Source organism: Spirosoma arboris, from assembly GCF_009754945.1.
Taxonomy (GTDB): Bacteria; Bacteroidota; Bacteroidia; order Cytophagales; family Spirosomataceae; genus Spirosoma; species Spirosoma arboris.
Window position 1 is genome coordinate 57672 of the sequence record NZ_WPIN01000028.1, and the last position, 41859, is coordinate 99530.

Consider the following 41859-nt stretch of genomic DNA (forward strand, 5'->3'; position numbering starts at 1 on the left):
CCGCTATGTAACGGGTGCGCAGTTTGTACTGGACGCAGGCTTGCTGACTCGCTGATTGGTAGCGGGCCGGGCTACTTTACACCATTGGTAGTAACGGAAATTGGCCCATTAATACAGTCTGAATATCGCTGGGTGGCAGGTTGAGCCATTGTTGTAAAACTGTTGCGTAAACGGATCGGAAGTCATGTTGCATGGCCACATTATCGTTGACCGTTACATTAGTCGGCAATTGCGGATTTGTTCCGATTATACCACCTTTGACGGCATTGCCAAAATAAAAAACCGGGGCAGCCGCGCCGTGATCTGTACCTCCGCTGGCATTGGATTTGATTCGCCGACCAAACTCCGAAAACGTCATACCCATCACCCGATCGGCGGCATTCAAGCCTTTCAAATCGTCCATAAACGCACCAACGGCTTCGGATACCCTGCGCAGCAATTGAGCCTGCACACCCGTCGTTGTGTCGTCAGGCTCAACCTGTTTTGCGTGCGTATCGAAACCGCTTAGACTCACCAGGTATACTTTGGTTCGAAGGCCACCCGCTACCAATCGGGCTACAATTTTCAATTGATCGGCAAGGGGATTTTTACCTGGTGCGGGGTACTTATCTGATTGTTTTGTAACGCTTTGAGCTGCTTTCTTGATCACTCCTGCATACTGATCCGTTTTCTGCGAAACTTTTTCCAGATACGCCAATTGGTCACCCCATCGGGTATTGGGCACTGTTTCGGTTTTGTCCTCAACGAGGTCATAAAAAGAAGCCGGATTGCTGATGGCTAACCCCATTGGGAACGCTGGCCCCTGAAACGCCGACGCAACGACCGAACCTATTTGAATGGCTAATGGATCGGGCATGGTTTCTGTCGGGTACTTTTCGGGAAAGCCCGGAAACGTATCGTTCAGGTAACGACCCGCCCAGCCCGTATTCAGAATTTTGTCGGAATCGGACCCCGTCATCCAGATGTCGGTGGCGCGGAAATGGGAGAAGTTTGGTTTGGGGTAACTGACAGCCTGAACGATACCCGCTTTCCCTTCATTGAAAAGCTGTTGTATTTCGGAGAGCGCGGGATGTATCGCCGTAGCATCGGCCCCGTTCAACTTCAGGATTTTGTTCTGTGGTAGAGCAATGTTTGGGCGTGCTGCCTGATAAGCACCGTATTGGTCGACCGGAATAACCGTATTCAAGCCATCATTTCCGCCGACAAGCTGAATAAGCACCAACACCCGGTCGTTTGGTAGGTCGTGCCCAATGGCGGGCATCAATGACGTTTGGGCCATTACCCGAATCGAAAAGCCATTCAGAAACTGAGGCAGCACGACCCCAGCCAGGGCAGTATGTTTTATGAAGTCTCGACGTTGCATAATTAAAGAGCGAAAGAGTGAATAAGTGAAAGAGCGTAAACTGGAATGGGCCATTTTCGCTCATTCGCCATTAGGTTAGTTGATACTGAGGTAGATTCATCAGGTATTTGTACAAGCTCTTTAACTTCTTTGTTACGTTGGTTTTGTTCGCGGCATCGTCGGGAGTGGTGGTCAGATTTTGCCAGGCCTGTGTCCAGTAATGATCCGACATGCCACCCTGCAAGCCCGACAGTAAAATGCTCGTTTTTATGTACTGCTTGTCTTTGTCAGGTAAATCGATGGCATACAGTCGCCGGACAGCATCGTCAATCAGTGCTGCCGGATCAGCAGGGTTGGGTAAGGATTGAGTGAATGCCACGACATCGATCAGCAGCTTTTTGCCGTTCCGGCCAATGTTGCCGTTGGTCATTCCGTCCGAAAAAACATTACGCTTGGGAAGCGTATCGGAGTTTACCCAGAGCTTATCGAACATGGGTTCCTGATAATAGGCAGGCCAACCCGCCACGTTTGGTGGGTCGCCGATATTCTGTTGCATGCTAGCCGTCTGATTCTGAATGGCCGACCAAAGCCCATATTGATCGGCATAGGCTGTGGCATCAGGAAAAGCAATGCCATATTCCCGACAGAGACCTATCGTAAAATCAAGCGGACTTTTAATGAGTACCCCTCGGTTAGTGGTATCAAAAAAATGCTGACTCCCGAACAGTTCGCGCAACACGGGTTTGATCTCATACTTATTGGATCGGAATACAGCCGCTAACGGTGTAATGACCTTGGCTTCAGTATCGGCATCAATCTCATGATAAACGAAATACCGATAGAGCTTTCGGCAGATAAACCGGGCCACTTCATCCTGCGCGAAAATCATGGTGAGCAGGTCATCCAGTTCCTGTTCACCCTCCGATCCGCGACGGCCTTTGATGGTCGTATTCTGGTAAAAGTCTGAAAAGGTTTTGTCGTTGCTGTCATGCCGACCAGGATCAAAAATGCTGACGAACGTAGTGGTATCGTTCCGGAAACCAGTCAATACTTTCGCGGCTGCTTTTACATCTGCTTCGGTGTAGTGCGAACCTGGGCCTTTTCCCACTGTGAACAATTCCTGCAACTCACGACCGTAATTTTCGTCGGGCGCTTTTTTGTTGTTGGACGTTCCATTGAGGTACTTCAGCATGGCCGGGTCTTTCGTCACGGCTTTGACCAGATCTTTGAAATTGCCCAGCGCATGCGTACGTATCAATGCATTATTGCGGTAACACATCAGCGCATTATCGACCATGTTGGTTTCGGTAACGAAATGGTTGTGCCAGAAGACCACCATCTTTTCGCGCAGGGTACGATTCTGATTTAGCATCAGGCCCAGCCACCACGCTTTAAAGGAGTTTTTTCGCCGACCGTTATTCATACCATCGTAGTTGATGGAGGTCGTCCAGGTTTCGCCGGCCGCTATTTCGTCGTCGGTGAATTTATCGTCGTTGTAGTTATTAATGGGTGGAGCCGGAGCTGGCTCATCAACCAGTAATTCGTTCAACGCCTTTTTGAGCGAGAGCGTTTGTAGGTGCGCAACGTCGTCAGGTTTCGCTCCAAACATCGTGCGTCGAAGCAAATGCTTTACGTCGTCGGATGTCCATTTTGTGCGGAATGGCTCAAGCTGAGCCTGGGTTCCAGTGTTCTCCATACTGTTGATTCGTGTGGTTAACTATCCCTCAGGTAGGTTATTAACACGAAACAGGACGTACTGGACCACTTTTAATAGAAGTTTAACTGAAATAAGGCGATCCCATTCACTCAACCATCCTTACTTTCTCGCCATTCATCCAGTCCGCCGACCGTTCCAGTAGTTTGCAATACATAGTACCAGCCATAGCCTATACCTTTGATTCAACAATCGGGAACAACCCCGCTAAACAGTAGACAACATAAAACATAACCATCATGAAAACGCTCATCAAATCACTCGCATTAGCCCTTACTTTAGGTGTCGCTACGTCTGCCGCTACGTTCGCTGAGATCAACCCCGGCACAACAGCAGCTTCGTATCAATCGGCCATATACACAACAAACAGTGGAAAACTCAGCATCGCTCTTGATAAGCAAAAAGGTGGCGCCGTTGATGTTAGCCTGAAAGACGCCGAAGGCAAAGTAGTTTTCACGCGCCATCTGGGCAAAAACGAAAGCAAATACCGGACTCGCTTAAATTTGAGTGAACTAGCGGATGGCGTTTACCAAGTAGAGATCACCAATGGTGTTGAAACAACATCGCACAAAGTGACAATTGCCACGCAACAACCCGTAACACCTAGTCGTGTTATCGCGCTGAATTAATAATCACATCTGATAATGCAACAAAGCCGCTCCTGATCATCGGGGGCGGCTTTTTTTTAATCTCCAGGTTTAGTATCAAAATACTCCCGGCCTTCCCACTAGCAATCGGCTAATAGGCCGGTAGTCCGTGAACTCAATATCGGGGGCTACGTAACCGGGTTTTATGGGCTCTTCTTTGACTAAATCGGTACTGAGGTATTTTTTATTGCTATCGCACAGGATGGTGACGACGCGGGCATCCGGGCCCAGCTCGCGCTGGAGATTAATGGCACCAATCAAATTCGCTCCCGACGAAATCCCGACGGCCACCCCTAGCTGAACGGCCAATTTTTGCGCTACCAGAATGGAGTCGCCATCGTTAGCCTGCACCACTTTGTCTAGCTCATTTAGCTTTAGAATATCCGGAATGAACTCATCGAAAAAGCCCTGAATGCGGTGCGTACCAGTTTTGTAGCCTACCGATAAGGTTGGTGATTCAGCGGGTTCGAGTGGGTGAATACGAATATCGGGTTTGCGCGATTTGAGGTAGCGGCCCACACCCATAACGGTGCCGCCCGTGCCAACGCCAGCTACGAAGGCATCGGGCGTAATATCCACGCTTTGGAGTTGGAGCCAGATTTCTTTTCCTGTCGTCAACCGGTGCGCTTCGGCGTTGTATTGGTTGGCAAACTGACGAGGCAGAAACACATTGGGATCGCTGGCAGCCAATTCTTCTGACCGGCGGATGGCACCCATAAACCCACCTTCTTCTTTCGTAAATAGCACAATATCAGCACCCAGACTCCGAATGATGTCAATCCGCTCCTGGCTAATACCAGCGGGCATGATGATTGTGACCGGATGCCCCAACGCCCGACCAACTGCCGAAAACGCAATTCCTGAGCTACCGCTGGTAGCTTCCACAATACGGTCGCCGGGTTTGATGTGGCCTTGCCGATAAGCCTGATGAAGTACATGAAGCGCCATACGGTCTTTCATGCTTCCGGTTAGGTTATAATGTTCGCATTTGACATAGAGCGAACGCGGCTGCCCCCGATCGGTATAAAAAAGCTCAAGCATCGGGGTGTTGCCCACCAAATGCCAGAGGTGTTCAAATTTTTCCTGAATAGCCGGTTTGATTACGGCCTCGGTCGATGAAATCATGTAAGTTGATAAGGAAAAAGACGCCGTTACAGTATAGATCTGTATAGGGCTTTAGTAGTCATGATAGAGTAAAAGTAAAGATCGGTTTTCGTTTCTGACATACTAAAGTCATTTTATTCGCTATAGACTATTTTGTTTTACAACGATTTGCCGCCAGTTTGTATCCATAAGCTGAAACTGATTCTCAACGATGAAACGTCTATTCGTCCTCGCCTGCTTCTTGATCATGGCCGGTTGTGATCTATTTGAACCTCATTACAGCGAAGGAGTATTTCCTGAGACAACAGCTAATCTTGGCGATATCAATTCCCCGGATGATGACTATAATTCAACCAGCCATGTGGTAGGTAATGTAATCGCATTCGTTTTTTCCTCAAAGCGAGGAGGCCGATCCGATTTTAATTTTATTCATGAATCACTTAATACGTGGTTCGATCTTAACAATGGAAAATTTACATTTGACAATCATCCGTATGGAGGTTGGGATGCTGTTATAGAGCAAACTCCCTTAACCTGGGCTACTAGTGTAGTTAATTCCTCAGCCAATGAACTTGGACCTTATATACGGTCATACGCTCACGATTTACTGCGTAATGATGAGTCATATTATATGCACAATGGTGAATATTTAATGTTGTTTGCATCAGATCGAACTGGTAATTTGGATATCTATCTGACGCATAATTATCAGGATTCTGTGAAGTCTGCAGCTGGGTTATCCAACTCTTGGAGTAATAAGCAATTTGTGGAGCCTGTATTGGTTCCATTTCTAAACTCCTCGGCTGACGATGCTTATCCAACCTTTGATCAGACATACCGTTCAATCTACTTCACCTCAAATAGAGGAGGCTCATTTGATATTTACAGAGCAATGCTCCCTACTTTATCGCCCACAGAGCTACACACCAGGTTACCCGCTTTAACGAATATTCCTATTGAACGTGTGTTAGAATTATCAACAGAAGCTGATGATAAATGCCCTTTTATTAGTGGTAATACGTTAGTATTCACGTCGAACCGACCAGGAGGGTATGGCGGATACGATTTATATTACAGTAAATGGGATGGTGATCACTGGGCGACTCCTGTTAATTTTGGGGCAACTATAAACACACCGTACGACGAGTATCGCCCGATTTTATGCAATGTCCAACAATTCAGCAATCAATTGATGGTTTTTTCTTCAAACCGGCCGGGAGGAAAAGGCGGATTTGATTTATATAGAGTAGGTGTGCCGAAATAAATAAATAGATAGGCTAAACTAAAAACTGGCCCCCACTTATAAGACAGGTGGGGCCAGTAATGGTATAAACAACGAAAATCAGGGCTTCGCTACCAGAAACTCATTTAATTTCTTGCCCAACTCCTCACCCCGCACATTTTTGGCGACAATCTTCCCATCGGGGCCGATCAGAAAGTTTTGGGGAATCGACCGGATGCCGTATTGCTTGGCTACTTCGTTGTCCCAGAATTTTAGGTCCGATACCTGCGTCCAGTCCAGGCCATCTTTGTGAATAGCTTTCAACCAGGCTTCTTTGGCATTGGGCCGATCCAGCGAAACACCGAGTACCGTGAAGTTTTTGGCTTTATACTGATGGAAATTTTTCACCACGTTCGGGTTTTCGGCCCGGCAAGGGCCGCACCAGCTTGCCCAGAAATCAACCAACACATATTTGCCCCGGAACGTACTGAGCGATACTGCCTTACCGGACGTATCAGCTTGGGTAAATTCTGGAGCCATGGCACCAATCGAGGTTGCTTTAACACTGGCTAATTGTTTGGCATACTCTTGCCCGTCTTTGCTATTTTTCAACGCATCGGATAGGCCATCAAACATGGGTGCCACTTCGGCGTATTCGGGGGTATAATCATAGCGTTGAAGGGTATTCAAACTGACCAGACTCTTCGGATTTTCCTTGATAAACTGAACCTTAACTTTCTTTTGGTCGGCTTCAATAGCCTCATACCGTTTGTCCAGACTTTCCTCAATTTCCTTGGATTTCCGTTGCTCAGGTGTTAACGCCCGATACTCTTTCATCAATAGCCCCATCTTGTCAGACGTAGGCTTGAGCATGTTGGTTAGCTTCTGATAATCGGCGTTTAAAGGAGTGCCACTAAGAACGACATTATCCAGTGAGTCGGGGCTGATTACGTTAATAACACCTGATTCGAGGTAGACACCAGTTGCAGCGATGGGGCGGGTTCTGCTGAAACCCGTACCCAGTTTATCGACGTACAAAGTCGCCAGGGTTGGGCCTTCAACGGTTCCTTTAAACGAAAATGATCCGTTTTGAAGCTGGGCGGAATCCATTTGGGCGGTACTGCCTACCATGTAACGGAGGTAAGCCTTAGCAGGAGCTTTGGCTGCGGCCAGTTTCGCATTGAGGGTATATGAGCCGTTTTGTGCCCAGAGCGTTGACGAGCTCAGGAGTAACGCGGCCACGAAAAAGCGTGTCATAGGTCGTTTCGTTTGCTGATTATGAAGCTTAAAAATAAGAAATAGATTTTGCTTTTCGGTAACGACAAGTATTGTCTAGGTTCTTCTTCGACAGGATTTACAGGATGAACAAGATTGGTTCTGTCGATAAAATCCTGTTCATCCTGTAAATCCTGTCAAAAAAAATAGCGCCGAATGTCAAGTATAGGTCGCCGATTATTTTAGAAAAAGTGCCACCTACTAAGCCGGCTAAACTACAGCTCAAAATACCAACATTCTTGTAGCAGAATTCAGATCCATTCGCTAAGCAAGAACCTCATGAAAACCTTTGAACAAACGTACTGGAAATCGACGGACACATTTTCTGGCCTATACAATCATGTTGGTTATGTGGCCACTACATATCGGCTGGTTCAGAATATTGATGCGCTGAGTAAAGCGCGGGAATCATTTTCTATTGCTCAGCCCAGTTATTCCAGTGCGATTAAAGCTGTATTTCAGGGGGCAGAAGTTGCCTTGATCAACATGGCCGCTTTGCTGAAGCGTGCAGCCAGCTTATTGAACGATGGAAAAGATTCCGAAGCGGCTGAATTGATTCTGGTTTTCAACGGATTTAATACATCCATGACCCAATTAAGTCGTGTACCTGGCGAATTGGGTGGCTGCGATGATTTTGATCATCAGCCCTTGGTATTAAGCATTACCGATTCGACCAATTACCCGCATTTTCTTCAGGCAAAAAAAGAGTTTGACCAAGCTTTGTTAGCATATTATCAGATCAAAAATGATACCGATTGTGCAGCTAACTCGCGTTTGGGCACTGTTATGAAGCAACAGGGATTGGGGGAAACAACCTGCCAAATGCAACAGCTCGTTGCTCAGGCCGATCATGATATGCGGGTGTGGTATGCAAATCTAAAAAGCGTTGAAGTAGATGCCCAGGGAGTTGATTATCAAAATTTTGTTGGCGTAAGCTATATCACCGAAGCTATCCAGTCTCCAGCGTATGGTGCTGAGACGCTCATGAATCAGTTTCGGTCTTTTCACATAACTCCTGAGATTTTCGCGGTTGAAATTAATAACCATATACGCTTTGCAATCGCTAAAATACAGCTCTACGATGAAGTTGGTGAGGAGCAGCTACTTCAGGAAGCCTACGAGCATTTAATGTGCGGAAACACACTTTTTCCCTGTATTCAAAAATGCTTTGATGCGCTGGCTGAAGGACTCTCGTATGCCCAATACCATAAATTCCGCGGAAATTTTGGAGCTACGAGTGCCAGTGAGTCGAAGGCAATTGCGAAAGATTTATTGAAAATGCTACCGGCCCAATTGGGTTGCGAAGTTGTCAAATCCCTCACCGGCATCACGACGAATCCACGTCATCCAAAATCTACACACGAACTGTCTGTTGCTTTACTGAAGCCTGCTTTACATGGTCAGCATCGGTGGTTGTGGCGAATGATAACGCAGGAATGTGCGAAAGTTTACACGCACGTAATGACGTGGTACGACGGTCATTTCAAACTCCCGATTCTGCAAGTGGGCTCATCGCCGTCACTGGCTGGGGCCAAAGATGCGATTCAGCATAATTTCAATTTACAGAACCGTGTTCGTGAGCATAACCCGCTTAATCCATTGGTTGCTGTTCGTCATTTACAAGTTTCCTTACCGTCAGATGACGATAAATTGAACTCACTGACTGCCTATATAAACTCCGATGAGTCATTCTTCAGCGTTCGAGCTAATACAATCGGTGCTGTTAACCGCTCGATGTTGACGCACTTATGCGACGGCAATGCTGATTTTGAGCAATTAAAAAAGTTTCAGAAAGAATGTCGTGAGCAGGAGAAACAGATTGATAATGAGGAAGACAGTTGCCTGAATAACCGATTGGAAGCCTATAAGGAGGGCGTCAGATTACGCATGAATTCACCCAAGTTTACTTATGAGACTGTAAGCGCTTGACTTGAATACGGGATTAGATAGGCCCGTATTCAAGTTAAGTTAAATGGGCTTCTAGATTTTTAGTCCCAAAGTTGTCTTATTGGCAAAATACGGATCAAAAAGAGGAGTTATCCCAGACTTTTCCGGGATAACTCCTCTTTGTTTACTAATAATCACAAAAATTTACGGCTTCGGCTCACCTTTTGAGTCACTGCCACTGGCTGATGCCAGCGAGTTGATCCAGGCCGCAATCTTCAGCGCGTCGGCTTTGGGAACTTGTGGCATAGGGGGCATTTCGGTGGCGTAGTCGGGCCAGTTATGCGGTTTAGGACTGTAGATCAAGTCCACAATCTGATCGTTGGTGTACTTGCGTTTGGCTACATCTGCAAAAGCGGGGCCAACCTGCCGTTTGTTAGCCTGGTGGCAGGCTGCGCAGGTGTGGCGGGTCAACAACCCTTTCACTTCCTCATAGGTTGGTGCCTTTGCCATCGTTACTGCTTGACCTTCTACCAATTTTGGCTTACCACCCGTAACGGGTTTAACTCCTGCTTTGGCTGGTGCCGCTTTTTTGCTGGCTTCTGTAGACGCTGGTGCTGGAGCAGGTGTAGCCGGAGCAGCGGCCGAATTCTTCGTGCTCACATCGCTCATGGCTAATTTCTCACCATCAGGGATATTATTCAGCGTGTAGTAAGCAATCGGATGAACGAGTGAGTACGACCCCGTAGCTCCCCGAACGCCATCCAACGTCAGTTGGTGAATGTAGTATTTGCGTAGATCACCTACGATCAGTCGGGCTTTCAGACCATCTGCCGAAACTTTCACGCCTTTTAGCGGAAGGGCTTCTTTGTTAATCGTCGGGCTGCCATATACTGCGTGGTATTTGTACAGAAAACTTTCAACCCGGTACGACGCCAAATCCTCTGCCGACTTACGGTCGACTGGGCTGGTAAATTCAACCTCAAAGCCGTCGGGCATCGCTTTCACCGAACGCATTTCGAAAGGTACTGCGTTGTTCCAGACCAGTCGTTGCAAGCCTTCATTCGCATCTCCGGCAGAGCCCCAGCCCCGGTTGGTCTCGCCCACGAAGAGCGAGCCATCTTTTCCAAAGGCCATACGCAACACACCAGACTTAAATCCATTTCGGAATTCAATAGCTCCGCCCTGATACTCGCCATTCACTTTTTCCATGAATACCCGCGAGATTTTACTCATGCCCTGATCGCCCACCAGTAATTGGCCCGAAAACGGTCCAAAGGCACCTTGTGGAATCTCCAGAATTTCGGAGTTGGAAATGCCCAGGATACCGTGTGGTAACCAAACGGCGGGCGTCTGAATCTCCGCATTTGGGAACTGCTCTTTCATGGCGTAGAGCAGATTTGGCGTTTCGTTAATTACGTTTTCGGGTTTAATGGCACGACCATTTTCATCCCGGCGACGGCGTTCGTCGATTTTAGCCGTAAACTGTTCAGTGGTTAATTTGACGGGTGAGTTGGCTAATCCCGTCCAGCGCAAACCGGCGGGGTGACCTACAAACGCGCCTTTCTTTACGTGCACAACACCACCTGATCCCATCCAATCGCCCTGATTATCGGCATAGAAAAGTTCACCGTCGAAGATCCCAAGGCCGCAAGGGGAGCGCATACCAGTAGCCCAGGGCTGCATGGTGCCGTTTTCGCTGATTTTCATTGTCCATCCCCGCCAGGGAACGCGGCTTTCACCCCGCCACCATTCTTCATCACCGAACGCTACGTTGCCCGATATAAAGAATTGTCCATCAGGTGCAATTTTCGGTCCGTAACTGTATTCGTGATAGTGCCCCGATAGCGGCCAGGCGTAAATCGTCTCGAATACATCGGCTTTGCCGTCCTGATTGGAGTCGATCATTTTGGTCAATTCGCCACGCTGGGCGCAATAGAGCGCACCGTCTTTGTAAGTCAATCCCAAAATCTCGTGCAAACCCGATGCGAATTTCCGGAAGAAGGGACTACGACTAGTAGGATTCTCGACAATCCAGACATCGCCACGGCGCGTTGCCACACCCAAATCGCCATTAGGCAATACGGTCAGACCACCAACTTCGAGCAATGTCCCTTCGGGTGCGCTTACTTTCAGAATCTTGAAAAAATCTTCCTCCTTCGGCGATTCCTGCGCCAGTACCCCCGTGAGGCTGGCGATCGTAAAGAGGGTTGTCAGTATCTTTTTCATAATGATGTATGGCACGCTGATGACACGGATTTTTATGATTTACACAGATCTTTTTATTTTTTTATCCGCGTAAATCAGCCATATCATAGTAATCTGCGTGCTATGTTTAAAACAAGATCGAATAGGTCAATTTCCCCTTTACCGGCACAATTAATTCCTGCCGTCCGTTAGCTTCCCGAATGGTGGGTTTCGCTCCGGCAACGTCGTCGATACGCACGTATTCCTGTCCATCGACTAGGTACATGCCGTTTTCCAGAGCACTAATGCTGGAACCACTAATCAACCGGGCATAGAGATCGCTGGCAGGGTTGGTTATCGTTACTTCCCGTTGCACGCCTTTACCTTCATTCAGCACACGAATTTTATCCTCAACCGATGCTCCATAGCTCTGATAACGGAAGGTTGGGCGATCGCTCTCATCCAGTACGTAGCCTTTTGGGTGATAATTTGAACCGGTTGTATCAGCAATCCAGTTTGCCTGTGGTGACGCTAGTTTACTCAGAAACAGGACGGGAGCACCCAGCCGTTGTACCATACCCAGCGGTCGTGAAGAACCGTCGCCCCGTTCGTGCCACATAGGTGTAGCGTCCAGGAATCCACCACGCCAGACCTGCACCAGTGCGCCTTTGTCTAAGTCATAGGTATAGTGAACCTGCTCTGGACTACCCACTGAAATAGCGTGAGTTACGCGGAGAGTGCGCCCCTGGGTGTTTTTCTCGCCGGGCATATCCATAAAACTGCGGAGGATCGTGTTGGTGGGGGCCTCTACAATAATAGGATCTACCTCTTCGCCCGTGCCACCAACACCGTCGCTAATCGCATATTCGCGAATACCTGGACCAGCAACGGTTAATCCCAGCGCAGGTTGAGCCCAATCAACAAATTTGGAATAGAGCAGCTCAAACGGCAAATCTCCTTTTGACAGGGTTGCTTTACCTTTGGCATTCCATTCGCCGGGTGCAATTACGGATTGATTATTGATTTTCATCATGCCACCGCCCCCCGGAACACCCAGGTTAAAACTGTACTCGCCGGGTTCCGAAACCCGTAGCGTACCTGTGTAGCGAATCAGGAATTCATTCGGAATGCGACTAACCGAAGCCGACAATATTTTTGTGGCCCCTTCCGATTCGGGAGCCGTTTTGTCGTACTCAGGTTCTTTTTGAAACTTGCCTTTATAAACGGCGTATTTCAGATTCATCAATTCGGGACGGGGTTTGTCGTAGGTGATGTAACGAATATTGCGAAGAGCGACCGCACCATGATCACCTTGAATGCGGAGTGGACCGAGCGCTTTTTCATCGTCAAAGGCAGAGCCGCGCGTTGGGCCGGTCAGCTCGACATCTTCCTGAATAATGACTCCGTTTAACTCAACCCGAATCACGCGGCCGTTTTCGGTCTTCTGTCCATTGGCATTAAAGCGGGGTGCCTGAAACGAGATTTTCATGTGTTGCCATAAACCGGGCGCCCGGCTGGCATTCTGGCGGGCCGCGTGACCTTCATAGCCTTTGTGACCTTCAGGCCGTTTTTCATCCCAGCGTTCATAAACACCTCCGTTGTCATGCACATTGGGCTTGCGGATTTCCCAGCTATCGCGGAGCTGTATTTCATAGCGACCTTGCAGATACACGCCCGAATTCGACTTCGAGGCCATCATGTAATCTAATTCCAGATCGACATCCCCGTGTTGCAGCGTTGTGAACAGATCGTACTTGTAAGGATTTTTAGGATCGGCTGTGGGATGAGCCAGCGGTATGTTGACCAATACGCCCATTCCTTTTTCGGTAGTGAGCGTGTTCTCTTTGTTAAGATCGGCCCGAACGCCACCAGCAATGCGCCAGTTGGGTGTTGGGGCTGCAAAGGCACTTAAATCATTGAGCGGGAGTGCGATACCCGGCGTGGGAGTTGGTTGGGCCGTTGCCAGACCAATACCCACAATCCAGCCGACGCCCAACAGTCCGCTGAAACGAGCTGAAATGGATAGCTTTACCATAGTTTATCATGTAGTTTGAAGGGCGAAAGTTACATTTTTTCCCTATAAAAGACTGCTGATTGACAGTTAGACTTATCTTTGAACGTTTTACCTGCGAATCCATTAACCCGCGTAAATTTCTTTATAATTTTCTATGAAAAATGTACATGTATCGCTTGCTATCTGTGTTGGTCTAGCGAGCCTTGCCATCACCAATCAGGCTGTGGCCCAAACTGAGCCAAGCAAACAAACTCCCCAGTCAACTGAAATCTGGGAGCCCGTACCACCAGTCGTTACACCGGGCACTGTCTCTGCAAACACGAGCGGTACAACTCCTCCATCTGATGCCATTGTCCTCTTCGACGGTAAAAACGCCGACGAATGGGTGGCTATCAAAGGCTATTCGCCAGCCAGCTGGGAAAAAACCAACGAAGGACCGCTGAAATGGCCAGTAACTGACGGCGTGTTGTATTCGACCAAAGGATTCTCGGCCCGCTCGAAAAAGGAGTTCAATGATTTTCAGCTTCACCTGGAGTTTAAAACTCCGGAGAAAGTAGAAGGTAACAGCCAGGGCCGTGGTAATAGCGGTGTCTTTTTACAGGGTCGGTATGAGTTGCAGGTTCTTGACAACTACAACAACCCAACCTACGTAGATGGCATGGTTGGTTCTATTTACAAGCAGGCGATTCCATTGGCCAATCCTAGCCGCAAACCCGGCGAATGGCAAACCTACGATGTCATTTATCAGGCTCCTAAATTCAACAAAGCGGGCATGATGACCGACTACGCGTATGTGACTGTATTGCTCAACGGCATATTGGTACAAAATCATGCTGCCATTCGCGGTACAACGGAATACATTGGCTATCCGAAAGTACAGCCTCACGGTGCCGGTCCAATTCTTCTTCAGGATCATGGTAATCCAGTTGGTTTCCGGAATATCTGGGTTCGGGAGTTATAGAGATTAACTGCTTACGAACAACGAAAAAGCCTCCGGTGAATAGCCGGGGGCTTTTTCGTATCATTACTGTCCCAAAACTGTAGTTGCTTATGCGTCTTCTTTATAGTTTTCTTCTGATTGTCTGTTCGCTCCTAACAGCTTGCTCCACCACTACAGTGTATATCGTTCGTCATGGCGAGAAGGTAAACGAAACCGACACCACAAATCTTAATCCAGCGGGCTATGCGCGAGCAGCCGCTCTGGCTCAACGATTGGCCAATCAGCACGTTGATTCCATTTTCTCAACGCCTTACCGACGTACCCGGCAAACAGTCCAACCACTGGCTCAGCAATTGGGCCTTCAGGTCGTCGATTATCCTGCGAAACCTACAGAGGCCATTGTTAATCGGGTTAGTCGTATCAAGAATAAAACCGTGTTAGTCGTAGGCCACAGTAATACCATTCTGGAGATTGCCAAAGGATTAGGGGCTCATCCCGCTATGACCAAAATTGAATCGGGTGATTTTGATAATCTGCTACAGGTGAAGATTCGGCGGGGACTATTCCGAAAATCTATTACGTTTTCGCAGACAACTTATGGTCAGATAACTCCCCCATAGGTGGCGTAAAAAAACCTGGTGTATTCAGCTCCTCCGTTTGGTTTTATCGCTTTCCACAATTAGTATTATACTGATATTTACATTTTCTAAGGGCCTTTCGGGGATGACTATCTCGTAGTAATTCACCTGAGGAAAATCATTACAGGCAGCTAGCTTGTACTCACTTATGCAACCAACATTAGCAGCCCAGGCACCCGCTCTACCAACGGGTCTACTCCGTATTATCATCGTTGTCACGGCTATTTCAGCCGCAGTCATGGAGTTGATTGATGTCACGATTGTCAATGTAGCTCTTAATGAAATTGCTGGAGCATTAGGTGCCACCATAGAAGACGTTGCCTGGGTAGTTACGTCCTACGCCATCGCCAACGTGATCATTATTCCCATGACGGGCTTTCTGGCCGAATACTTCGGTCGCAAAAAATACTACGTAGCCTCCATTATTCTGTTTACAATTGCCTCTTATTTCTGCGCCAGTTCAACCAGTTTGTGGCAACTCGTCCTCTGGCGATTTATCCAGGGTATAGGTGGTGGCGCCCTCCTGTCGACCTCTCAGGGAATTATCTTCGATGCGTTTCCACCCGCCAAACGGGGTGTTGCTTCCGGCATTTTTGGCATGGGTATCATTCTGGGACCAACACTGGGGCCCTTTCTGGGTGGAGTCATCGTTGAGAACTACCACTGGTCTTACATCTTTTATGTCAATGTCCCTGTTGGCATCGTCGCTACCATCCTCACAATCCTGTACATAGCCAGAAAGCCCGGCGAAGGCACCCGAAAGCACCAAATCAAGATTGACTATCCGGGTATTTTTCTGTTAGCCGTGGGTGTGGGCTCATTGCAATACGTGCTGGAGAAAGGACAATCTGACGATTGGTTCGAATCGAAAACGATTGTGGTGTTTACCCTAACCGCCGTCACTGGACTGGCAGGCTTCATCTGGCGTCAACTCGTTACAGATCATCCAGTTGTCAATATACGAGTCCTTAGTAAAGGAACATTAGGGGTAACGACCATCTTCAGCTTTGTGGCTGGTGTCGGGCTATTCACGTCGGTATTCGTCTATCCGGTCCTGGTGCAGCGCATCAACGGCTTTACGCCCACCATGACGGGTCTTTCGCTGCTTTGGCCCACGTTGATTGGCATCCCCTTATTTCCCCTCATTGGTCGACGTTTATCTGTCGGAGCCTCTCCTCTGCCCTTTATCATTATCGGGATGTGTACGTTTGTCGTGTTTGGTTTTTATAGCGGTACGCTGAACGGACAGGCTAACCAATGGGATTTTTTCTGGGCTCAGATGATGCGGGTCTTCGCCGTAACGATGCTACAGTTGCCTTTGATCAACCAGGCAGTGGCCGGTTTATCCCCGCAGGATTTTCCGTCGGCGATTGCTCTCAATAACATGATTCGACAGTTAGGTGGCGCGTTTGGCATTGCACTGGCCAACACGTTTGTTACGCGTGATTATGCCCAGCATCGGTACGATCTGGTGAGTAACCTTGACCCATCGAATCCACTACTCACCGAGCGACTCAATTTGATGGGTGGGGCCAGCCAGCGCGCGTATAAGCTGCTCGATCTGGCAGTGGACAAACAGGCCTATCTGTTGGCTTACCTGGATACATTCCGGCTAGTGGGTGTATTCTTTTTAGCGATTTTACCTCTGGTTTATTTCTTACGGACTAAAAAGAAATCGGCAGCTGAGGTAGCCTTAGCGGCAAAAGCCATGTCGGAAGCTCACTAAGGCCCTCCTTAGAAAATCTAGAAGGCAAAAAACAGTCGAGAATTGATCATGCACTAAATTTTTTATAGGCGTTGCTCAGCTTGGTATCGTAATTCAACAGCTTAAAATTCTTGCCATTATAGATACGGGCAAATCTCGCCCATTGGTGTTCACGCAGTTCGTCATTCAACCCCTGGTTAGTAATGAAATTACAGAACAGGTTAAGTTGTTCGGCCTCCGATTTAGACATGCGGGTTATAAATTCAGGCAATGACTTACAGCCGCAATCTGGCCAGTTAGACCCAAGTATCTGGAATAAACCAAATGAAGTAGCCATGCGGGCAGCTTGTAGATTCAACACCTTAGCCTCATCATAAAGCTGCCAGCTTTGCACTACACCAGTAGGGTATCCCGGCTTTAAATTTTTGAAGCTTAACTGCGGATGGGATGCATCAAATTTACTCTGTGTGTACCGATGAAATAAGTGTGGCTCAAAGCGAATGACAATGCGCCCATCAGTCAGGAATCCCCGTCCGCCCGATTCAACTTCGGTAACGGCTTTAATCACCGCCACTTCTGTATTCATGTTTTGGGCAGCCTGTTGGTAATCGGCAGAGGTTAAGGTAGTCGGCATGGTAGAGTCAGCTTTAGTTTATGTGAACTAAATGTCTGGAAGCGACCAATTTACCCCTACCTCAGGTATCGTTTGATTTAACGGTATACGATCTACCCCTAGGGAAATTTTATCGATTTCTAGGGGTGTCTGTATACGCTCCGACGATCGGTGATACGCTTACTAATTTGCGACTGCGTAGGCGATACAAGCTATTTATTTCAATTGTATCTTGACGACTTAATGCGCTGTTTCTCAATACTGTTTCAACGAGCCTTCCCGTACCGCACCGAATACTTAACCATGCGTATCTTCCTATCCTACAACCGGAAAAATCAGTCCTTTGTAACAGAAATTGCCCATAAGTTAAAAAGCCAGAATTTTGAGACGGCAGATAGCCTGTTTTTCGATCAGGACAATCTCGAATCAGGCGATAAATGGGCACAGAAAATCCAGAATGCGCTAGTCAATAGCGATGCCTGTGTCGTGTTTATCGGTGAACAGGGCATTGGTAACTGGCAGATGAAAGAAGTGCTGAAGGCCATCGACCTGTTAGAAGAGGACAAAACTGCGTTCCGAATCATTCCGGTGATTGTTCCGCACAGTGACCGCGAGAATGTACAAAAAAGTTTCCCCTGGTTTTTAGCCGATACGCAATGGATTGAGTTTACCAGCCCATCTGACTCCGATGCGTTTCAGAAACTGGTGGTAACTCTCCGGGAAAATGCCCCAGCCCCATTTCCAATTCCGGCTGGCACTACCAACCCGTATAAAGGTCTGGAATCCTTTGGTGTAGATGATGCGGCTTTTTTCTTTGGTCGCACCTTCGATGTAAATCGGGTATTCTACTATCATTTGCGGCTGGCATCTACCCAGTTTAGTAAGCGATTTCTGGCCATTATCGGCAACTCCGGTAGTGGTAAATCATCGTTTGCCAAAGCTGGACTATTAGCCTCGCTGAAAGCTGGGCGCTTTGAAGGCAGCAAACAATGGCTCCGGATTATACTTACGCCAGACAACAACCCGCTGTTGAAATTAGCCACTGCGCTCGAAAAAGCCGGGATCGTAGCGCTTTCAACTGATTTTAAAAACAGTGCGTTACAGGATTCGGAAACCCTACGGGAGCGACTGGAAGTTTTCAGTCAAAAAGTCGTATTGCTTATTGATCAATTTGAGGAGGTCATCACGCAGTGCAAGGACAATGAAAACCGGACAGCTTTTCTGGCTAATCTGGCAGAAGCGGTTAACTCCAATTACCTGATCTGCATTATTACCATGCGGAGTGATTTCTATTCCAGTTTCGCTCCTTATCGGGACTTCAATTTTCTGTTGCTGACCAACAATTATACGCTGGCCGAAATTGATGCCAATACGAATGGGGACGAGTGGCACCGATACATGCGGGACATTATCAGCAAGCCAGCCCGGCTGATGGGCGTAAACATTGAGCCTCAGCTAGTCAATCGGATCATTGAAGATCTTCGGGAGATTAACGGCGTATTGCCCATACTACAACTTGCCTTGCAACAATTATGGCTCGGCAAAAAGGTCATGGATCAAATTACTACGAGTGATTACGATCGTTTGGCTGGAGGAGAGGGAAGAGGTATTGCTGGAGTCATAGAAATGCATGCTAACACAGTCTTTAATCTGATTACCAGCAATGGCAATGATGTCGGAAAAGTGGCCCTCTTTAAAGCTATTTTCATTCGACTCGTCGAAATTACCAGTGGTAAAGACGATGTGCGAAAAACGATTAGCCAGAACGCTCTAATCCAAGAATTAAGGAACCAGTTTACTGAACCGGAAATTCAGACAATGTTGATAGATCTTTCTGGAGAAGAAAGCCGCCTGATCCGCATTAAAGGCGATCTATGGATTGACGTTATCCACGAGGTTCTGATTCGTAAATGGGAGAAATTGAAAGGATGGATTAATGAACGAAGAGAGGCAATAGCCTATAAGCAAGATATTGAGAAGGATATTAATGATTATGAGCAAAAAGTAGAAAGCTATATTTATAACTATCTGCGACTATTTAACAGCAAAAAATTAGAAACATTCATAAACTGGAAAAAGGCTAATCCGGATTTGACGGATGAAAGAATAGATTCATTTTTTGCCAGCATCCAGACTAAACAGCGAGTCTTGATAGTTGGTGGATTGGCGATGTGGGTTATCATTATTACGGGCCTATTATGGTACAATTTTAAATACCTACCTGAAAATAGTAAACTGGCAAAGTATTGGAAGGAGCATAATTACAAACTGGAGGAAATCCACAAATTGAAGATTTCTGATTTAGATGATTTAACCGGTTTACAGGTTTTTACGAATTTAGACACCTTGCTTATAGATGCAAATGGCGAGAATTTTAATCAGGCTCGTCTGGATTATTTGCCGGAGAAGCTCACTTACCTATCCATTAAAAATGCGGAGATTAGTGAACCATTAAATTTCAGCCACTTAAGAACTCTTAACCAGTTCGTATTAGCTAATATACCCAAATTACAGTCTTTTTCTTCTCTTCAACAACTAGCCTCCTTACAAACACTCTCGCTTTCCGACTTACCTAATTTACAGGATCTGAAAGGGCTGAATCAAGCCAAATCTCTGAAAAATCTAATACTTTCTGGCTTGGCCATATCTGATCTAAAATGGTTAGAGCAAGTTAAGTCTTTGCAAAGCCTGACTCTTTCAGGCTTGTTTATATCTAATTTAAAAGGATTAAACCAAGTCCATTCGCTACAGGCTCTGACTCTTTTTAATCTTGACAAATTAGAAACTTTAAATGGACTAGAGCAGGCAAGCTCTTTACAGATATTGATACTTTCTGATATATTTCATTTACAGACTTTGAAAGGGATAGAGAAGAATAAAACCTTAAAAAGCCTTACACTTAAAAACGTATATGATTTGCAAGATTTAAAAGAACTGGAGCAAGTTAAATCTCTGAAAAACCTCACACTTTCCAATATGGATATAAAGAATATGAAAGTATTCGAATTGGCTCGTCCTCTGCAAAGCCTATATCTTTATGACTTGCCTATATCTGATTTAAAAGGGTTAGAACAAGATAAATATCTGCAAATTTTAGCGCTTGAAAGTTTGGCTAATTTACAGGATCTAAGTGAACTCAAGCAGGCAAAATCATTGCAAAATCTTACACTCTCCAATCTGACTAATTTACAGAGTTTGAAAGGGCTCGAACTAGGAAAATCATTGCAAATCTTAAAGCTTGAAAGCTTAGCGAACTTAAAGGATCTAAAAGGGCTCGAGCAAGCAAAATTATTGCGAAATCTCACACTTTCTAATCTAGCTGGTTTGCAGAATTTGAAAGAGTTCGAACTAGGAAAATCATTACAAAATCTCACACTTTCTAGCTTGGATAATTTACAGGATCTGAAATGGTTAGAACAATTGCTTGAAATTAAAATACTTCGTTTAAATTCAGTAGGTAATAACGAGTTAAAAAATTCTCAAGTATTACTAAAAATGCCTCTTGATTCGCTCTTTTTAAGCGATATAGATATTCGTAATGTTGATTTTCGCAAAGAAAAATGCAAAGTCAAAGTGTTAATCTATAATCGGATTGGCGTCGATGAGAATTGGATTGTAGAGATGGCCAGGCATGCTCCGCAAACGAAATTTTTGAATGCAAAGGATCTTATAAAATCAGAGGATTTGTAAGAGATTGAGCCGCCTTATTCCGCTAAACAGGGCAACGGAAACTAACTAAAGTAGCCTTAATGACCGTTAGCTAAATCGGTCAGTTTTAATGCTTATCCTGGCGAGTCTTTTTCTTACTTGCCTTCTGAAAAGTAACGAGTTAAGCCTATCCCTTCCTTCCTTATGCCTTCCCTGAAAATTCGCATTACGGGCGAGAAAAAAGTACGTCATGTAGATAAAACCAGCGTACTGCCCGAAGATTCCGAAACACTTGTCCTTGAGGAAACCTATGACATCAATACCACTACTCGGGGCGAGATTGATAATCGTCATATTGTTGACTTAGATGAAAGTAAGGTCATTCAATTTACCTATGAGGATAATACCGTCTGGGTTGGAAACCTCAACACTATTGATGAGATTTTCCCCGGTACCGCGACCCAGGTCAGGAGTGTAGAGGAGGGCGGGGATACTATTGTCGAAATTCCAACCGAGGTTTTTGTAGGCGAATCGAATCGCGGGTTGTTTTCAAAAATAGCCCTGAAGGTCATCAGCATTTTCGGTAAAAAAGCAGCCGATCCGCTCATTAAGACGTCACTGAAAGATCTTGCAACCAAGCTGGACAATAAACAGACAGACAATATAACCGGCTTGTTTCAGCTTACGAATGACTTTAAGCTGGTAGCCCCAACCGTTGAGAACGGAGGCAATTATCTGCTGTTTATCCATGGTACCATTTCGTCGGCGCAAGGGGCGTTTATGGATTTGCTGGGTACACCTGCCTGGGCGTTTATTACCCAAACCTATCCGGGGCGGATTCTGGCCTTTCAGCACAAAACGCTTACCCAAAGTCCGCTGGACAATGTGCTCGATCTGGTAAAGACGTTACCCCAAACGGCCACATTAACCCTCATTAGTCATTCGCGGGGTGGCTTGATCGGTGATATTCTGAACCGCTTTTGTCTGGCCGATCCTACAAAACGTGGTTTTTCGGCCAACGAGAAAAACTTCCTTCAGAAGCAGAATCGAACTGAAGATCTTCAGCGTATCGACGCTATTGAGGCCGCCATGCTTGGCAAAAATATCACCATCAGTAAGTTTATCCGGGTGGCTGCCACGGCCAGCGGAACAACGCTATTATCATATCGCCTTGATATCTACTTCAATGTTATCTCCAATATCATAGGTCTGGCATCCGGTCTGGGTGCTACTCCGGCCTTTGGTATCATTAAGGATTTGATTGCGACGGCGCTGGAAGATCGAAATGACGTTTCGGTTTTGCCGGGTTTAGAGGTGCAGAGCCCCAGCTCGCCCTTCAACCAGATGCTGAACAATGCTAATCCTGATCCCGGCACCCTCATTGAAGCGCCACTCATCGTTATCTCGGGCGATGCGCAAATGAGCCTTCGGTGGCAGGCCATTAAAGTTGCCCTAACAAACCTGTTTTTCCTGGGCGACAATGATTTTGTGGTCGATACCCGGTCTATGTACAACGGCGTCAAACAGGCCGACAACAAAGTTCAGTACTTTTTCGACCAGGGGCCCGACGTAAGCCACTTTAACTACTTCTTAAACGACCGGACTCGAAACGCCCTCCTATTGGCCCTCAAAAACACTGGCGATACGCTTATACCGGGTTTTGCCAAATTAGATACCAGAGCCTTTAGTCAGGAAGAAATCAGAAACATTGGCTCGTTGATTCCGGGTGGCAAGGTAACTCCTGTGCAGGTATCCGGTAAAAAACCAATTGTGGTGCTACTACCGGGCATTATGGGCAGTACGCTGACAGTCAACGACAAATCGGTCTGGATCGACTTTTTCAGCTTCGTGGGTGGTGGACTAACCAGCTTATTCTACAGCGACGACAACAATAAAAATGTAAAGGCCGATGGAATAGTTGGTAGCTCTTACAAGAAAATTGTGGATTCGTTGTCCCGAGATTACGACGTGGTTGTCTTTCCGTTCGACTGGCGCAAAGACATGATCGCCAATGCGGCCGCGCTGGATCGCAAGTTGATTGCATTGCAGCAATTCAGCCAACCAATCAAACTCATTGGGCATTCGATGGGTGGCGTCCTGATCCGGGATTATATCGTCAATCATACCGATAACTGGAAAAAATTACAAGCCAGTCAGGGCTTCCGGCTTCTGTTCCTGGGCGCACCCCTGGGCGGTTCGTTCCGGATTCCGTACGTGTTGTTCGGACTGGATTCGTTAATTCACACTCTGGATTTCATTGACATTAAGCATTCGAAAAAGGAGTTACTGGCTGTCTTTTCCCAATTTCCCGGTATCCTTAGCCTCTTGCCATTAACTACCGATACGGAAAATGATTTTGCCAAACGCGACACCTGGGAAAAGATGCGTGTTGCCTTCAACGACAAGACCTGGCCTATTCCCAGCGATGAATTATTAGCCCAATTCGGAACCTATCGGGACAATGTTCTGGCAAAAACAGACTCCGCCGATTTCACCAAAGCCTTATCATCGGCAGTATATATTGCCGGGCAGGCCCGGCAGAATCAGCAAACCATCAGTGGATTTACTACTGCCAATGACGAGTTAACGTTTTTTGCGACCAAAGAAGGAGATGAAAGTGTAACCTGGGAAAGCGGCATACCCAAACCGATGATTGCCCAGAATACCGTTTATTATTCCGATGTGACACACGGCGAACTGGCGAATGCGCCAAAGCTGTTCGGAGCCATTACCGATCTGCTCAATACGGGTTTCACCTCGCAACTTAAGCGAACCAGACCCGTGCTGCGCAGTCTGGATAAAGAATTCAAAGCCCGAACCATTTACAACTTCGATCTATCGCCAACAGGCGTCGAGAAGTCACTCATGGGCTTAGGGGCCGATGATCAGTTTACGGCAGGTGATGTCCCCATAACGGTTTCGGTAAGTAATGGCGATCTGAAATATGCGCAGTATCCGGTCATGGCGGGTCATTTCGAGAATGATGGTATTCAAAACGCGGAGAAGTCCATCGATCAGTATCTAAACAATGAGCTAAGTCGCAGGCACCAGTTAGGACTCTATCCGGGAATTTTCGGCACTAGTGAAGAGATCGTCTCTGGCACTACACAGGGATTTCAGGGGGCGATAATCGTGGGATTAGGCGAGCAGGGTATGTTTACTGAATTCCGGCTGGCCAGCGCGGTTGAACAGGGAACAATCAAGTATCTCGCTAACCTGAACAGCAAATCCACGGTGGCTTTGAATAAAGACCTAACGACACAGCATTTTGGTATCTCTGCCCTGGTGATTGGTTCGGGCTATGGTGGATTACGTATCGAAAGTTCGATTCGTGCGATTATTCAGGGTGTGCAGAATGCCAATGCCAAAATCCGGCAAATCTATACTGCCTCTACTGTTATTGATGCCATCGAGTTTGTTGAACTCTATAAAGATAAAGCATTGACGTGCATAAAAGCAGTTAGTGCCATCGAAAAAGATGAAAGCCGATCGCTGAATATTTTCAGAAATGGCAATAAAATCAAGAAACTGACCGGCTTGCGCGAACGATTACCCGTTGACGACACCACAGAATGGTGGACGCGAATCAATGTAAGCCGTGAGGGGGATGGAGCCGATAGCACCGATTCGCAACGTAATTTACAGTTCGAGATTTCTACCAATGCAGCTCGAGTTGATAAGCAGTCACTGGCAACAATCAATGACACGCTCACCGGCATGCTCGAAGACTTATCCCGAAATGATGAATGGTCGCCGGAATTGGCAAAAGCTATTTTTGAGTTGATGATTCCCAACGATTTCAAGGATCAGGTAAAACGACAAAACAACATCAACTGGATACTGGATGGCTACACAGCTGCTTTTCCCTGGGAACTGTTGCAGGATAGCGTTATTAATGCTCGACCACTGAGCGTTAATGCTGGTATGATTCGGCAGCTGACGACTGGCAACGCCCGCGTCAATATTACACCCGTAGTAGAACCAACAGCCATTGTTATCGGTGACCCTGATCTCAATAATCCAGCATTTCAACTTCAGGCAGCACGCACTGAAGGCGAACAAATTACTGAGCTCTTAAACACGCAAGGCTACGATGTGAAGTCGCTCGTGGGCACAAAAGCCTCACAGATACTGCTTAGTCTGTTCAGTAAAAACTACAAAATTGTCCATCTGGCGGGTCATGGCGTTTTTCATAAAGAGCCCAACTTACCAACCGGGATGCTCATTGGCGAAAATGCGTATCTAACACCAGCCTATATCAAACAGATGAGCAATGTACCTGAACTAGTATTTGTCAATTGCTGCTATCTGGGTCAGATGAATGGAGTCGCCGAAGGATCTAACCAGAGTCGATTAGGGCTGGCGGCTAATATTGGCACTCAGTTAATTGAGATTGGTGTTAAAGCCGTTGTAGTGGCTGGATGGGCTGTTAATGATAGTGCTGCACTCGACTTTGCTACGCTGTTCTATCAGTATATGTTCGAGCGCTACAATTTTGGCGAAGCGGTCAAAAAGGCGCGTCAGGCGATTTATGAGAAATATGGCTCCCGAAACAACACCTGGGGAGCGTATCAAGCCTATGGTGATCCGTACTACAAACTAACGAATAAGTCCCGCCCAAAGAGCCTGGCCTATGATTTTGTTATTCCGGAAGAAGCCGAAATTGAACTAAGTAACCTGCTAAATCTGGTTGAGAAGGGCGACTATGATCCTGAAGACGTAATGCAGAAAATGGATGCGATTGACAAAACGGTCGTACAGGCAGATCTCAGCAGCGGGCGCATTACTGAACTTCAGGCACTTCTGTTTAGCGGTCTAAATATGTATGAACAGGCTATCGGAAAGTTCACTGATTTATGGAAACAAGAAAAAGCATCCTACTCGTTTTCGGCAACTGAACAGTATTGTAATATACAGGCAAAATGGCGTGCTTTTCAAGTAAGACAAGCTAAGCAGGATAATGATCCGACGGCTGTGGAAGACCCCAAAATAGTAGAAGATGCTATTACAGCCCTAAAAGAAGTAATTGCCGATCTGGAAGGTCTCATTCGGTTTGGTGCGACCGATGAACGGATACAGATTTTAGCCAGTACCTACAAAAGATTAGCTTTAATTAGCCCTCGATCCCAGAAAAAGAAACTCTATGCACTAGCAGCTGCCTATTACAAGCGAACGCTGGATAATCCGCTTAATACAAAGCAATACTACCCACTTACCAACTGGCTGGCAATTGAGAACGCACTGATACTTTCGGAAACAAGAAAATGGGGAGAGGAAATACAGAATAAGGCGTTTTCTTACTGTTTACCCGCGAATGCGTCTGCAGCAATTGATTTACTAAAAGCAGAGTCGGTTATTCTGAGTAATAAGAAAACCGATGAAAAAGTGTACTGGGATTGGTCAGCCGAGGCAGGCATTCTATTATGTAGACTTCTACTTGGTGATACAACTGTATTGTATGAAGATGTTGTTGATTACTATGCCTCAACATGGAAAATAATTGGTACGCAGGGTCAGCATCAGGCCGAAATCGAGTATTTGGAGTTTCTGGAAGATGCTTTAAGCATGAATACGTCTGATAAGACGGAGAATAGTTTATTAGGGGTAGTCAGGAAGATAAAAATGACATTGGAGGGGATGGTGTAAACTCAGCGGTAAAAACTCCAGTAGAATTAGCCTAGGTTATTCCACTGGATGGAATCTGTCATCCCGACGCAGGAGGGATCTCAATTTCGGAAGAGACTAGAGACCCCTCCTGCGTCGGGATGACAAAAAATAATCTAATGTATTTTAACTGAGCCACTTAACTTCTTCAGCACCAACCCAGCTGCGGCTTTCACCTGTACCCAATCTTTTTCTACATCAGCTTCGGATAGGAAATAGAAGGGGGTAAACGTATCGCGGGTAATGCGGTCGAGGCCCCGAAATGGTTGTCCGGCTTTCCAGGTGGCGTTGGCAAACCGACATAGCAACTGCTTGTCTTCGGAACTGACTTTATCGTCAACTATTGATTTCAGAATGTCGGACGGGCGCTTGTGCTGGGTAGTCACCAGGTAATTAAGGCCGCATTCAAGGGCGTAGAATCCGGCTAGGTTGGTGGCTATTTTCTGCTCTTTTGCGGATTTCTTACTGGTAGCTTTCTCTTCTTCGGGCGAGAGAAAAGGGGGCGCGGCTTTCTGCTGGGCGGTATGGTACTTGGCAGCCATAGCCGTGGCCATCTCCAAAGCAAAGTCTTCATCTTTCAGTAGACTCCGCAACTTCTTCATCTGACCATCCAACGAACTATCCTGAACCTCCCGCATGGAATCCAGTAACTTGATTGAGGCAGCCTCAATCTGAGCATAATCTTTTTGTACTTCATCTTCAGGTAGTAAACTGGCCACCTTAAAAATCGGGCGTTTGATCCGGTCGAGACTTCGAAACGGTTGCCCAGCCTTCCAGGTCGCATTGGCAAATCGGTTGAGCAACAGGATTGTAGCCGAGTCGGCCTTATTGGCCACGATGGTTTGAAGTAAATCGGTTGGTTTCTGGTTGGTTTGCGCGCACAAAGCACCAAGTCCGCACTCCAGCGCATAAAACCCAGCCAGATTAATGGCTATTTTTTCATCTTTGGCCTTGATTTTCACACTGTCGGTGTCCTCTTTCGGCGACAAAAAAGGTGGAGGAGTTTTACCCACGCCGACGTAATAAGCCGCATCCAGCGTTTTGGCCATCTCTACCGCGAACTCCTCATTGCGCAACAGGGAGTCGATCGTGGCAATCTCCTCGTCAAGCTGACTCTTTTGATCGTCTTCTTTGGTGGTCTTCATACAGGACACAGCTAAAAGCAATAGTAACGAGCACGCGGCTACTATGTTTACGTTCATATCGATTCCGTTTTCTACTAATCCGGCTAAAATTACCTTTACTTCCTCTAAATCACTCTTTTATTTTCCGATCCAACCTCTTTACTTTAGTACAATCCTTTCCACCACACACCAACCATGACACCATCCCTTGCCTTAGACCTGATTAACAAAGCTTACGAAGAAAAAGCTACTTTCCTTGATTTAGGTAACTGCGGCCTAACTGAAATTCCGGAAGAAATCACAAAGCTGGCTCCGTTTCTGAGAGAGCTGAATTTGGGCCATGATTACTTTAAGGATAACAAGTATACAGACAGTGAAAATAAAGGAGCAAAAAACAATTTTTCACGTGATGACATCAAGGTTTCTGCTTTCCAAAAACTTCAATTAACAGGTCTCTTCCTTTCTCGAACTTATCTTTCAGCTAAGCACATCTTACTGATTACCCAATACCAGCCCCGCTTGGTCTTTTTAGATATTTCTTCCAATAAATTAACGGCAGTAGAAAGTCAAAACATTATTCAGCAATTGTCTAAGTTGACCTCCTTAGAAATATCCGATAATCAATTAACTGACATTGAGGCTCAGTATATTGCTCAATTCCTCCCTCAACTGACTTCGTTGGCGATTTGGGGAAATCAATTAACTGAAAAAGGAGCTAAGTATATTGCCCAACTCAGCAACCTGACCTCATTACAGATTTGGGGTAATAACCTGACGGATACGGGTGCTCAATACCTAGCCCAACTCCAACACCTGATCTCATTAGATATTTCCTATAATAACCTGACGGATACGGGTGCTCAACACCTAGCCCAACTCAGCAACCTGACCTCATTACAGATTTGGGGTAATAACCTGACGGATACGGGTGCTCAATACCTAGCCCAACTCCAACACCTGACCTCATTAGATATTTCCAATAATAAGCTGACGGATACGGGTGCCCAACACCTAGCCCAACTCAGCAACCTGACCTCATTAACTATTTCCTATAATAAGCTGACGGCTACGGGTGCTCAACACCTGGCCCAACTCAGCAACCTGACCTCATTAACTATTTCCTATAATAAGCTGACGGATACGGGTGCTCAACACCTGGCCCAACTCAGCAACCTGACCTCATTAACTATTTCCAGTAATAACCTGACGGCTACGGGTGCTCAACACCTGGCCCAACTCAGCAACCTGACCTCATTAACTATTTCCAATAATAACCTGACGGATACGGGTGCTCAACATCTAGCCCAACTTAGCAACCTGACCTTATTAACCATTTCCAGTAATAACCTGACGGATACGGGTGCTCAACACCTGGCCCAACTCAGCAACCTGACCTCATTAGATATTTCCTATAATAAGCTGACGGCCACGGGTGCTCAACGCCTGGCCCAACTCAGCAACCTGACCTCATTAACTATTTCCAATAATAACCTAACGGATACGGGTGCTCAACACCTAGCCCAACTCAGCAACCTGACCTCATTAACTATTTCCAATAATAACCTGACAGAAAAAGGAATTGAAGGATTAGTAAAATTACCACGGCTAACCAATCTGATTTTTTATGGAAATAAGCAAGATACTATTCCTGAATCCATACGCTCTGACCTAAAAGCGCTGCGCGATTATTTTCAGGCCAATGAATTAGTTGACAACAACTTTGTAAAAGTGATTTTGATGGGGAATACGACATCGGGCAAAAGTAGTCTGGCCAATTATTTGGTCGATGGAACGTTCAACAACAACCGGGATAGTACGCATGGCATACAACTTTGGAAATGGATTGTCGATGCCCAAAAACCGACTAACAACTTGATTGTGAATATCTGGGATTTTGGCGGTCAGGATTATTATCACGCTACACATACCCTGTTTCTGAGCGATAAAACCCTATTTCTATTCCTCCATACCGACAAAGAAACTCACACAGAACACTCACAGGAAGAAAACCAATACTTATCAGAAGCTTATTGGCTGGCCAACATCCAATCCCTCGCCGGTCGGGGCAGTATTGCCTGGTTCATACATTCAAAATATGAGCCCGACACTACAGAAAACTCAGCCCAGCGCATCTTTCTGAATCCGGAAATGACAAAAACGCTCGTCCGAAATCAATTTGCCGTATCCGTAAAAAAAGCCTCTGAAAACGATCTCGACGCTGTTCGCAGTTTTACCTATTTTCGAGATAATCTGATTACTGAATTACGAAAACTAGCTACCGAGAAATTGCCATCCAGTTGGGTAGAAATTCGGGATGTCCATTTGATTGAGTGGCGGAAGAAGGATCGTTTCTTATCCAAAAAGTCGTTTTGGGAAAAGTGTAAAGCTGCCTTTGTGGGTAGGTTTGCCTTACAGAACGATTTCGATACTGAGCCCATCGGATTGCTAACCTACCTGAGTGGCTGTGGCGAAATCGTCTGGTTTCAGGACAATGTGGCTTTACAAGACCAGATTTACCTGAGCGTCGATCAACTCACTACCGAATTGTTTACGCTCCTGACAGAAGAAATTAAAAAATCCCAGGGCCAGTTTATCGTATCGAAATTAACGGCTGCCCGCCAAAAAGCCCTTGAGGAGTACCTGAAGATATTGCTGGAATTTAAGTTGATATTTAAAAAAATTGACACCGATGATACCTATGTTGTCCCTCAGTATTTGCCCGAGAATCCGTATACCGTGCATTTTCAGCAACTCATTCAAATAGCCTATGTCATTCGGCTTGCTTACCTGCCGCGTTCACTGGTCACCCGGTTTCTGGTCACCTATGCCAATACGCGGGGCAGTTATTACTGGCGGTATGGAGCTTTTTTTAAACGGGGTAATTTCCATCTGTTTGTCCAGATGAACGTTACAGATCAAACGGTGGCTATTCATATCAACGATGGGACAGGGACAACCAAAGAGAAATACACTATTCTCCAGGAGCTTTTTCAATTTTTCACGCTGCCTCCAACTAGTGATGAGGTCTATCGGCAAAACTCCTCGGTAGCTATGGAGGAGACAAAGAGAATCAAACAGGCTTTCCTGTCAGGCGATGGCAAAAAAATGATTCAACTATCATCAGATGGGCGGGAGTTTGCGACTATCGCTGATCTGGAAAACGCGATTAAGAACAAAATTACCAAAGTGAAAAGTACGGAGGGTAATTACATGACGATTAGTCCGGTGATGCATCAGTTGCTCAATGAAAACGCCACTACGCCCAGGAAAATCTTTCTTTCGTATGCTCACAAGGATGAGCAGTATAAAAAAGAACTGGATACGCATTTTTCGGCCCTAAAGCGAAGCGGGCTTGTTGAAACCTGGCAGGATCGCGAAATTATGGCGGGCGAAGATTGGGATAAAGTCATCAAAGACGCCATTAAACAATCAGATATTGTGTTGCTCATGCTCAGTCCAGATTTCATGGCCTCCGATTACATCTGGAATATCGAACTACCTGAGGCCCAAAAGCATAATACCGAAATTATTCCACTCTTTATCCGTCCCTGCGATTTTGAAGAAACCCAGTTTGCTATTTATAAAAAGCAGGGTTTGCCTGGTTATGAAATTGCCCAAACCCGATGGATTGTCAGTTCCGAATTCCCTAATCGGGACGAAGGTTATCTGAAAATCGTGCAAGGTGTTCGGGAACGATTAACATAGAGTATTGTAACGCTACTCTCCTCATCTGGAGCATTAATTCGTACCTTCGCCGGGAAAAAACCAATCATCTCCAGTATTTTATTTTTCCATGAAGAGCAATCTACTAGCATCAATTTCTGCAACCCTTCTGCTGACTGTATCATCCATTACCATCGCTACTGCACAGTTAAAAATACCGGCTGCCAGCCCGCTCCAAACGACCAAACAAGGTTTTGCGCTGGGCGATATTACGCTTGAATATTCAAGACCTGCTACAAAAAATCGAGTGATCTTTGGGGATTTGGTCCCTTATGGCAAAGTATGGCGTACGGGTGCCAATGCAACCTCTAAAATCACGTTTTCAAGCGATGTGAAACTGGGTGGAAAAGATGTGAAAGCCGGTACATATGGGTTATTCACCATTCCGGGCAAGACAAGCTGGGAAGTGATGCTGTCGAAAGATTTGGATTTGGGAGCCAATGTCGCTGATTATAAATTGGCGAATGAAGTGGTACGGGTGCAGGTAAAACCGACTTCGTTACCCAATAAACTAGAAACGTTTACCATCAATATAGCCGATATTCTACCCAGTTCGGCAACGCTGGAAATTATGTGGGATAATACCCGTGTTCCTGTGTCCATCACGGCTGATATTGACAAGACTATTACCAAGAACATTGAGGCTTCGATGGCTTCTGATAAACCAGCCTATTTTGAAGCCGCTAGCTACTACTACGACGCCAACCGGGATTTACCCAAGGCCCTGGGCTGGGTAACTAAAGCTGTTGAGCAAAATCCGAAAGCCTTCTGGGTTATGTTACTGAAAGCCCGAATTGAGCTAAAACTGAAAGACAAGCAAAATGCAATTGCCAGTGCTCAGAAAACGGTTACTCTGGCCACAGAAGCAAAAAATGGGGATTATGTAAAAATGGCGGAAGACCTGATTGCCAGCGCTAAGAAGTAACTGGCCTTCTGGAGCATTCTATAGCAAAATAGGTTATCTGCTAGTCAGGTAACCTATTTTGCTATAGAATGCTATCTACTGAAATCTCTCGGGCTGACTTGTTTCAAGCTACTGAATGAATACTTATCTTTGATCAAACTACACTACAAATAAACTATAGAATAAGAAGGTAACATCAATAGAGAATAAGAAGGTAACATCAATAGAATAGATACGGGTACTTCACTATACATACCTTACTGTGCTAAACGTTAGGAAATAAACTCTCCGGATGAAAAGAGGATTACTAGTCTTAGGATTCATTGTTAATTGCCTGGCCTCGCAAGCCCAGCATGTATTTGGTAATGAATGGATCAAATCAAACCAGAAATACCTGAAATTTTCAGTTACTCAGGCAGGTATCTATCGAGTCGGCTATGAGGACATTAAAGCCATAGACCCTTCTTTTCTCCAGACAAACCCAGTAAACTGGCAACTGTTCTTTAGAGGTCAGGAAATAACGATTCGGGTAGTGGGGCAGCAGGATGGTTCGTTCGATGCCCAGGATTATGTCGAATTCTACGGAGAGGGCAATGATGGAAGTCAGGATTCGCTCCTGTACCGCCCACAGAAACGATTGCATCCTTATCAAACACTCTTTTCAGATAAAGCTGCTTATTTCCTGACCAGCAGTCCAACACTGGCAGGCAAACGAATGGCCGAGTTGTCGACCTCTGCGCAAGGTCTCACACCCGAAGCCTTTCATATTGAAGAGACAGTTCAGGCATTTACCAGCGAATACACGTTCAACAATTTAAAAGGTATTGAGCCAGCGATTCAGGAAAGCTATTTCGAACCAGGCGAAGGATGGTCCGGGACGCTCTTAACGAAGGATTCAATTGGGGTTGTTCGCCTGAATCTACTGAATCGGGTAAGCTCGTCGTCCTGGCCAATCGCGCTGGACGGTATGATCAATGGCCGCGATAATACGACTCATAAGATTCAGGTAGATGCCTCTCCAACAACGCCAATAACTACACTTACTTTCTCAGGATTCGCGTCGCAGCCATTTCAGGCAACGATTAATCCGGCTACGCTGCAAAACGAACAATTTACGCTACAGTTTACACCCGATAAAGTCAACACCACAAACAATTTTTCAATCACTTATGTAAAGATCTCCTATCCACAGGCTGTGGATATGGCTAGTCAATCGGGCAAGGTATTCCATATACCGGCTAATTCACGCCAGACAGCCTTGCTGTCGGTAAAAAATGTGCCCCAGGAATCAGGTGCTTATGACATTACCGACAAGGCCAATTGCCGATACTTGACTCTACAGACTACTGGCAATCAGGCTATGGTTGTTGTGAGCGAAACATCCCGAAAACGCGATGTCTTATTAACCAGTAAGCCGCTCAAACCGGTAGCGATTCAGGCTGTTCGTTTTTCCGGTACGTTTCCGGCTTCCACTACCTACTTAATCATTACCCATTCATCACTCAAACAATCGGCCGGGACTTATGCAGCTTACCGTGCATCGGAGGCAGGAGGTAGTCACAAGCCGTTTGTTGTTGAAGCGGACTCTCTATACGATCAATTCAATTATGGCGAACGAAGCCCACTGGCACTCCGGCGTTTCGCCGATTTTATGTTGGCAAATACGGCAGTAAAAAACCTGCTGTTGATTGGGCGTGCCTGTAGTTACCCCTATTTCGTTAAAACAACGGCCAACGATCTGGTACCAACGATTGGTTATCCTGGATCGGATATTCTGCTGACTGCTGGCCTGAATGGGTATCCTACCAACACTCAGGCAATCCCGACGGGGCGCCTGAATGTGACGACGAATGATCAGGTACTTACCTATCTGGAAAAAATAAAGCAGTTAGAAGGATCGACTCCTAATGGTCTATGGCGAAAAAACATTATCCATATTAGTGGCGGAAAAACAAAAGATGAAGCGCAAAGTCTGCGTACTGCCCTGACTGGCATAGGCAACATATACACCAATGGTCTTTTAGGGGGTGCAATCAATGTGTTTAGCAAAAGTACGACGAACGAAGTGGAGCCTATTAACATCAGTCCACTAGTCAATAACGGCGTTAGTCTGATTACATTTTTTGGTCATGCCGGCCCTGCAGTTACCGACATGAATTTTGGGTTTGCCTCGCCCCCAGAAAACGGATTTGCCAATAAGTCATTTTATCCATTTATGGTGTTTAACGGTTGTGGGGTTGGTGAGATCTTTTCCAACTTTAATACCCTATCCACCGATTGGCTGCTGGCTCCCAACAAAGGAGCCGCCGTTGTGCTGGCACACTCCTACTGGAGTTATGAGCCACCCACGACACTTTATTTAACGAAACTCTATTCGACCCTCTATACAGATGCCACTTCGCTGGGAATGCCGTTTGGCAAAGTACAGCAACAAGTGAATTTAGCGCTTGACAAGGAGGGAAATGACCCGTTTAATGTGTCGGTAGCGTTAGAAATGATTTTACAGGGCGATCCGGCGGTGAGCCTCTATCCATTACCCAATCCCGACTTTTCAGTCGATCCCAAAGGGATGTATATTCAATCGTCAGTGGTGGGTAGTTCGCTCAAAAACAGCGATTCAATAAAGGTCGTAATTCCCCTGGCGAACTTAGGAAAATTTGTAGCTGGCCAAACAGTTTCGGTCTCACTCAAGAAAACGACCAGCGCTACCGCAGCAACTACGCCCTTACAATTCAATGCCTTTCGCTACCGCGACACGCTGGTATATAGAATGGCCAAGGACGAAACGCTACAAAAGATTGAGCTAACGATCGACCCTTCCAACCAGATTACTGAACTCAGTAAAACGAATAATACAGCCACATTAACGATTGACTGGGCACAGGCACAAAGCAGCAGTAGCTATCCTTTGCAAGCCCTCCCCGACCGTATTAGCCCCGAAATCAACGTATTTATCGATGGGGCTATTAAAGAAAATAAGGCGGTCGTTCGCTTAAACCCACAGGTTGAGATTTTTATTCAGGATGAAAATCCACTTTCTCCAAAAGACACCTCTGCTGTTGATGTGTATCTGAAGAGTTGCCCAACCTGCAATCCACAAAAACTGTCGGCTCAGTCATTTCTGGTTTCGGCTGTTTCGGCCAATCAACTTCGGATAACAACAAATCTATCCCTACAGGCAGGAGGAACTTACCAGCTCATAGTGTTTGGGAAAGACGCGGCTGGCAATCGAACGCAACCTCCTTATACACTTGACATTCTCACGCTGGCCAACGATGAGGCAATTACGGTTCGGACTTACCCTAACCCTGCCACAACGTATGTAAAGTTCGAAGTAAGCCTGAATGTGCTGGAGATGCCCGTTGAGTCCAAACTGATTATTTATAATCAATCGGGTATTCGAATTTACGAGACTAATTTTTCGGTATCAACCGGAAAAAATTCGCTGCTCTGGCAGGGTACAAATCCGGGTCTTTATCCTTATTTGTTACGACTAACCTGGCAAGATGGTCGAACGGAAGTCCATACTGGTAAAATTAGCTGGTTGCCCTAACACGCTTTATTTTAGACGGTTGCTAGCCACTAACTCCCATTTTTGTCTGGTTCCTGATGAAACTATGCCTTTGCCAATACAGTCTGGCGACGATTGACAATACAATAAAGATGCATTTTCCCGATAAATCAGGCCTATATTCTGGGCATATACTCGCTGGTATTTCTGCTGATTTACCAGCGTTGAATCATTGTCACCAACAACAGAAACCGTGTGAGTAAATGCCTGATTGCCGACGGTAAATGGGCTTCCGCTATTCTGATACCGCAGTAGTGTATCGGGGTTAGCGTTATAAGTATTGACATTCCAGGAAGTGCCCGCTGAAATTGGGAAAACCAGCCTCACCGTAGGTACGTTACTTTCCTGGCTAACTACTTCCGATATGTTTTTATATACGGTGTGAATGGCGTTGATTTGCCAGTCGGATTGCGCAGATAGCTTTATAGATTCTTCGACAAGAAAAAATACCTGGCCATTCTGACTGTATGAGTTGCCAACTTTTTCCTGTAGCTGATACGTGCGTTTCGTAGCGGCATCGGTTAAGGAGTAATTTTCCTGCGTAACCTGATAAATCCAATAATCGCCGGTTTGTAGCGGGAAATAGGCCGAATCATCAGGAGAAGGGTCAGCGGTATCTTTTTGGCAACCAACTCCTATACCGATTAAAACCAGTAGAATAATGAAATGAAAGCTACTTTTTTTGATCATTGGAAGGCGTTCGCAGAAAGTGTTGAGTAGTAGTTAAGGCGAAGATACAAAATAGACCAGTTTGTTTAGATTTTCAAGAGAAGACCAATTATGAGTGGACTAGCTGGTATGATTCGATTTGACGGTCAGAACGTTTCTCCAACCGATCTTGCGAATGTTATAGAACGATTAAAACATCGGGGCAAAGTTATAACTCAAGAGATTAGTCAGGGAGTGTTAATGGCCTTTGGTGGTACTATAGAGGTAGATAAATCAGCACATCTCTATGCTGCCGTTGATGCAGACATATTCACCAGCGAGATTCTGGAACAACCTTTTGTTACAAACTTTGCGCGTAAGGGTTCTGCTTACTTCAATAACCTGAACGCCGATTTTGCAACGGCCATTTGGGATACTAATCAGCAGGTGCTTTTTTGTGCCAGAGATCCCTTAGGTGTAAAGCCATTTTATTATGTGCACAAACCCGGTCGTTTTTTTGCCTTCGCAACCGAAATCAAGGCATTACTAGCACTTCAGGAAGTGACGGTAAAACCAAATCAGTACAAGTTCAGAGAATACCTGACCTGGGCCACTACCTATGTACCCTACAGTGCAGAAACCTTCTACGAAACCATCTATAGTGCTTTGCCGGGTCATTATCTTCAGGTGTCCTCGCAGGATGTGAAGCTACAGGCGTATTGGCAATTAGACCTGAAACGGTTTAGTGGATTAAACCGTCCCGAAGCGTATGCCAGCTTATTTCATGACTATTTTACAGAAGCCATTGAGCATCGGATAAAAGGAAAAAATCTCATTGGAGCCCATTTAAGTGGTGGGTTAGATTCGTCATCAGTAAGTGGCATGGCGCAATCGTTATTGATCAAGCAGCATCGGCCTTCGCTCCATACGTTTAATATTGATACGGAACAGCCCTCTGCCGATGAACAGGAATATGTGCAGGCTATGGTCGACCAGTGGCATTCGCAACACCACCGGGTCCATCCAGTAGCCAATGTACTGGATTCGGTAATGACGATAAACCGGCTCTTCGACCGACCAGAGCATTTTATTATCCCTTCCAGTTTTCACCTGAGTGTTTCGCTGGAAGCCCGGCAACTTGGCTGCGATATTCTCTTAACGGGGCATGATGGTGATAGTACTGCGCCCACGGGTTTTGATTTTTTGGATGAGCTTCTCGATGCTAATGATTGGGAGCGGTTACAAGTAGCCTGCCAGCAAATGGTTTCGTTTCGGGAGCGTAATATGGGCTTTTTGAGTGCCAATTGGGACCAGTTAAGCGATCAGGATAAGTACGAAAAGTATGCTCTATACACTATTGGAAGCGAATTAAAAAAGCGTTTCAATAGCCAATCGGCTGCTTCGTTCTTCGCCATGCTGCGCGATCAGAAACAGATTTTCGGTTTTTCCACAAAGGCCATCATTGCCTATATGGCTAAACGGGTTCAGGATAAATTAAACCAGCGATCCCTGATTAATAATGCATTTAGTGCTGACTTTAAGGCTCAAACACCGCTACGATCACAACAGTCAACAAACGAGTTGGTTAGGTCAATATCGACAGAGCATAAGGTTCCGATCAACCAAATACTTCATACTACGAATGTCATCTGCAATGAGCAGATGAATCATATCGGCGCTTATTATGGCCATCAGTATTCATTCCCATTTTTCGATAAAAACATCATTGAATTAGGGCTGGCTACGCCTTTGGAAGTTCATTTTGATAAAGGACGTGGGCGCAGCTTAATTCGCAACGGGCTGCGTGACGTATTGCCATCGGCCATTACATCGCGGTTGACCAAAGCCAACTTTGTCGAATATGGTACATTATCGGCGCAAGCTCTTTACACGGCAACGCACGAGCAGTTTAATCAGCCTGCCCATCCAATCTGGGGAGTAATTGATCGACAAATCTTTTCTAAAATTGTCGCTATCGTTTTCAATCCGCGCTTCCCGGCCAAGAAAAAAACTCGCTATAATTGGCTGATGAGTCGAATTATTTACCTGGCTCTCTGGCTCAGTTCGATCAAACAACAAAACTAACGTAACGGCTCCCGAAGCACTGGAATAAACCGCAATAATGAACGAATAGCGCGAATAAATACACTGATTATACCTAGCTGCTTCGGAATATACAGGACACGTTTACCCACTCTAAATGTGCTATACTGAATTATTCGGCTGGTGCAAAAAGTAGCTACAACTTTTAACTGCTTACTAAATTGAGTTTGTGCTCTTAAGAAAAACGTTAGTTGGGCTAAAATGAGCGTACTAGAGGCTATTGGCTCGCTATTTTCCCAGTTTTTTTCATAAGCATTGGCCAACAAAGAAATTTCCTTATTGGCCAGCATTTCCTGAACGGAGGATGGTACTGATAATTCCCAAATCTGCTGACACCAGAATAAACCCACTAGAAAAACTCTCTCAAGACCGTTACGGTGCAGTTCCTGTAATAACCAGGGCCAGTCTATTGCTTGATTATGGACTAAAAAATAGAGGTCGTTAATGTAATTAATCGTTTGCCATACGCCCGTTACGCCATGATGGGTCACTAATAAAATAATCTGAAATTCGATAGCTAATTCTGGTCTGGACAGAACTTCATGTAAATCATACATCTTGTAGTGTTTGTTAAAACACATGAATTCCCAATGCAGATCAAGGTCAAAATAGCTATTATTAAAAAAGGGCTTGATCAGGCTAATTTCATACAAATCGGATAACATAATCTGCTCATTATACTTCGTATAGAGCGTGGACTTTTTATCTGGGTGATAGCCATCGGCTTCTAGAAGGTGTACACTTCTAAAAACATCTTCTTTCGCAACCAGCACATCCAGGTCACCAATGCTCCGAAGGCTACTGTCAGGATAGCAATTGGTTGCCAGATAAATCCCCTTGAGCGGAATATGGTCAATTGCATTATCTGTTAATCGTTTAGCTAACAGTTTGTACTGATGCAGTTTCACCAAATTGTCTGTTGCGATAGTACGACAATCGTTTTGGAGAGTCGTCAGAAAAGCTTCGGGTATCGTTGGAATATCCTGGAGCGTTCGATACAAAAATGGCGTTACTCGATGCCGTACTGCCAGAGTATAAAATCGCGACCAGTTTAGCTGATGCTGCTCTAAAAACTGAACAAGTTGTATCTTTTTTTCCGGTGATAATTCCACCGCACAGGCCATTAACAACACCGAAATTTCGGGAGAGTGGTTCGTATTCATCTACAAACTCATTTTGAGATGATCGACAAACTCATGCAGCTTCGCAAAGTTGGCTGGCCGACTCATTTTAACCAGTGGAATGGTCTGAGCAAGAGTAATACTTTTTTCAAAATAATCTTTCAACGGTTTACCTTGAAGGAGTGAGTCGGCTAGTGGAAAATAGCTAAGCAATTCGATTGGTATCTGGTGTTGGGGCACCTGAACAATTGTTCCTGCTAATTCATTGGGTGCCGTCAGCACAAAAATTTGCTTTAACGGCACTGGTTTTTCAGAAAAGGAGATTGATTCGTGCCAGGAGAATTTATTGACTCCTTCACGTACTAACGACATTTCGCTTTTCTCCAGTTGTAAGCCATGAACACTGTTCTCCCAGATTTTGATTTGCGGGAAAGCGGGCAAAACCACGGGTGGTTCTGTTTTACTGACTCGTATACAAACCATATCATCGCTCAGCACACCAACGCCTTTTTGCGCAAATGCGGCTACAGTCGTTGACTTACCAGCTCCTGGTTCACCCAGAAATACAACGCCTTTGTCCTGCAATTGAATAGCACTTCCATGCAGCAAAAAATAGCCACGCTGAAACAGAATTAGCCCAATAGCTTCACTTAGTGTAAATAAGGAGAGTATATCTTCATCGGTTTGAACCGTATCGATAATTATTTCTTGCCCTTTTACGATCTTAAATGATAGCAAAGGGGCCCAGCTTAGCCATAGTTCCTCAGTACCATTTTGAGCAAATTGGGCCTGCAATCCAGCGCGATAGATTTTTGTTGGCTGCAATGGCGGACTCAAGGCTAATTTCCCTCGCCTAATAAATACATCGACCGGGCCGGGCCCTATTTCTTTTAGAGGGGGGAGAGAAATCTCTGAACCAAGGGTTAGCCCATATGCGGTGTAATAATATGTGGTCAATTCCATTCTAAAATCGGCTCAACTAACGAAGTAGTCTGCTCACCAAGGATAACTAATAAAGACTATAAGAACCTATTGTATGAGTAATTCTCACTCTCAGAGGAGACTATAGAATTGTGCTATGCTATTGTTTCAATAAGTTTTTCGCGCAAAAGATTATCTAAAAACAGCATCAGTTCGTCGTGGCACACAGTGGGTTCTACATCAAACTCATCAAGTATTCTTGTCTGAATCTCGCCAACAGACATTACCGGTTGACTCTGTAGAAGTGACCAGATAAAGCCGCCAACTTCGTTCAATTCGTAATAATTACCCAATTCATAATTTAACAATACAGTTTCTTTGCCGAGAACAGATGAAGATTGGTTCGGTACTAATTGGATTTTGGTATCAGATGTAATAGCCATCAGGGCGAAATAATAGGTTAATAGGTACTAATAGGCTTACTATACTACTAAGGTAGCTTTTTTCTATCGGGAGGGAAAATAAGTTTGATAAGCAAAAAAAAAGCTTGATAGGTCTGCCAACAGACCTATCAAGCAAAAGAGATAGCACCTTCGAGAGAAATTAAGATGGAACCTGGAAGGTACCGCCAAAGCTATCGACGTTCGATCCTGTCTTGAGCGTCAGTTTCTGTACATTACCCAGCGACTTCACGCGGGGGCTTTGGTACGCCTTTTTAGGCGAACTTGGCAATATATAGTTAGACTTTGTGTTCATCTGTCAAGGAATTTAACTATTGTGAAATTAGGGGTGGATTCGGTCACCAGTCGGTCACCACTCAACTACGAGAGTTGAGCCTTTTACAAACCATGCAGCCTATTCGACTACCAAGCGATGCTTGCGGGTTTGGCCACGCTCGTCTACCGTCAGAATGTACACCCCACTCGAGAGTTTACCCGTTACTTTCAACAACAGATTGCCCGACTCAACGCCCAACTTCTGAACCGGCATCGAACGACCATCTACCCCGTAGAAATTCACCAGGGCCGTCTCGGGCTCATCCAGACTCAGGCGAAACTGCTGATCATTCACCACTGGATTAGGATACACCCCATAAGCTCCCTCTCGCAACACGACTGATACCGCCGGGAAAACCGTGGCCTTGCCG

At 45.7% G+C, this 41859-nt stretch carries 27 protein-coding genes (1 of these 27 cut by a window edge); 13 read left to right on the forward strand and 14 right to left on the reverse strand.

The window, feature by feature from the left end:
* Positions 1–55 carry the final stretch of a mycofactocin-coupled SDR family oxidoreductase gene (locus GO755_RS38255; protein ID WP_157590717.1) on the forward strand. The gene continues 749 nt to the left of window position 1, outside the view, so only the last 55 of its 804 coding nucleotides appear in the window; its start codon lies beyond the left edge, outside the window; it ends in the stop codon at positions 53–55.
* Between the two features lie 21 nt (positions 56–76).
* On the opposite strand, the gene GO755_RS38260 is transcribed toward GO755_RS38255, so the two are convergent.
* Both GO755_RS38260 and GO755_RS38265 read right to left on the reverse strand, forming a co-directional pair.
* On the reverse strand, positions 77–1363 hold the full coding sequence (locus tag GO755_RS38260; RefSeq protein ID WP_157590718.1) for a DUF1501 domain-containing protein: 1287 nt from the start codon (positions 1361–1363) through the stop codon (positions 77–79).
* Between the two features lie 70 nt (positions 1364–1433).
* Entirely contained in the window at positions 1434–3038 is a 1605-nt protein-coding gene (locus GO755_RS38265; protein ID WP_157590719.1) for a DUF1800 domain-containing protein, read from the reverse strand.
* 257 nt (positions 3039–3295) lie between these two features.
* On the opposite strand from GO755_RS38265, the gene GO755_RS38270 reads away from it, so the two are divergent.
* The gene (locus tag GO755_RS38270; RefSeq protein WP_157590720.1) at positions 3296–3685 is read left to right on the forward strand and encodes a T9SS type A sorting domain-containing protein; all 390 of its coding nucleotides are present in this window, start codon (positions 3296–3298) and stop codon (positions 3683–3685) included.
* 75 nt (positions 3686–3760) lie between these two features.
* On the opposite strand, the gene GO755_RS38275 is transcribed toward GO755_RS38270, so the two are convergent.
* Complete coding sequence (locus tag GO755_RS38275; RefSeq protein WP_157590721.1) at positions 3761–4828, reverse strand: PLP-dependent cysteine synthase family protein; 1068 nt, start codon at positions 4826–4828, stop codon at positions 3761–3763.
* A 190-nt stretch (positions 4829–5018) separates the two neighbouring features.
* Here GO755_RS38275 and GO755_RS38280 point away from each other — a divergent pair, with 190 nt between their 5' ends.
* Positions 5019–6071, forward strand: a complete 1053-nt coding sequence (locus tag GO755_RS38280; protein ID WP_157590722.1) for a PD40 domain-containing protein — start codon at positions 5019–5021, stop codon at positions 6069–6071.
* A 78-nt stretch (positions 6072–6149) separates the two neighbouring features.
* Here GO755_RS38280 and GO755_RS38285 read toward each other — a convergent pair whose 3' ends face one another.
* Complete coding sequence (locus tag GO755_RS38285; RefSeq protein WP_157590723.1) at positions 6150–7286, reverse strand: TlpA disulfide reductase family protein; 1137 nt, start codon at positions 7284–7286, stop codon at positions 6150–6152.
* 297 nt (positions 7287–7583) lie between these two features.
* Here GO755_RS38285 and GO755_RS38290 point away from each other — a divergent pair, with 297 nt between their 5' ends.
* Positions 7584–9233, forward strand: a complete 1650-nt coding sequence (locus tag GO755_RS38290; protein ID WP_157590724.1) for a hypothetical protein — start codon at positions 7584–7586, stop codon at positions 9231–9233.
* Positions 9234–9395: 162 nt separating this feature from the next.
* Here GO755_RS38290 and GO755_RS38295 read toward each other — a convergent pair whose 3' ends face one another.
* Entirely contained in the window at positions 9396–11417 is a 2022-nt protein-coding gene (locus GO755_RS38295) for a c-type cytochrome (RefSeq protein ID WP_157590725.1), read from the reverse strand.
* A 106-nt stretch (positions 11418–11523) separates the two neighbouring features.
* A complete protein-coding gene (locus tag GO755_RS38300; protein ID WP_157590726.1) occupies positions 11524–13410 on the reverse strand; it encodes a family 16 glycoside hydrolase in 1887 nt (628 codons plus the stop codon).
* A 133-nt stretch (positions 13411–13543) separates the two neighbouring features.
* Between GO755_RS38300 and GO755_RS38305 the strand changes: the two genes are divergently transcribed.
* The 3 genes from GO755_RS38305 to GO755_RS38315 all read left to right on the forward strand — a co-directional run bounded on the left by GO755_RS38305 (position 13544) and on the right by GO755_RS38315 (position 16693).
* The gene (locus tag GO755_RS38305; protein ID WP_157590727.1) at positions 13544–14350 is read left to right on the forward strand and encodes a 3-keto-disaccharide hydrolase; all 807 of its coding nucleotides are present in this window, start codon (positions 13544–13546) and stop codon (positions 14348–14350) included.
* A gap of 89 nt (positions 14351–14439) precedes the next feature.
* Complete coding sequence (locus tag GO755_RS38310) at positions 14440–14949, forward strand: histidine phosphatase family protein (protein WP_157590728.1); 510 nt, start codon at positions 14440–14442, stop codon at positions 14947–14949.
* A 166-nt stretch (positions 14950–15115) separates the two neighbouring features.
* On the forward strand, positions 15116–16693 hold the full coding sequence (locus GO755_RS38315; RefSeq protein ID WP_157590729.1) for a DHA2 family efflux MFS transporter permease subunit: 1578 nt from the start codon (positions 15116–15118) through the stop codon (positions 16691–16693).
* Positions 16694–16739: 46 nt separating this feature from the next.
* Here the strand turns inward: GO755_RS38315 and GO755_RS38320 are convergent, their stop codons facing one another.
* Positions 16740–17306 (reverse strand): N-acetylmuramidase family protein, encoded by a 567-nt coding sequence (locus GO755_RS38320; protein WP_157590730.1) that lies wholly within the window; start codon positions 17304–17306, stop codon positions 16740–16742.
* Between the two features lie 282 nt (positions 17307–17588).
* On the opposite strand from GO755_RS38320, the gene GO755_RS38325 reads away from it, so the two are divergent.
* Entirely contained in the window at positions 17589–20975 is a 3387-nt protein-coding gene (locus GO755_RS38325; RefSeq protein ID WP_198175054.1) for an nSTAND1 domain-containing NTPase, read from the forward strand.
* Positions 20976–21137: 162 nt separating this feature from the next.
* Positions 21138–26579 (forward strand): CHAT domain-containing protein, encoded by a 5442-nt coding sequence (locus tag GO755_RS38330; protein WP_157590732.1) that lies wholly within the window; start codon positions 21138–21140, stop codon positions 26577–26579.
* A 134-nt stretch (positions 26580–26713) separates the two neighbouring features.
* Here the strand turns inward: GO755_RS38330 and GO755_RS38335 are convergent, their stop codons facing one another.
* Positions 26714–27742, reverse strand: a complete 1029-nt coding sequence (locus GO755_RS38335) for a hypothetical protein (protein WP_157590733.1) — start codon at positions 27740–27742, stop codon at positions 26714–26716.
* Between the two features lie 174 nt (positions 27743–27916).
* Here GO755_RS38335 and GO755_RS38340 point away from each other — a divergent pair, with 174 nt between their 5' ends.
* The 3 genes from GO755_RS38340 to porU2 all read left to right on the forward strand — a co-directional run bounded on the left by GO755_RS38340 (position 27917) and on the right by porU2 (position 35901).
* A complete protein-coding gene (locus tag GO755_RS38340) occupies positions 27917–31426 on the forward strand; it encodes a leucine-rich repeat domain-containing protein (RefSeq protein ID WP_157590734.1) in 3510 nt (1169 codons plus the stop codon).
* An 88-nt stretch (positions 31427–31514) separates the two neighbouring features.
* Positions 31515–32369 (forward strand): DUF2911 domain-containing protein, encoded by an 855-nt coding sequence (locus tag GO755_RS38345; RefSeq protein ID WP_157590735.1) that lies wholly within the window; start codon positions 31515–31517, stop codon positions 32367–32369.
* Positions 32370–32640: 271 nt separating this feature from the next.
* Positions 32641–35901 carry a putative type IX secretion system sortase PorU2 gene (porU2, locus tag GO755_RS38350; protein WP_157590736.1) on the forward strand — a complete coding sequence of 1087 codons (3261 nt, stop codon included), beginning with the start codon at positions 32641–32643 and terminating at the stop codon, positions 35899–35901.
* A gap of 6 nt (positions 35902–35907) precedes the next feature.
* On the opposite strand, the gene GO755_RS38355 is transcribed toward porU2, so the two are convergent.
* Positions 35908–36609 carry a hypothetical protein gene (locus GO755_RS38355; RefSeq protein ID WP_157590737.1) on the reverse strand — a complete coding sequence of 234 codons (702 nt, stop codon included), beginning with the start codon at positions 36607–36609 and terminating at the stop codon, positions 35908–35910.
* Between the two features lie 90 nt (positions 36610–36699).
* Between GO755_RS38355 and GO755_RS38360 the strand changes: the two genes are divergently transcribed.
* A complete protein-coding gene (locus tag GO755_RS38360; RefSeq protein WP_198175055.1) occupies positions 36700–38652 on the forward strand; it encodes an asparagine synthase-related protein in 1953 nt (650 codons plus the stop codon).
* Here GO755_RS38360 and GO755_RS38365 read toward each other — a convergent pair.
* The 5 genes from GO755_RS38365 to GO755_RS38380 form a co-directional block, all read right to left on the reverse strand.
* Positions 38649–39833, reverse strand: coding sequence for a nucleotidyltransferase domain-containing protein (locus GO755_RS38365; RefSeq protein WP_157590738.1), 1185 nt, complete (start codon positions 39831–39833; stop codon positions 38649–38651). The genes GO755_RS38360 and GO755_RS38365 overlap by 4 nt on opposite strands.
* The gene (locus GO755_RS38370) at positions 39834–40754 is read right to left on the reverse strand and encodes a phosphoenolpyruvate carboxykinase (ATP) (RefSeq protein WP_157590739.1); all 921 of its coding nucleotides are present in this window, start codon (positions 40752–40754) and stop codon (positions 39834–39836) included. It lies immediately after the preceding gene.
* A 113-nt stretch (positions 40755–40867) separates the two neighbouring features.
* Entirely contained in the window at positions 40868–41155 is a 288-nt protein-coding gene (locus GO755_RS38375) for a PqqD family peptide modification chaperone (protein ID WP_157590740.1), read from the reverse strand.
* A 160-nt stretch (positions 41156–41315) separates the two neighbouring features.
* On the reverse strand, positions 41316–41468 hold the full coding sequence (locus tag GO755_RS41115) for a hypothetical protein (protein WP_198175056.1): 153 nt from the start codon (positions 41466–41468) through the stop codon (positions 41316–41318).
* Between the two features lie 99 nt (positions 41469–41567).
* Positions 41568–41859, reverse strand: a 292-nt coding sequence (locus tag GO755_RS38380; protein WP_157590510.1) for a T9SS type A sorting domain-containing protein, incomplete at its 5' end; no start/stop codon positions are given.

Coding starts and splice junctions, on each gene's coding strand:
- GO755_RS38260 (WP_157590718.1), bottom strand. CDS start 1,363: ATGCAACGTCGAGACTTCATAAAACATACTGCCCTGGCTGGGGTCGTG.
- GO755_RS38265 (WP_157590719.1), bottom strand. CDS start 3,038: ATGGAGAACACTGGAACCCAGGCTCAGCTTGAGCCATTCCGCACAAAA.
- GO755_RS38270 (WP_157590720.1), top strand. CDS start 3,296: ATGAAAACGCTCATCAAATCACTCGCATTAGCCCTTACTTTAGGTGTC.
- GO755_RS38275 (WP_157590721.1), bottom strand. CDS start 4,828: ATGATTTCATCGACCGAGGCCGTAATCAAACCGGCTATTCAGGAAAAA.
- GO755_RS38280 (WP_157590722.1), top strand. CDS start 5,019: ATGAAACGTCTATTCGTCCTCGCCTGCTTCTTGATCATGGCCGGTTGT.
- GO755_RS38285 (WP_157590723.1), bottom strand. CDS start 7,286: ATGACACGCTTTTTCGTGGCCGCGTTACTCCTGAGCTCGTCAACGCTC.
- GO755_RS38290 (WP_157590724.1), top strand. CDS start 7,584: ATGAAAACCTTTGAACAAACGTACTGGAAATCGACGGACACATTTTCT.
- GO755_RS38295 (WP_157590725.1), bottom strand. CDS start 11,417: ATGAAAAAGATACTGACAACCCTCTTTACGATCGCCAGCCTCACGGGG.
- GO755_RS38300 (WP_157590726.1), bottom strand. CDS start 13,410: ATGGTAAAGCTATCCATTTCAGCTCGTTTCAGCGGACTGTTGGGCGTC.
- GO755_RS38305 (WP_157590727.1), top strand. CDS start 13,544: ATGAAAAATGTACATGTATCGCTTGCTATCTGTGTTGGTCTAGCGAGC.
- GO755_RS38310 (WP_157590728.1), top strand. CDS start 14,440: ATGCGTCTTCTTTATAGTTTTCTTCTGATTGTCTGTTCGCTCCTAACA.
- GO755_RS38315 (WP_157590729.1), top strand. CDS start 15,116: ATGCAACCAACATTAGCAGCCCAGGCACCCGCTCTACCAACGGGTCTA.
- GO755_RS38320 (WP_157590730.1), bottom strand. CDS start 17,306: ATGCCGACTACCTTAACCTCTGCCGATTACCAACAGGCTGCCCAAAAC.
- GO755_RS38325 (WP_198175054.1), top strand. CDS start 17,589: ATGCGTATCTTCCTATCCTACAACCGGAAAAATCAGTCCTTTGTAACA.
- GO755_RS38330 (WP_157590732.1), top strand. CDS start 21,138: ATGCCTTCCCTGAAAATTCGCATTACGGGCGAGAAAAAAGTACGTCAT.
- GO755_RS38335 (WP_157590733.1), bottom strand. CDS start 27,742: ATGAAGACCACCAAAGAAGACGATCAAAAGAGTCAGCTTGACGAGGAG.
- GO755_RS38340 (WP_157590734.1), top strand. CDS start 27,917: ATGACACCATCCCTTGCCTTAGACCTGATTAACAAAGCTTACGAAGAA.
- GO755_RS38345 (WP_157590735.1), top strand. CDS start 31,515: ATGAAGAGCAATCTACTAGCATCAATTTCTGCAACCCTTCTGCTGACT.
- porU2 (WP_157590736.1), top strand. CDS start 32,641: ATGAAAAGAGGATTACTAGTCTTAGGATTCATTGTTAATTGCCTGGCC.
- GO755_RS38355 (WP_157590737.1), bottom strand. CDS start 36,609: ATGATCAAAAAAAGTAGCTTTCATTTCATTATTCTACTGGTTTTAATC.
- GO755_RS38360 (WP_198175055.1), top strand. CDS start 36,700: ATGAGTGGACTAGCTGGTATGATTCGATTTGACGGTCAGAACGTTTCT.
- GO755_RS38365 (WP_157590738.1), bottom strand. CDS start 39,833: ATGAATACGAACCACTCTCCCGAAATTTCGGTGTTGTTAATGGCCTGT.
- GO755_RS38370 (WP_157590739.1), bottom strand. CDS start 40,754: ATGGAATTGACCACATATTATTACACCGCATATGGGCTAACCCTTGGT.
- GO755_RS38375 (WP_157590740.1), bottom strand. CDS start 41,155: ATGGCTATTACATCTGATACCAAAATCCAATTAGTACCGAACCAATCT.
- GO755_RS41115 (WP_198175056.1), bottom strand. CDS start 41,468: ATGAACACAAAGTCTAACTATATATTGCCAAGTTCGCCTAAAAAGGCG.